The organism is Streptomyces sp. NPDC051567 (genome assembly GCF_044454165.1).
Taxonomy (GTDB): domain Bacteria; phylum Actinomycetota; class Actinomycetes; order Streptomycetales; family Streptomycetaceae; genus Streptomyces.
In genome coordinates this window covers 1-40639 of the sequence record NZ_JBITDK010000039.1, presented here as the reverse complement: position 1 = coordinate 40639, position 40639 = coordinate 1, and the positions used below count along the sequence as shown (strand labels likewise).

At 71.2% G+C, this 40639-nt stretch carries 27 protein-coding genes and 5 pseudogenes; 19 read left to right on the top strand and 13 right to left on the bottom strand.

Features of this window, described 5'->3' with window-relative positions:
* The coding region (locus ACIA5F_RS28585; RefSeq protein WP_399357908.1) for a type I polyketide synthase at positions 1 to 8986 on the bottom strand (8986 nt) is incomplete at its 3' end.
* A gap of 376 nt (positions 8987 to 9362) precedes the next feature.
* Here ACIA5F_RS28585 and ACIA5F_RS28580 point away from each other — a divergent pair.
* From ACIA5F_RS28580 to ACIA5F_RS28555, 6 genes are all read left to right on the top strand, one after another.
* The gene (locus ACIA5F_RS28580) at positions 9363 to 10724 is read left to right on the top strand and encodes an FAD-dependent oxidoreductase (protein ID WP_399357906.1); all 1362 of its coding nucleotides are present in this window, start codon (positions 9363 to 9365) and stop codon (positions 10722 to 10724) included.
* Positions 10725 to 10727: 3 nt separating this feature from the next.
* Complete coding sequence (locus ACIA5F_RS28575; RefSeq protein WP_399357904.1) at positions 10728 to 11570, top strand: alpha/beta fold hydrolase; 843 nt, start codon at positions 10728 to 10730, stop codon at positions 11568 to 11570.
* A gap of 32 nt (positions 11571 to 11602) precedes the next feature.
* Positions 11603 to 13300 (top strand): MFS transporter, encoded by a 1698-nt coding sequence (locus ACIA5F_RS28570; RefSeq protein WP_399357902.1) that lies wholly within the window; start codon positions 11603 to 11605, stop codon positions 13298 to 13300.
* 1 nt (position 13301) lies between these two features.
* The gene (locus tag ACIA5F_RS28565) at positions 13302 to 14882 is read left to right on the top strand and encodes an aspartate aminotransferase family protein (protein WP_399357900.1); all 1581 of its coding nucleotides are present in this window, start codon (positions 13302 to 13304) and stop codon (positions 14880 to 14882) included.
* A 347-nt stretch (positions 14883 to 15229) separates the two neighbouring features.
* Complete coding sequence (locus ACIA5F_RS28560) at positions 15230 to 16738, top strand: BTAD domain-containing putative transcriptional regulator (protein ID WP_399357898.1); 1509 nt, start codon at positions 15230 to 15232, stop codon at positions 16736 to 16738.
* A gap of 197 nt (positions 16739 to 16935) precedes the next feature.
* A complete protein-coding gene (locus ACIA5F_RS28555; RefSeq protein WP_399357896.1) occupies positions 16936 to 18570 on the top strand; it encodes an FAD-binding oxidoreductase in 1635 nt (544 codons plus the stop codon).
* Positions 18571 to 18756: 186 nt separating this feature from the next.
* Here ACIA5F_RS28555 and ACIA5F_RS28550 read toward each other — a convergent pair whose 3' ends face one another.
* Positions 18757 to 19188, bottom strand: a complete 432-nt coding sequence (locus ACIA5F_RS28550) for a GNAT family N-acetyltransferase (RefSeq protein WP_399357894.1) — start codon at positions 19186 to 19188, stop codon at positions 18757 to 18759.
* Positions 19189 to 19334: 146 nt separating this feature from the next.
* Between ACIA5F_RS28550 and ACIA5F_RS28545 the strand changes: the two are divergent.
* Both ACIA5F_RS28545 and ACIA5F_RS28540 read left to right on the top strand, forming a co-directional pair.
* Positions 19335 to 19609: pseudogene (locus ACIA5F_RS28545) on the top strand (hypothetical protein).
* Positions 19596 to 19922: a hypothetical protein gene (locus ACIA5F_RS28540; protein WP_399357892.1), complete on the top strand. Its 327-nt coding sequence runs from the start codon at positions 19596 to 19598 to the stop codon at positions 19920 to 19922. The pseudogene ACIA5F_RS28545 and the gene ACIA5F_RS28540 overlap by 14 nt, the downstream one beginning before the upstream one ends.
* Positions 19923 to 19980: 58 nt before the next feature.
* Here the strand turns inward: ACIA5F_RS28540 and ACIA5F_RS28535 are convergent, their stop codons facing one another.
* The 3 genes from ACIA5F_RS28535 to ACIA5F_RS28525 all read right to left on the bottom strand — a co-directional run bounded on the left by ACIA5F_RS28535 (position 19981) and on the right by ACIA5F_RS28525 (position 21751).
* Positions 19981 to 20190 carry a DUF397 domain-containing protein gene (locus ACIA5F_RS28535; RefSeq protein WP_399357890.1) on the bottom strand — a complete coding sequence of 70 codons (210 nt, stop codon included), beginning with the start codon at positions 20188 to 20190 and terminating at the stop codon, positions 19981 to 19983.
* A 163-nt stretch (positions 20191 to 20353) separates the two neighbouring features.
* Entirely contained in the window at positions 20354 to 20557 is a 204-nt protein-coding gene (locus tag ACIA5F_RS28530; RefSeq protein WP_399357888.1) for a ferredoxin, read from the bottom strand.
* A gap of 3 nt (positions 20558 to 20560) precedes the next feature.
* The gene (locus ACIA5F_RS28525; protein WP_399357886.1) at positions 20561 to 21751 is read right to left on the bottom strand and encodes a cytochrome P450; all 1191 of its coding nucleotides are present in this window, start codon (positions 21749 to 21751) and stop codon (positions 20561 to 20563) included.
* Between the two features lie 184 nt (positions 21752 to 21935).
* Here ACIA5F_RS28525 and ACIA5F_RS28520 point away from each other — a divergent pair.
* The 4 genes and pseudogenes from ACIA5F_RS28520 to ACIA5F_RS28505 all read left to right on the top strand — a co-directional run.
* A pseudogene (locus ACIA5F_RS28520) lies at positions 21936 to 22253 on the top strand (helix-turn-helix domain-containing protein); the annotation flags it as partial.
* A 184-nt stretch (positions 22254 to 22437) separates the two neighbouring features.
* Positions 22438 to 23415: a tyrosine-type recombinase/integrase gene (locus tag ACIA5F_RS28515; protein WP_399357884.1), complete on the top strand. Its 978-nt coding sequence runs from the start codon at positions 22438 to 22440 to the stop codon at positions 23413 to 23415.
* 136 nt (positions 23416 to 23551) lie between these two features.
* Positions 23552 to 24145, top strand: a complete 594-nt coding sequence (locus ACIA5F_RS28510; RefSeq protein WP_399357882.1) for a helix-turn-helix domain-containing protein — start codon at positions 23552 to 23554, stop codon at positions 24143 to 24145.
* A gap of 34 nt (positions 24146 to 24179) precedes the next feature.
* Positions 24180 to 25457 (top strand): MFS transporter, encoded by a 1278-nt coding sequence (locus tag ACIA5F_RS28505; RefSeq protein WP_399357880.1) that lies wholly within the window; start codon positions 24180 to 24182, stop codon positions 25455 to 25457.
* A 100-nt stretch (positions 25458 to 25557) separates the two neighbouring features.
* Here ACIA5F_RS28505 and ACIA5F_RS28500 read toward each other — a convergent pair.
* The 5 genes and pseudogenes from ACIA5F_RS28500 to ACIA5F_RS28480 form a co-directional block, all read right to left on the bottom strand.
* Positions 25558 to 28619, bottom strand: a pseudogene (locus ACIA5F_RS28500) (Tn3 family transposase).
* A 194-nt stretch (positions 28620 to 28813) separates the two neighbouring features.
* The gene (locus ACIA5F_RS28495) at positions 28814 to 29323 is read right to left on the bottom strand and encodes a hypothetical protein (protein ID WP_399357878.1); all 510 of its coding nucleotides are present in this window, start codon (positions 29321 to 29323) and stop codon (positions 28814 to 28816) included.
* A 43-nt stretch (positions 29324 to 29366) separates the two neighbouring features.
* Positions 29367 to 30959, bottom strand: a complete 1593-nt coding sequence (locus ACIA5F_RS28490) for a hypothetical protein (RefSeq protein ID WP_399357876.1) — start codon at positions 30957 to 30959, stop codon at positions 29367 to 29369.
* Positions 30956 to 31285, bottom strand: a complete 330-nt coding sequence (locus tag ACIA5F_RS28485) for a helix-turn-helix domain-containing protein (RefSeq protein WP_399357874.1) — start codon at positions 31283 to 31285, stop codon at positions 30956 to 30958. The genes ACIA5F_RS28490 and ACIA5F_RS28485 overlap by 4 nt, the downstream gene beginning before the upstream one ends.
* The gene (locus ACIA5F_RS28480; RefSeq protein ID WP_399357872.1) at positions 31282 to 32361 is read right to left on the bottom strand and encodes a tyrosine-type recombinase/integrase; all 1080 of its coding nucleotides are present in this window, start codon (positions 32359 to 32361) and stop codon (positions 31282 to 31284) included. Before ACIA5F_RS28480 ends, ACIA5F_RS28485 begins: the two co-directional genes overlap by 4 nt.
* Positions 32362 to 32523: 162 nt before the next feature.
* On the opposite strand from ACIA5F_RS28480, the gene ACIA5F_RS28475 reads away from it, so the two are divergent.
* Together ACIA5F_RS28475 and ACIA5F_RS28470 are read left to right on the top strand one after the other, a co-directional pair.
* A complete protein-coding gene (locus tag ACIA5F_RS28475) occupies positions 32524 to 32916 on the top strand; it encodes a MarR family transcriptional regulator (RefSeq protein ID WP_399357870.1) in 393 nt (130 codons plus the stop codon).
* A 165-nt stretch (positions 32917 to 33081) separates the two neighbouring features.
* Positions 33082 to 34155, top strand: a complete 1074-nt coding sequence (locus ACIA5F_RS28470) for a trypsin-like serine peptidase (protein WP_399357868.1) — start codon at positions 33082 to 33084, stop codon at positions 34153 to 34155.
* Between the two features lie 108 nt (positions 34156 to 34263).
* On the opposite strand, the pseudogene ACIA5F_RS28465 reads toward ACIA5F_RS28470, so the two are convergent.
* Positions 34264 to 34467, bottom strand: a pseudogene (locus tag ACIA5F_RS28465) (SDR family oxidoreductase); the annotation flags it as partial.
* A 145-nt stretch (positions 34468 to 34612) separates the two neighbouring features.
* Here ACIA5F_RS28465 and ACIA5F_RS28460 point away from each other — a divergent pair.
* Positions 34613 to 35429, top strand: a pseudogene (locus ACIA5F_RS28460) (IS5 family transposase).
* An 8-nt stretch (positions 35430 to 35437) separates the two neighbouring features.
* Here the strand turns inward: ACIA5F_RS28460 and ACIA5F_RS28455 are convergent.
* Both ACIA5F_RS28455 and ACIA5F_RS28450 read right to left on the bottom strand, forming a co-directional pair.
* Positions 35438 to 35881, bottom strand: coding sequence for an NUDIX domain-containing protein (locus tag ACIA5F_RS28455; RefSeq protein WP_399357866.1), 444 nt, complete (start codon positions 35879 to 35881; stop codon positions 35438 to 35440).
* 86 nt (positions 35882 to 35967) lie between these two features.
* A complete protein-coding gene (locus ACIA5F_RS28450; protein WP_399357864.1) occupies positions 35968 to 37323 on the bottom strand; it encodes a tetratricopeptide repeat protein in 1356 nt (451 codons plus the stop codon).
* Between the two features lie 193 nt (positions 37324 to 37516).
* Between ACIA5F_RS28450 and ACIA5F_RS28445 the strand changes: the two genes are divergently transcribed.
* The 4 genes from ACIA5F_RS28445 to ACIA5F_RS28430 all read left to right on the top strand — a co-directional run bounded on the left by ACIA5F_RS28445 (position 37517) and on the right by ACIA5F_RS28430 (position 40557).
* The gene (locus ACIA5F_RS28445) at positions 37517 to 38266 is read left to right on the top strand and encodes a hypothetical protein (RefSeq protein ID WP_399357863.1); all 750 of its coding nucleotides are present in this window, start codon (positions 37517 to 37519) and stop codon (positions 38264 to 38266) included.
* An 81-nt stretch (positions 38267 to 38347) separates the two neighbouring features.
* Positions 38348 to 39259, top strand: coding sequence for an aminoglycoside phosphotransferase family protein (locus tag ACIA5F_RS28440; protein WP_399357861.1), 912 nt, complete (start codon positions 38348 to 38350; stop codon positions 39257 to 39259).
* Positions 39260 to 39952, top strand: coding sequence for an SAM-dependent methyltransferase (locus ACIA5F_RS28435; RefSeq protein WP_399357859.1), 693 nt, complete (start codon positions 39260 to 39262; stop codon positions 39950 to 39952).
* A gap of 14 nt (positions 39953 to 39966) precedes the next feature.
* Complete coding sequence (locus ACIA5F_RS28430; protein WP_399357857.1) at positions 39967 to 40557, top strand: HAD domain-containing protein; 591 nt, start codon at positions 39967 to 39969, stop codon at positions 40555 to 40557.
* The last annotated feature ends 82 nt before the right edge of the window (positions 40558 to 40639 follow it).

Below are 40639 nucleotides of genomic sequence, written 5' to 3'. Positions count from 1 at the left end.
CCGCCAGGTGCATGGCCACCAGCGAGGACGAGCAGGCCGTGTCGACGGTGACCGCCGGGCCCTCCAGACCGTACGTGTAGGAGAGCCGGCCCGAGATGACGCTGGAGAGGTTGCCCGCGAGCAGGAACCCCTCGAACTCCTCCGGGGTGGAGGGCAGCCGGGACGCGTAGTCGTCGTACATGGCGCCCGTGAAGACGCCCGTGTTGCTGCCCCGGACGAGGGCCGGGTCGATGCCCGCGCTCTCGAAGGTCTCCCAGGCGGTCTCCAGCAGCAGCCGCTGCTGCGGGTCGGTGGCGGTCGCCTCGCGCGGCGAGATCCCGAAGAACTCGCGGTCGAAGAGGTCCGCCTCGTGCAGGAACCCGCCCTCCCGGACGTAGGAGGTGCCCGTCCGCTCGGGGTCCGGGTCGTAGAGGCCCTCCAGGTCCCAGCCGCGGTTGACGGGGAACCCGCTGACCGCGTCGACGCCGTCGGCGACCAGCCGCCACAGCCCCTCCGGGGAGGAGACCCCGCCGGGGAAGCGGCAGGCCATGCCGACGATCGCGATCGGCTCGTCCGGGGCGCCCCGGCGGCGGGCCTTGACGGCCGTGGCCGGAGCCCCGTCGGCGGAGACCCGCGAGAGCAGGTGGACGGCGAGCGCGCCCGGGGTCGGGTGGTCGAAGACGGCCGTCGCCGGGAGCCGCAGACCGGTGACGGAACCGAGCCGGTTGCGCAGGTCCACCCCGGCCATCGAGTCGAAGCCGATGTCGCTGAAGGCCCGTTCGGGGTCGATGGAGGTGGCGCCCGCGTGCCCGAGGACCGAGGCGACCGTGGCCCGTACGAGGTCCAGTACGGCGTCCTTGCGCTTCTCCTCGGGGAGCGCGGCGGTCTGCCGGGCCCAGCCCGAGTCGCCGCCCGTGCCCGGTCCGGCCTGCGCGGTGCGACGGGTCCGGGTGCGGACCAGCCCCCGGTACAGGGCGGGCACCACGGGGCCGCCACGGAACGGGGCCAGGTCCAGTGCCACCGGCACCAGCAGCGGCTCGGCCGTGGTCAGCGCCGTGTCGAACAGGGCCAGGCCCTGGTCCGGGGTGAGCGGGGTCATGCCCGCGCGGGCCCAGCGGGCCAGATCGGCGTCGGTGAGGGTGGCGCCCATGCCGTGGCTGCTGTCCCACAGGCCCCAGGCCAGCGCGGTCGCGGCCAGGCCGTGGGCGCGGCGGTGCGCGGCGAGCGCGTCGAGATAGGTGTTGGCCGCCGCGTAGTTGGCCTGCCCGGCGGTGCCGGTGATCCCCGAGACGGAGGAGAAGAGGACGAAGGCGGACAGGTCCAGGTCCTTCGTCAGTTCGTGCAGGTTCCAGGCCGCGTCCACCTTGGGCCGCAGGACGGCCGACAGCTGCTCCGCGGTGAGTGACCCGATGGTGGCGTCGTCCAGCACACCGGCCGTGTGCACCACGGCGGTGAGCGGGTGCGCGGGGTCCACGGAGGCCAGCAGCCCCGCCACCGCGTCCCGGTCGGCGGCGTCGGCCGCGACCACGCGCACCTCGGCGCCGAGGGCGGCCAGTTCCGCGGCCAGCTCGTCGGCGCCCGGGGTGGCCGGGCCCCGGCGGCTGCTGAGCAGCAGGTGCCGGACGCCGTGCCCGGTGACCAGGTGGCGGGCGAAGAGCGCGCCGAGGCCGCCGGTGCCGCCGGTGACCAGGACGGTGCCCTGCGGGCCGAGGACGGGCACCGCCGGGCTGTCGGCCCCGGCCGCGCGGGGGGCGCGGGCCGGCCGGGGGGCGCGGGCCAGTCTGGGGGCGTAGGGGGCGCCCGCGCGGATCGCGAGTTGCGGCTCGCCCGTGGCGAGGGCGGCGGCCAGCAGGCCGTCGTCCGCCCCGGCGTCGGTGTCGGTGTCGACGAGGACGAGCCGGTCGGGGTGCTCGGACTGCACCGAGCGGACCAGGCCCCAGAGCGGGGCGGCCGCCAGGTCGGTGACGTCCTCGCCGGGCAGCGCGGCCACCGCGCCGGAGGTGACGAGGACGAGCCGGGAGTCCGCGGCCCCCTCGTCGGCCAGCCACTCCTTGACCAGCGCCAGCGCCCGTACCGTCGCCAGGTGCACGCCCTCGGCGCCACCGTCCGGGGTACCGGTGTGGCGGACGAGGACGGTCGCGGCGCCGGAGGCGGCGGCGAGTTCCTCGCCGGGCCCGGCGACCTCGGTCCAGCCGGCCGCCGCCACGGCACCGGAGGCGTCTGCGCCGGTGAGGTCGGCGGTGACGGCGGCCCACTCCACGGCGTACAGCGCGTCGAAGGCGGCGTCCGGGGCCGTGACCAGCTGCTCCTTGGCGACCGGCCGCAGCGTCAGCGACTCGACCTCCGCGACGGGCGCGCCCGCCCCGTCCGCCAGCGTCAGCCGGTAACGGTCGGTCCCGGCCGGGGAGATGCGCACCCGCAGCTCGGCGGCGCCCGCCGCGTGCAGGACCGTCCCCGACCAGGCGAACGGCAGCCGGATGCGGTCGCTCTCGCCGGGCACGGCCGCGTCCAGCACCAGCGGGTGCAGGACCGCGTCGAAGAGCGCGGGGTGCACACCGAAGCGGGCGGCGCTCTCCCGGTGTTCCTCGTCGAGGCGCACCTCGGCGTAGACGTCCTCGCCGTCGCGCCAGACGGCCCGCAGGCCCTGGAAGGCGGGCCCGTAGGTGTAGCCGAGCGCGGCGAGCCGGTCGTAGACGCCGTCCAGCGGCTCGGCCACGGCGCCCTCGGGCGGCCACTCGGTGAGCGCGGCGTCCTCGGCGGGGGCCCCGGCGGGCGCCAGCGCGCCCGTCGCGTGCCGGGTCCACGGCCGGGACTGGTCCTCACCCGTGTCGGGGCGGGCGTGAACGGAGAACGGGCGGATGCCCGACGCGTCCGGGGCGCCCACCGCGATCTGCACGCGGACGGGTTCGCGCCCGGTCAGCGGCAGCGGCGCCTCCAGGGTCAGTTCCTCGACCCGGGCCGCCCCGAGGTGGTCACCGGCGGCGACGGCCAGCTCCAGGAAGGCCGTCGCGGGCACCAGCACCGTGGAGCCGATGGCGTGGTCGGCCAGCCACGGGTGGCCGCCCACCGAGATCCGGCTGGTGAACAGGGCGTCCTCACGGTCCGCGAACTCCACGGTGGTGGAGAGCAACGGATGGTCGGAGCCGTCCAGGCCCAGGCTTCGGGCGTCGGCGGGAGCGGCGGGCGAGAGCCAGTAGTGGGTGCGCCGGAAGGCGTACGTCGGCAGCCCGGCCGCCACCGCGCCGGGGAAGAACGTCCCCGCGTCCAGGGGCGCCCCGGCGGTGTGGGCGCGGGCCAGGCCCGCGCTGAACGTCTCGGTCTCCGGGCGGCCCGCGCGCAGCAGCGCCGCGGCCACGACCGGGACGGCCGACTCCTCCAGGGCGCCCTGCGCCAGCGCGGTCAGGACGGCGTCCGGGCCGACCTCCACGAAGACGGTCGCGCCCTGCGCGGCCAGCTCCCGGGTGGCGTCCAGGAACCGGACGGTGGCGCGGATCTGCTCCGCCCAGTAGTCGGGGGAGGTCAGCTCGGCGTCGGTGGCGAGCTGACCGGTGACGGTGGAGACCACCGGGACGGAGGGTGCGGAGAAGGTGACGCCCGCGGCGATCTGGCGGAACTCGCCGAGGATCTCCGCCATGTGCGGGGAGTGGAAGGCGTGCGAGACGGTCAGCCGCTTCGTCTTGCGGCCCCGCTCCCGCCACTGGCCGGCGATCTCCTCGGCGACGTCCTCGTCACCGGAGATCACCACGGAGTCCGGGCCGTTGACAGCGGCCACGGAGACCGCGTCCTCGCGCCCGGCGAGGGAGGCGGCGATCTCCGCCTCCGTGCCCTGCACGGCGATCATGGCGCCGCCGGAGCGGGCCGACTGCATCAGCCGGCCGCGCGCGGCCACCAGCAGCGCGGCGTCGTCCAGGGTCAGCACCCCGGCCGCGTGCGCGGCGGACAGCTCGCCGATGGAGTGCCCGGCCAGCAGGGACGGGACCACGCCGTGGTGCTCCAGCAGCCGGAAGAGGGCCACCTCCACGGCGAACAGGGCGGGCTGGGTGTAGGTCGTCTCGTCCAGCAGGGCGGCCTGCGCACTGCCCTCCCGCGCGAACAGCACCTCGCGCAGGGGCAGCTCCAGGCGCCCCTGGAACGCGGTGAACACCGCGTCGAGCGCGGCGGCGAAGACCGGGTGGGCCCCGTACAGCTCGCGGCCCATGCCGAGCCGCTGGGCGCCCTGGCCGGTGAAGAGGAACGCGGTGCGCCCGGCGTTCGCGGCGCTGCCGGTGACGACGGCGGGCGAGGCGGAGCCTGCGGCCAGCGCGTCGAGCCCGGCCAGGAACTCCGTACGGTCCCGCCCGAGGACGACGGCGCGGTGCTCGAAGACGGTACGGGTGGTGGCGAGCGCCAGCCCGATGTCCGCCGGGTCCGGGGCGTCCGGGGCGTCCGGGGCGCCTCGGCCGTCCTGGCCGTTCTGGCCGTCCGCGTACGTGCGCAGCCGTGCGGCCTGGGCGCGCAGCGCCTCCGGGTCGCGGGCCGACAGCAGCCAGGGGGCGGGCAGTCCGGGCAGCGCGGCGGGCGCGGGCGCGGCGGCCGGCGCGGGCCGGACGGCTTCGGGGGCCTGCTCGACGATGACGTGCGCGTTGGTGCCGCTGATGCCGAAGGAGGAGACGGCGGCGCGGCGCGGACGCCCGGTCTCGGGCCAGGCCCGTTCCTCGGTGAGCAGCTCGACGCTCCCCGCCGACCAGTCCACGTGCGCGGAGGGCTCGTCCACGTGCAGGGTCCGGGGCAGGACACCGTGCCGGATCGCCTCCACCATCTTGATGACCCCGCCGACGCCCGCGGCGGCCTGGGCGTGACCGATGTTGGACTTCAGCGAGCCCAGGAAGACCGGCGCCAGACCGGCGCGGTCGCTGCCGTAGGTGGCCATGACGGCCTCGGCCTCGATCGGGTCGCCGAGCTTGGTGCCGGTGCCGTGCGCCTCGACGGCGTCGACCTCCGAGGAGCGCAGCCCGGAATCGGCGAGCGCCTGGCGGATGACGCGCTGCTGGGCGGCGCCGCTGGGCGCGGTCAGCCCGTTGGTGGCGCCGTCCTGGTTGATGGCGGAACCACGCAGCACGGCGAGGACGGTGTGCCCGTTGCGTTCGGCGTCGGAGAGCCGCTCCACGAGGAGCAGGCCGACGCCCTCGGCCCAGCCGGTGCCGTCGGCGCCCGCCGCGAAGGACTTGCAGCGGCCGTCGGGCGCCAGGCCGCGCTGGCGGGAGAACTCCACGAACATGCCGGGGGAGGACATGACCGTCGCCCCGCCCGCCAGCGCCAGGCTGGTCTCGCCCGAGCGCAGCGAACGGATCGCCAGGTGCAGGGCGACGAGCGAGGAGGAACAGGCCGTGTCGGTGGTGACGGCCGGGCCCAGCAGCCCCAGCTGGTAGGCGATCCTGCCGGACATCACACTGGTGGTGGAGCCGGTCAGGACACTGCCCTGGACGCTCTCGGGGGCCTCGGACATCCGCGGCCCGTACTCCAGCGCGGTGGCGCCGACGAAGACACCGGTACGGGAGCCGTGCAGCGACTCCGGGCGGATGCCGGACCGCTCGACGGCCTCCCACGCGGTCTCCAGCAGCAGCCGCTGCTGCGGGTCCATGGCGAGCGCCTCGCGCGGGGAGATCCCGAAGAAGGCGGCGTCGAACTCGCCCGCGCCGTGCAGGAAACCACCGTGACGGACCGCGCTCTTGCCGGGCCGGTCGGGGTCGGCGTCGTACAGGTCCTCGTCCCAGCCACGGTCGACGGGGAACCCGGAGACGGCGTCACCGCCCTCCGCGACCAGTTTCCACAGCTCGTCCGGGGAGGAGATCCCGCCGGGGAAACGGCAGGCCATGCCGACGATCGCGATGGGCTCGTCGGCGTCGACGGGCCGGGCGAACTCCTCCGCCGCGTCGGCCGCGCCGACGAGCCGCGCCTCCACGAAGGCGGTCAGCGCCTTCGGGGTCGGGTGGTCGAAGAGGAGACTGCCGGGCAGCCGCAGCCCGGTGGCCTCGGCCAGGGCCTTGCGCAGCTCGGTGGTCATCATCGAGCTGAACCCGAGCTGCTGGAAGGGGGTGCGCTGCTCCAGCGCCTCGCCCGCGCCGTACTCCAGGATCGCGGTGATGTGCGAGGTCACCAGCTCCGCGACGGCACGGCTCCGCTCGGCCCCGGGGAGCCGCGCGAGCCGCTCGCCCAGCTCACCGCGCGGCGCCGGGGCGACGGCGGCCTCCCCGTCCGCGCCGCCGGGGGCCAGGGCCGGGGCGGCCTTGCGGGCGGCGGCGTCGAACCAGTACCGGCGGCGCTGGAAGGCGTACGTGGGCAGCGCGGCGCGGTGCGCGCCGGTCCCGGCGTAGAACAGGTCCCACCGGACCCCGGCACCCCGGACGAAGGCGGTGGCGACGGCGGTGAGGAGCGACTGCGCCTCGGGCCGGCCCGCGCGCAGCGCCGGGACGCCCTCGGCCAGGGCGCTCAGGACGGCGTCGGGGCCGATCTCCAGGAAGGTGGTGGCGCCGAGTTCCCCGAGGGCGGTGACGGCGTCGGCGAACCGGACGGCGCCCCGGACCTGGTCGGTCCAGTAGCAGGGGGTGCGCAGGTCGTCCCCGTCGGCGAGCGCACCGGTGAGGGTGGAGACCACCGGGATCTGCGGCTCGTTGTAGGTCAGTTCCTTGGCGACCTTGTGGAACTCCTTGAGCATTCCGTCCATGTGGGGGGAGTGGAAGGCGTGGGAGACGGTGAGGCGCTTGGTCTTGCGGCCCTGGGTCTTGAACCGCTCGGCGATCTCCTGGGCGGCGTCCTCGTCGCCGGAGACGACCACCGAGTTCGGGCCGTTGACGGCGGCGATGGAGAGCCGTTCCCCCAGTTCTTCGAGGAGGGGGAGGAGTTCGGTTTCGGTGGCCTGGAGGGCGATCATGGCGCCGCCGGTGGGCAGTGCCTGCATGAGGCGTGCGCGGGCCGCGACGAGGGTGGCGGCGTCTTTCAGTGACAGGATTCCGGAGATGTGGGCGGCGGTGAGTTCGCCGATGGAGTGCCCGGCGAGGTAGTCGGGGGTGATGCCCCAGGATTCGACGAGGCGGTAGAGGGCGACCTCGACGGCGAAGAGGGCGGGCTGGGTGTTGCCGGTGTCGTCCAGACCTTCACCGGAGGCGATGACCTCACGGATCGGCCGGTCGAGATGCTGGTCGAGTTCGGCGGCGACGGCGTCGAAGGCTTCGGCGTAGGCGGGGAAGGCGGCGTACAGCTCCTCGCCCATGCCCGTGCGCTGCGCGCCCTGCCCGGTGAAGAGGAACGCGGTCGCGCCCGGGGCGGGTTCGCCGCGGACCACGCCCGCGCCCGGCCGGCCCTCGGCCAGCGCCCGCAGGCCCTCCAGCAGCGCCGCGCCGTCCGCGCCGGTCACCACCGCGCGGTGGTCGAAGACCGTACGGGTCGTCGCCAGCGAGAAACCGGTGTCCAGCGGCCCCGGCGCGCCCTCGGCCGCGACGAAGGCGGCCAGGCGTCCGGCCTGCCCGCGCAGCGCCTCCTCGGAGCGGGCGGAGAGCACCCAGGGCAGCGCGGCGGGCACGACGGCCCCGCCGTCCGCCTGCCCGTCGTCCACGGGTGCGTCGTTCACGGATGTGTCGTTCACGGGCGCGGCCACGGTGGTGGGCGCCTCGGTGACCACGACGTGGGCGTTGGTGCCGCCCATGCCGAAGGAGGAGACACCGGCGACGAGCGTGCGGTCCGGGTGGGGCCAGGCCGAGTGATCGCGCTGGACGGCGAGCCCCAGCTCGGCGAGGGGGATGGCCGGGTTCGGGGTCGCGTAGTTGAGGCTGGCGGGCAGCTCGCGGTGGACGAGGCCGAGGAGCGTCTTGATCAGCCCGGCGATGCCCGCCGCGCCCTCCAGGTGCCCGATGTTCGTCTTGACCGAGCCCACCCGCAGGGGATCGCCGGCCGGCCGGTCCGCGCCCAGCGCGGCGCCGAGCGCCGCCGCCTCGACCGGGTCGCCGACGGGCGTCCCCGTGCCGTGCAGTTCGACGTACTGCACCTGCTCGGCGGGGCCCAGCGCGGCCCGCTCGTGGGCCAGGCGCACCACCTGCTCCTGCGCCGCCGCACTGGGCACGGTCAGGCCCGCGGTGGTCCCGTCGTTGTTGACCGCGCTGCCCCGGATCACGCCGTAGACGCGGTCGCCGTCGGCGAGCGCCGCGGCGAGCGGCTTCAGGACGAGGACCCCGCCGCCCTCACCGGGCACGAACCCGTTGGCGCGGGCGTCGAAGGTGTAGGAGACGCCGTCGGGGGAGAGGGCGCCGAAACGCTCCTCCGTGGTGGCGTTCTCGGTCAGCAGGTTCAGGTTCACCCCGGCCGCGAGGGCGGTCGTCGACTCCCCGCTGCGCAGGCTCTCGCAGGCCAGGTGGACGGCGACGAGCGAGGAGGACTGGGCGGAGTCCACGGTCAGGCTGGGGCCGCGCAGACCCAGGTGGTAGGAGACGCGGTTGGCGATGACCCCGCGGCTCACCCCGGCCATGGTGTGCTGGGTGATGGCCTCGGTGCCGTACTGGTAGAGCAGGCTGGTCCAGTCGTCGCGCAGGGCGCCGACGAAGACCGCCGTCCGGCTGCCGCGCAGCGACGCGGGCACGATCCCGGCGTCCTCCAGCGCCTCCCAGGCCAGCTCCAGGACCAGCCGCTGCTGCGGGTCCATCGACCCCGCCTCGCGCGGGGAGATCCCGAAGAAGCGGGCGTCGAAGAGGTCCACCCCGTCCAGGAACGCCCCGCGCCCCGGGCCCGCGGCGCCGTCCCCTTCCCCGGCCCTTTCCCCGGCCGGTCCCCCGGTCGTGTCCCCGGCGCCCTCGGCCGGTACGCCCCAACGGCCCGGCGGCACCTCGGTGACGGCACTCGACCCGTTCCGCAGGAGCTCCCAGAAGGCAGCCGGGCTCCCGGCTCCAGGGAGCCGGCAGGACAGCCCCACGACAGCGATCTGCTCCACCTTCTCGGCGTGCGCCCCGGCTGCTACAGGATTGTTCTCACTGGTCACCACGCTCGGCTGCCCTTTCCTGGATCTACTGCGCCCTGGATTCACTGCTGGATTCACTGATCGGTTCACTGCGCCTGGATCTACTGCGCCCTTGATGTGTTGCACCTGGACGTGCTGTGCCTGGATTCGTCGGGGCCATGCGAAATCTGAGAAATCTACTCCTCAACAGGCTAGTAAAAACGGGTTCACCAACAGTCATGGTCTGGTAACTACCCCTGCGGGAACCGCTGATGACCGGGGCGTTGCCGCACAGTGAGCGCCCGGTGGAACACCTGCGGATACGGTTTGTGCGGGCTCACGCGATTCAATCCAAACCCTTTGTTCTGCGGGGCTCGTGGTGCGCTGGAGTGACGTACGAATTCAAGGAGAGCTGATCGCTGTGAGTGCTGCATCTTCCCAGGGGGCCACCCCCGAATCCGCCGGAAAAGCACGCGGAGGTCGTGCGGTCGTGCTCGGCGGGAGCATGGCGGGGCTCTTCTCCGCCCGCGTCCTCTCCGAGACGTTCGCGGAGGTCGTCGTCGTCGACCGCGACGAGCTGACCGGCCCGGGCGATCTCCGGCGCGGCCTGCCGCAGGGGCACCACCTGCACGGGCTGCTCTCCCGCGGCCAGCAGATCACCGAGGAGTACTTCCCGGGCATCACCGAGGACATGAAGGCCGCCGGCGCGCAGCTCGGCGACGTCGCCGGTGACGTCCGCTGGATCATCAACGGCAAGCGGCTCCAGAAGGTCGACTCGGGGCTGTTCGCCCTCACCTCCAGCCGCCCCTTCCTGGAGCGCCACGTCCGCGACCGCGTCCTCGCCCTCCCCGAGGTCTCCTTCCTGGAGCAGGCCGACATCCTGCGCCTGACCACCACCGAGGACAGCCGCGAGGTCACCGGGGTCGTCGTCCGCCGCCAGGGCGGCGCCGAGGCGACCGTCACGGCCGACCTGGTCGTGGACGCCACCGGCCGCGGCTCGCGCACCTCCGTCTGGCTCCAGCAGTTCGGCTTCGCCGCCGTCGAGGAGGAGAAGCACAAGATCGGCCTCGGCTACACCACCCGCTACTACCGGGTCCCGGAGGAGGCGTTCGAGGGCAACATCTCCATCAACACCGTGGCCTCCGCGGGCATACCGCGCGGCGCGATCTGCCAGAAGGTCGACGGCGACCGGTCGATCGTCACCGCGTACGGCATCCTCGGCGACCACCCGGCCACCACCCCCGACGGCTTCCTCGGCTTCATCAAGTCCCTCGCCGCGCCCGACATCTACGAGGTGCTCCAGGTCTCGGAGCCGCTGGACGAGCCGGTCGCGTACAAGTTCCCGACCAACCTGCGCCGCCACTACCAGCGCATGACCGACTTCCCGGCCGGGCTGCTCGTCATCGGCGACGCCGTGTGCAGCTTCAACCCGAGCTACGCCCAGGGCATGACCGTCGCGGCGCTCGGCTCGCTCGTCCTGCGCCGGCACACCGCCGACGGCCGCCGCCCCGACCCGGTCGCCTACTTCAAGGACCTCGCCGCCGACGCCGTCGACGGCTGCTGGGAGATGGCGGTCGGCGCCGACCTCAGCTTCCCCGAGGTCGAGGGCGAGCGCACCGAGGAGGTCCAGCAGGCGCACGCCTTCATCGCGCAGGTGCAGGAGGCCGCCTCGCGCGACGCCGCCGTGTCCCGCGCGTACTCCAGGGTGATCGGCCTCGTCGATCCCCCGGCGGTCCTGCACGGCCCGCAGATCGAGGCCGCCATCGCGGCGGCTCAGGAGTAGGACATGCAGATCACCCTGGGCGACCTGGTCTTCGACGTCGACGTGGCCGGACCGGCCGACGGCGAGCCGGTCCTGCTGCTCCACGGCTTCCCGCACAACAAGGAGTCCTGGACGGAGACCGCGCCCCTGCTGCACCGGGCCGGGCTCCGCACGATCGCCCCCGACCAGCGGGGCTACTCCGACGGCGCCCGCCCGCGCGAGGTGGACGCGTACCGGCTGGAACACCTCGCCGCCGACGCGCTCGGCGTCCTGGACGCCCTGGACGTCACCACCGCCCATGTCGTCGGCCACGACTGGGGCGCCGCGGTGGCCTGGTACCTGGCCGCCCGCCACCCCGGGCGGGTCCGCAGCCTGACCGCCCTGGCCATCCCCCACCTCGACGCCTACCAGCACGCCTACCGCGTGGACGAGGAGCAGCAGCACAGCTCCGCGTACGTGGAGTTCCTCGTCTCCGAGGGCGCCGCGGACCACTTCCTGGCCGACGCCGGCGCCGCACTCCACGCCTGGTTCACCCAGGCCGGCGAGGGGGTGCTGACCGACGCCCAGATCGCCCGGTACGTCGCCACGCACACCCGGCCGGGCGTCCTGGACGCCGCCCTGAACTGGTACCGGGCCAACAACCTGCTCGGCGAGGACCTCGGCTTCGGCCCGGTCCCCGTCCCGACGACCTTCGTCTACAGCCGGGCCGACACGGCCGTCAGCGAACTCGCCGTCGCCACGACCCGCGAGCACGTCACCGGGCCCTACCGCCTGGTGACGCTGGAGAAGACCTCGCACTGGCAGCCCCAGCAGGACCCGGACACGGTCGCCGCCGAGATCCTGCGGCGGGTCCGCCCGCTCTCCTGACACACCAACAGAACATTGATGAAGGGATAACCATGTCTTCGACCCCCGCACCCGCGGTGTCGTTGCGTGCCGGGCCGCGAGAGTGGTTCGGACTGCTCGTCCTGCTGCTGCCGGTGACGCTGATGACGGCCGACCTGGGCGTGCTGTGGCTGGCCACCCCGTACGTGACCGCCGACCTGCTGCCCACCAGCTCGCAGCTGCTGTGGACCACCGACATCTACGGCTTCCTCACCTGCGGGTTCCTCGTGGTCATGGGGACCCTGGGCGACCGCATCGGCCGCCGCAGGCTGCTGATCTTCGGCTCCGTCGGCGTGATCGGCGCCTCGCTGCTCGCCGCGTACTCGACCAGCCCCGAGATGCTGATCACGGCGCGCGCCCTGCTCGGCATCGCCGGGGCCGCGGTGCTCCCGTCGACGCTCTCGCTGATCATCCACATGTTCACCGACGCGCGGCAGCGGGCCACCGCCATCGCCACCTGGGTCACCGCCCTGTCGGTCGGCATCGCCATCGGCCCCGTCATCGGCGGTGTGCTGCTGGAGGTCTGGTGGTGGGGCTCGGTCTTCCTGATGGGCGTCCCCGTCATGCTGGTCCCGCTGCTGGCCGCGCCGTTCCTGCTGCCCGAGTACAAGGACCCGAAGGCGGGTCGCATCGACCTCGCGAGCGTGGTGCTCTTCCTGGCGGCGATCCTGCCGCTCGTCTACGCGGTCAAGAAGTTCGCGGAGCACGGCCTGAGCCTGGGCAACGTGGTCGCGCTGCTGCTCGGTGTCCTGTTCACCGTGCTGTTCGTGCGCAGGCAGAACTCCCTGGAGACGCCGCTGCTCGACATGCGGCTCTTCCGCAACCGCGTCTTCACGGGCGCGCTGCTGACCCTGCTGTTCGGCATGATGGCGCTCAACGGCGTCGAGTACCTCGTCCCGCAGTACCTGCTGGTCGCCGGTGAGCTGAGCCCGCTGGCCGCCGGTGTGTGGCTGCTGCCCGGAGCCGTCGGCCTGATCCTGGGCTCGCAGCTCACCCCGGTCTTCGCCAAGCGCATCCGTCCCGCGTACGTCATCACCGCGGGCCTGGTGATCACGCTGGCCGGGTTCTGGCTGACCGGCATCGCCGGGTCCGACAAGGACGGCATCGCGCCGGCCGCGCTGGGCCTCGCCGTGATCATGTTCGGCATCGCGCCGATCAGCGTCCTGGGCACCTCCATCGCCACCGGTGCCGCGCCGCCGGAGAAGGCCGGTTCCGCCGCCGCCACCGGGCAGACCGCCTACGACCTCGGACTCGCCCTGGGCATCGCGGTGACGGGCTCCGTCGCCGTCGCCGTCTACCGCGGCGAGGTCTCCGACAACGCCCCGGCCGGCATCCCGGCCGAGGCCGCCGCAGCCGCCCAGGACACCGTCGGCGGCGCCACCGACGCCGCCGCCTCGCTGCCGGCCGACGTCGGTGCGCAACTGGTGACCGTCGCGCGCGACGCGTTCACCTCGGGGTTCCAGGCCACCGCCTGGGTCAGCGCCGGCCTCGCCGTCCTGACCGGCATCATCGTCCTCACCCTGCTCCGCAAGATCCCCGTCATCGGGGCCCCGGCGGAGGCACCGGCCGAGGCACCCGTCGAGCCGCCCGTCACGGCCGCGTCCGCGGAGGCGCCGTCCGGGGCGGGCGCCGCGCCGGAGCCGCCCGCGGGGGCCGGGGGCGCCACGGGCGGGGCGCGCGCGGAGTCCGTCACCAGCGCGGCGAGGAGCTGACATGGCGACCGCGACCCGACCGACAGCGACCCGGCCGACCACGGCGGCGACGGAGCTCGCCGAGCCGTTCCTGCTGGGGGTGCTGGCCTCCGGCGGCCTGGACGTCGAGTACGTGCGGGCCGAGGGCAACACCCTCTACCGGCGCGGCGAGGACGGCGAGGAGATCCCGGTCCTCGACTACGTCGGCGGCTACGGATCGACGATGCTCGGGCACAACAACCCGCAGATCAACGCCTACGCCAAGGAGCTGCTGGACGGTGGGACCCCCGTCCACGCGCAGTTCTCCCGCCACCCGTACGCCAATGAGCTGGCCGAGGCCCTCAACCGGATCGTCCGGCGCGAGCGCGGCGACGAGGAGTCGTACTACGCGATCTTCGCCAACAGCGGGGCGGAGGCCGTCGAGGCCGCCATCAAGCACGCCGAACTCGACCGGGGCCTGCGGCTCGCGGCGCTCCGCGAGGAGATCGCCGTCCATGTCGAGGAGGTCCGCGCCCAGGTCGTGGCCGGGGCCGCCACGGTCCCGGCCGGGGTCGGCGACTCCATCGAGGAGCTCGTCACCGAGATCCTCGACCGCAACGCGACGCAGGCCGCCCGCCCGCCGCTGTTCCTCGTCCCCGAGGGCGGCTTCCACGGCAAGCTCGCCGGCAGCGTCCAGCTCACCCACAACGAGGGCTACCGGCTCCCGTTCAAGGCGCTGGCCGCGCAGTCCCGGTTCGTCCCGCGCGACCGGCCCGGGGCGCTGCGCAAGATCATCGACGAGGAGCGGGCCCAGCTGCTCGACCTCGTGGTCGAGGGCGGCCAGGTGCAGGTGGTGGAACGGGACTTCCCGCTCTTCGCCGCCTTCGTGCTGGAGCCCATCCTCGGCGAGGGCGGCATCCACGAGCTGACCCGGGAGTTCGCGGCGGAGATCCAGGAGGTCTGCGCGCAGAGCGGTGTCCCGGTCGTGGTGGACGAGATCCAGAGCGGCATGGGCCGGACCGGGGACTTCCTCGCCGCCACCGCGCTCGGGCTGCGCGGCGACTACTACACCCTGGCCAAGAGCCTCGGCGGGGGCATCGCCAAGACCGCGGTGATGCTCGTGCGCAAGCCGCTCTACCACGGGCAGTTCGAGCTGGCGCACAGCTCCACCTTCGCCAAGGACAGCTTCTCCTGCCTCATCGCCCTCAAGGTGCTGGAGCTGATGGAGGCCGACGACGGCGAGGTCTACCGGCAGGCCGCCGAGCGCGGGGAGAAGCTCCTCGCGATGCTCCGCTCGGTACGGGCCGACTTCCCCGGCACGGTCAAGGAGGTGCGCGGGCGGGGGCTGATGGCGGGTCTGGAGTTCCACGACCAGTCGGACGCCGACGCCGAGCCGCTCCGGCAGGTCGCCCGGAGCGGGTTCTTCGGCTACTTCGTGGCCGGGCACATCCTGCGGGCCCACCGGGTCCGTACGTTCCCGACCTCCAGCGCGGTGAACACGCTGCGGTTCGAGCCGTCGGTCCACCTGACGGACGAGGAGATCGACCGGCTGGAGGCGGCGCTGCGGGACGTGTGCGCGATCATCCGTGACACGGACGGCCAGAGCCTGGCGCCGATCGCCTAGACCGCACCACCGAAAACCAGACCGGACGCGCTGTTTGAGGGGCCGATCTTCCCCTCGATCGGTCAAGGAATCACCCCACCGTGTGGCGGCCTCTCCCGTCGTCGCCACACCGCCAGAGGGCCCGGGACTCCCCCTCCCGGGCCCTCTGGCCTTTGCTTTTACGGAAGATGACACCCTCCTCGACCCGCTGTCGAGCCCGCGGTGTCCATCATCTGGATGGCAGACCAAAGAAGACTTTTGACAAACCGGAGTGTTGGTTTGTAATCTTCCGATCGAGTAGGCATGCCGTACGCAGCCGAAGGACCGGGGGAGTTATGCGCTTTCGGATGTTGGGTCCACTGGAAGTGATGGCCGCTGAGCAGCCGGTACCGCTCGGAGGGACCAAACCGCGGGCGACACTGGGATACCTGCTGTTGCAGGCCAACCAGGTCGTCCCCACGAGTCAGCTGCTCGCCGCGCTCTGGAGCGCGGACAACGCGCCGGTGACGGCGCGCAAGATCCTCCAGAACGCCGTCTGGGGACTGCGCGGGACACTGAACCAGTTCGGCGCCGGGGCCGACGGCGCCCCGGCCGAACTCGTCACCCGGGCGCCCGGCTACATGATCCGCGTCGATCCCGACCACGTGGACCTGCACCTCTTCCGCCAGCGGGTCCGCCAGGGGCGGGCCCAACTGGCCGGCGGCGCCCCGCACGAGGCCGTCCGGCTGCTGTGCGAGGCACTGGAACTGTGGCGGGGCCCGGTCCTGTCGGACCTGGTCGAGACCGGCACGATGTGGCCCGAGCTGACCGCCGTGCAGAACACCCGGCTGGACGTCCTGGAGGACTACTTCGAGGCGAAGCTCCAGTGCGGGGAGCACTACGCCGTCCTGGGCGAGCTGGAGACGACCGTGGAGGCCGAGCCGCTGCGCGAACGCTCCTCGGGGCAGCTGATGCTCGCCCTGTACCGGTGCGGACGGCAGGCGGACGCGCTCAGCGTCTACAACCGCATCCGGGCCACGCTGGTCGAGGACCTCGGACTGGAGCCCGGACACGAACTGCGCAGGCTCCAGCAGGCGATACTCGCCCACGACCCGGCCCTGAACCTGGCCCCCGCCGCGGTGGTCCTCGGCGGCCCGGTCCCGGTCGGCGTGCCCGGCGGCCAGGTCCGCCGGCGCGAGGACCGGCGCCGGGTACTGGCCGCCGTCCCCACCCACCCGCAGGGCTTCCAGAGCGTCGAACGGCCCCCGGCCCCGGCCCGGTCCGCGCCCGTGCGCAGGCCGTCCGCGCCGGGCCCGGTGGTCACCGAACGCCAGCGCATCAGCGTGCTCCTCGTCCAGACCCGGATCGCCCCGGAACCGCCCGGCGCCGCACCCGACTTCATGGACGAGATGTTCGAGAGCGTCAACGCCATCGCCCGCAAGCGGATCGAACGGTTCGGCGGAGTCGCCGTCACCTCGATCGGCGCGGTCTCCCTCGGCCTGTTCCGGGCCGGCGGGGAGGAGAGCACCGCGGTCCGCGCGGTCCACGCGGCGGCGGCGATCCGCGACCGCCTCACCGACCCGGCCGCCGAGGCCGGGCTGAGCCTCTCCCCCTGGCGCGGGCTGACCCTGCACGCCTCCGTGGCGACCGGTCAGGCACTCGTCCGTTTCCGGCCGGACGACCCCTCCGTCCCGCCGTCCGTCAACGGCGCGCTCCTGGACACCTGCCAGTGCCTGCTGGCGCTCTCGACGGCCGGGGAGATCCAGATCTGCGACGCCACCCGGGAGGCGATCGAATCAGCCGTCGCGCCCGGCCTGATGGCTGGTTCCCCCCTCAGCGGGCCGGCCCTCGGCATGCTCAGCGAGCGCGGTCCCGCCGCAGGTGTATGGGCCGTCTGACACTTCTTCACGCTTTCTCACGAGTTTTCCCGAGCCGATTTCCCCTTCACAAGTGGAATTGGTGTCCGATTACTTGTGGCCGATAATCTTCGGTCTCACCGGAGCGGACAGCCATGAATTCCACCTCGCCTCCAGGGGTGCGCGACGTGGTGTCGAGTTTCCGTACTCGCAGATGATTCCCGTGGAGGTACAAGGAAATGACCGGAGTTTCCCGCCGGCGGTTCATGAAACACACTGCGGTCGCCGGCGGCGCGGCCCTGGCGCTGCCCGCGATGGGCGGCTGGGCGGGCGAAGCGTTCGCCGCGGAGCCGCCCGCCGCCGCGTCCGTGGCCGGGCCCAACCTGGTCACCGTGGGACCGACCGACCCCCGGTACGCGCCGCTGGTCGCGTGTGCCAACGGCCGCTGGACCGGTACACCGGCCTACGTGCTGGTCGCGAGCACGGTCGACCAGGTGGTCCAGGCCGTGCAGGAGACCCTGAACAACGGGCTCCGGTTCGCCGTGCGCAGCGGCGGCCACTGCTACGAGGACTTCACCACCAACTCGGGCGTCCGCGTCCTCATCGACATCTCCGCCATGACCGGGATCTCGTACGACAGCGCCCGCCGCGCCATCGCGGTCGACGCCGGCGCCCAGCTCGGCAACGTGTACCAGACCCTCTACAACACCTGGGGCGTCACCATCCCCGGCGGCACCTGCCCGACGGTCTCGGTCGGCGGCCACATACCCGGCGGTGGCTACGGTCCGCTGGCCCGCTCCCACGGCCTCACCGTCGACCACCTGTACGCCATCGAGATCGTCCACGTGGACAGCACCGGCACCGCCTGCAAGGTCGTCGCCACCCGCGATGCCAGCGACCCCCACCGCGAACTGTGGTGGGCCCACACCGGAGCGGGCGGCGGCAACTACGGCATCGTCACCCGCTACTGGTTCCGCACCCCGGGCGCCACCGGCAACGACCCGGCCTTCCTGCTTCCCAAGGCACCCACGTCGCTGGTCGTCTCCGAGGTCACCTTCTCGTGGACCGGCATGACCGAGCCGGCCTTCACCCAGCTGCTGTACAACTTCACCGCGTGGCACCAGGCCAACACCTCCGCGACCTCCCCCCACGCCAAGCTCTTCAGCGCCATCAAGCCGCGCCACCGCGCGGCCGGCGAGTTCCTGATGAGCACACAGCTCGACGCGTCCGTGCCGAACGCCGACGCGGTCATGGACGCCTACCTCGCCGCCATCGTCGCGGGCACCGGCCTGACGTACCGCGTCGACGTCCGCAAGCACGTCGACTGGCTCTACAACGTCCTGAACTGGCCGGGCCTGGGCGGCCCCGGCTTCGAGAACAAGGGCCGCTTCAAGGCCAAGTCCTCCTACCTGCGCAAGACCATGCCGGTGGCGCAGATCAAGGAGTTCTACAAGCACCTGACGCGCACCGACTACACCAACGGCGCGGCCCTCGTCGAGATCGCCGGTTACGGCGCCACGACCAACCTGCCCTCCTCGCACGCCACCGCCACCGCGCAGCGCGACTCCATCATCAAGATGCTCTTCGTCAACCTGTGGGCGACCCCCGCGGAGGACGCGGTCAACCTGGCCTGGATTCGCGAGTTCTACCGCGACGTCCACGCCGCGACCGGTGGCGTGCCGCGCCCGGGAGTCATCAACGACGGCGCCTTCATCAACTACGCCGACTCCGACCTCGCCGACCCCGCGCTGAACACCTCGGGCACCCCGTGGTCCACCCTGTACTTCAAGGACGGCTACCACCGCCTCCAGTCCGCGAAGGCGCTCTGGGACCCGCTGAACGTGTTCCGCCACGCCCTGTCGGTCCGCGTCTGACCGCCTGGCCGCCTGGCCGTCCGGCCGTCCGATCACCTGGCCGCCTGGCCGTCCGACCGGTTCCCCGCCGCGGTGACGGCGGAACGACCCGCCCGGCCCGCGCACGCGAGTGCGGGGCCGGGCGGGTCGTTCCGTCATCGGGCGGCGGTGGCCCGGTGGTCCTCACCGGGGGGGCTGCCCGCCGTCTCACTGCTCGCCGAGGACCATCCACTTCTCCGGCGTCTCCATCGGCGCGAACCCCACCTTCGCGTAGACCGCGTGCGCGTCCGCGGTCGCCAGCAGCACCCGCCGCAGCCCGTACGGGGCGAGGTGGTCGCCGACCGCGCCGGCCAGGGCGGTGCCCAGGCCCTTGCCGCGCGCGGCGCGGTCCACGTAGACGTCGCAGAGCCACGCGAAGGTCGCCCGGTCGGTGACCACCCGGGCATAGCCGGCCTGGACCCCGGAGGCGCGGTCGTAGAGCCCGAAGTTGAGGGAGTGCGCGATGGCCAGGTCCTGCTTCTCCCGGGACCGCCCGAGCGCCCAGTACGCGTCCTGCGACAGCCACCGGTGGATCAGCGCGCGATCCAGACGCTCGGGATCGGTGGATATCTCATGCCCGGCCAGAAGATCCTTTTCCATCCCCGCATCCAACCAGCCACCCCGGACCCGGACCACCGAACACCCCGTGCCGACGGGCCGGCCGCGCTGCGACCGGGACCGCCCTACCGCGGTCCGGGCCAGGCGGCCTCGGTCTCGGTCGGCTGACCGTAGCCCGACCGGGTGATCTGCCTTGCGTTCCGCAGCCTCCCCCGTCCCGGGCCGTAGAACGTGGTGACACGGGAATCGGGGACCGTCATCAGAAGAAGGATGTGGAAGCGGCACTGAAACGCGCGGAGCGGGCGGGCCTGAAGGTGACGCACGACAAGAACCGCCATCGGTGGGGCTGGGTCATCTGCTGTCCCTGCAACGATGCCCATGTGGTGTTCTGCACTTCCCAGAACGCAGGAACAGAGGCGAACAAGATTTACTCCTCATCAAAAGGCACTGTGGGCACGCGTGATTGGTACTTCACCCTGCATCTTCAGGAGAAACTGACACCGGAGCAGGCAGACACGCTTGACGGGCTCGACCGCTTCTGTGACGGGCGCATCAGCCGTGTGGAGAGTCCGGGGCGCACGAGGTTCAGTTGCCTCTTCGGAGCTGAAACCCTGACGGAGGCGATCACGGAGGCGCTGGGCCTGTTCGAGGATTTCCCAGGGGTCCTGGTGCGCAGCGTGGAACTGGATTGGATCGCCCTGGATGAGAACGGCATGGCGACCCCGGCTGTGGTCCCCGCGCCGCCTCCGGTGGAGGCGGAATCCGCAGCGTTGTGACACAGCGGACGGCCCCGCCCCCTCAAGGTCCGTAGGGAGCGGGGCCGTTCTGTGTTCGCTACAGGCCGCCGGACCGGGCGAACGTGACCAGCCCGGCAAACGCCTGGGGGCTGACCGTCAAGACCGGGCCGTCAGTCCGCTCGCTGTCCCGGACGGGCACGACACCGTATGCAGATGCGTGGGCCGGGGCCCACGCAACACAGTTGCTTCCGTCGGGGTCGCTGTAGCTGGACTTCACCCAGGTGTGCGGGTGAGGGGTGCTGGTCATCGTGCGTACTGCTCAAGAAGGGTACGGATGCGGCTGATTGCGTCGTCGTGGCCAGGCGCTTCAGCCGTAGCCGATCGTAAGTCTCCATGGCGGCAGTCGTGATCTTGGGTGCGTCTTGCGGCCGGCCACCTTGCGGACCCGCCGCATGAAGAGCGGCAAGCCCTTAGGGGAGCCCGGCCGACAGGGTGATCGCCGTGGCGGGGCACAGGCCGACGGCCCTGCGCACCGCGTCCCGTGTTTCCGCGGGCGGCTCGGGGCGCAGCACGATCACCTTGCCGTCGTCCTGACGCTGGTCGAACACCTCGTCGACCGTCAGCACGCACATTCCGGAGCCGATGCAGCGCTCGGCGTCCGCCGTGATCCTCACCGGTCACACGTCCCAGGTGACCGGGAGGCTCTTCACCCCGTAGACGTCCGCGGTCTCCGGGCGCAGTACGACCTCCTCGGCCGGTACGGCCAGGCGCAGGGTGGGGAAGCGGTCGACCAGCGCGGTGAGCGCGACCCGCATTTCGATGCGGGCCAGTTGCTGGCCCAGGCACTGGTGGATGCCGTGGCCGAAGGCGAGGTGCCCGCCGTCCTGCCGGTGGAGGTCGAGCGCGTGGGGGTCGGTGAAACGCTCGGGGTCGCGGTTGGCGGTGTTGTAGGACAGGACGACCGTCGTACCGGCCTCGATGGTCCGGCCGCCCAGCTCGACGTCCTCCAGCGCCGTCCTCATGAGCGTCTTGACGACGCTCAGATACCGCAGCAGCTCCTCCACGGCCCGGTCGGCGAGCGCGGGACCGGCGCGCAGCGCGGCCAGCTGCGCCGGGTTGCGCAGCAGCGCGAAGGTGCCCAGCGCCAGCATGTTCGCGGTGGTGTCGAGCCCGGCCGCCAGCAGGATCAGAGCGACCCCCCTCAGCTCCTCGTCGGTCAGGTCGCTGTCGGCGAGTTCGCTGAGCACGTCGTCGGTGGGGTTCGCGCGCTTGGCGGCCACCAGCTCCGCGAGGTAGTGCTGGGTCGCGGTGTAGGCCGCCATCAGCTCCTCGTCACTGGTCGCCCCGCCCATGAACGCCTCGATCTGCTCCTGGAAGGAGCCCCGGTCCTCGTACGGCACCCCCAGCAGCTCGCAGATGACGATGGTGGGGATGGGCTTGGCGAACGCGGTCACCAGGTCCGCCGACGGCCCGGCCTGCTCCATGGCGTCCAGGCAGTCGGCGGTGATCTGCTCGACGCGCTCGGTGAGCAGGCGCATCCGCCGCACGGTGAACTTGCCCACCAGCGGTTTCCGGTAACGCCCGTGCTGCGGCTCGTCCATGAGGAGGAACTCGCCGGGCGGCGCCGGAGGGAGCTGGAAGTCGACCACGTTCATCAGCTCTCTGCGCGAGCTGAACCGCGGGTCGGCCAGGACCGACCTGACCAGGTCGTATCCGGTGATCAGCCAGCCGGGTTTCCCGCCCGGGTGGGTGTAGTGGCTGAGGGGGCCGTGCCGGCGGGCGTCGATCAGCTCCGCCGGCGGGTCGAAGGGGCAGCCGGGCGGGCGCGCCGTCGGCAGTGTCGTGACGGTGTGGAGTAATTCACCCATGGCCATTCCTCATCTCGCGATATGACGTGTTTGATGCAGTTCGAAAGCTACGTTGCGTTCATGATTCATGTCAATCTCCCGAAATGAATATGCCCAGGTCGGATAGGTTAAATTGATGCAATGGCGCTGGGCTCGAATGCAACGGCGCATTGCAATGAATGACGGCGAAGGCAATACTGACGACATGCCAGGAGGACGGTTGACCCAGCAGGACCGCCAGCGCATCGCGGCCGGACTCACCGACGGGCTCCCCTACGCGGAGATCGCCAGACGCCTCGACCGGCCGACCTCGACGATCAGCCGGGAGGTCGCACGCAACGGTGGCCCCCGCGCCTACCGGCCCCAGCAGGCGCACCAGGCGACGGTCCAGCGGGCACGGCGCGGCACACCGGCGCCCCCGCGCGCGGCCGGAGTGCCGGGCGGCACGAGGGAAGAGGAGATCGTCGAGCTGGCGGTCAGGTCGGGGATGCCGAGGATCAGGGGCTTGAGGAACATCCATGTCAGAACGTGCGCTAAGCCTGCGTCGGCCCTGGTGGGCAGCTGACGGAGTGTTGGCGGCGGGAGCTGTCTGAAATCTTCCCGCAGATAACGCCCTATTATCTGCGGGACGGCTGACCGCGACCTGCGGGAACGGCCGCCAAGCCGTACGCGTAGCGGCCCCGTTATCTGCGGCAAGGGGGAAAGCGATGCCCACTGTTGTGCAACTGCCAGCTGGGAAGGCGCTGACCGTCCGCGCGGCGGCCGACGTCTTCCTCGACTCGCTCGGCAACCCGAACACGGTCCGCAACTACGGGATCGGGGTGGGCAAGACCGCCGAGCGGCTCGGTGAGGGCCGGCCGCTGGCGTCCGTCGCGGACGACGAGATCGGCGAGGCCCTGGAATTGTTGTGGGGCAGTTCTGCGGTGAACACCTGGAACGCCCGGCGTGCGTCGGTGCTCTCGTGGCTGGGCTGGTGCGATGAGCGCGGGTACGACGGCCCGGCGGTTCCGGCTTGGGCGAAGCGGCTCACCCCGCCGGACTCCGAAACCCCGGCCCGCTCGAAGATGGCGATCGACCGGCTGATCGCGCGGCGCGAGGTGCACCTGCGGGAGAAGACGCTGTGGCGGATGCTCTACGAGACCACTGCCCGCGCGGAGGAGGTCCTGGGCGTCAACATCGAGGAACTGGACCTCGCCGGGCGCCGGGCCCCGGTGAAGGCCAAGGGTGCTCGTCCCCGTACGCGTCGCCGCGGCGCCGTCCGCGCGGACTTCGTGCTGGAGACGGTCTACTGGGACGCGGGTACCGCCCGGCTGCTGCCCCGCCTCCTCAAGGGCCGTACTCGCGGCCCGGTGTTCGTCACCCACCGCAAGCCCGGTCCCGGCAAGGTAGTCAGCCCGCGCGATATGTGCCCGGACACCGGGCTCGCCCGCCTCTCCTACGGGCAGGCTCGGATGCTGTTGGACGAACACACGACCCTGGGCGGCAAGCCGGGCACGGGCTGGGATCTGCATGAGTGGCGCCACTCCGGCCTGACCCACCTCGGCGAGGGCGGGGCGAGCCTGCTCATGCTGATGGCGAAGTCCCGGCACAAGAAGGCGGAGAACGTGCGGAAGTACTTCCACCCCTCGCCCGAGGCGATCGCCGAAGTCACCAGCCTGCTCGCGCCGGGCGATCGCCGACGCTGACCGCGTCTCCGGCCTTTGCGGCAGTCAAACCGACCTGCATCGACTGGACATGGGCCCCGTTGAAGGGCCGGGTTCACTCTCGCGCAGGTCTGAAGCGAATATTGCGAAACTTCGGCTTCATATCTAGGTTGAGGGCATGCGCCCAAAGCATGAGCCCGAGCAGATCACCGACCTGTCCCGCCTGAAGGCATTCACCGTCCCCCTGCGAATGCAGCTCTACCGGCTGCTGTACGCCGCGGGCACAGCGACCGCCTCTCAGCTCGCCGAGCATGTCTACGAGACGCCGTCGCTGGTCAGCTACCACTTGCGCAAGCTGGCCGAGCACGGCTTCGTGACCCAGGCGAGCGGCGAGGGGACCGACGGCCGTGAGCGGTGGTGGCAGATAACGTCCGAGGAGGGCTGGGGCTTTCGCGACTCGGACTTCGCGGAATCGCCTGAAGGGGCCGCTGCCGTCGGGGCAGTGACCCGGAGCATCCTCGACACCCGCACCGCCCAGTACCGCACGTATCTGGACCAGACGGCCGCCTGGGGCGAGGCGTGGACCGACGCCGCGTTCAGCTCGGAATGGATGTTCGACCTCACTCCGGCTGAACTCGCTGAAATGAGCGACGAACTGGAGGCAGTGGCCCGGCACTGGCGGGAGCGCGGCAAGGCCGCCAAGGCGGCCGGCGATACCGAGGACCGTGAGCACGTCTCCGCCCACCTCTACGGCTTCCCCTTCCGGCCCTGACCGGGCTGCATCCCCGACTCACTGGAGCCCCGTCATGGAACCCTTAGAGATACAGACAGCCCTGCCCCCACGCGCCGCCACACCGGCTTACCGCGACGGCAACGTGCTGCGCTGGCTCACCGCGTACACCGCTTCCCTCGTCGGTGACAGCGTGTACTTCGTCGCCCTCGCCTGGTCGGCCCAGAAGGCTGCCGGTCCTACCGAAGTCGGTCTGGTCATGGCCGCCGGGGCGCTGCCACGAGCGCTGCTCATGCTCGGCGGGGGCGTGCTGGCCGACCGGATCGACCCACGCCGGGTGATTCTCGGCAGCGACGCGCTGCGCTGCCTCCTCATCCTCTCGGTGGCCGCTGTCATCGCGCTGAGCGCACCAGCCCTGTGGATCCTGGTCGCGGTGGCACTCGTCTTCGGTGCCGTCGACGCGTTGTTCGTACCCGCGATCGGGGCTCTCCCGGCGAGGATCACGAGCCCCGACCAGCTCGCCCGGGTCACCGGAATGCGCTCCCTGTCCATGCGCCTGAGCCAGATCGCGGGCCCGCCCATCGGCGGCCTGGCCATGGGACTCGGAGGAGCCTCGGCCGCCTTCACCGTCGCGGGCCTCCTCTTCGCGATGTCCCTGCCGCTTCTGCTGACGATACGGATGCAGCCCCTCGGGGAGCACGGCCAACAGCAGCCGGAACCCGGCACGGCGTGGAAGGACCTCCTCGACGGCCTGCGCTACATCTGCCGCCACCGCCTCATCGGACCCCTCGTCGCCGCCGGAGCCATCTGCGAGCTCGGCCTCACCGGCACCCTCAACGTGGGCATGGTCCTCCTCAACGCCGAGCGAGGCTGGGGACCTTCCGGCTACGGCTGGATCGTCAGCAGCTTCGGCGCAGGAGCAGCGGTCAGCGCCGCCCTGCTCGCTATCACTGGCTGGCTGCCCCGCGCCGGCCTGCTGCTGGCCGGGACACTGCTCGTGGGCTGCACGGGAGCGGCCACCATCGCACTGGTTCCGACCCTCTGGATCGCGGTAGTGCTGGCAGCGGTCATCGGACTGAGCGCGGGTGTCTTCGGCAGTCTGGACAATGCCCTGATACAGACCGCAGCGGACCCCGCTTATCTCGGCCGCGTCACCTCTGTGGTCATGCTGACCATGGTCGGTCTCGCACCCCTCAGCTACCCGCTGGTCGGCGCCGCCATCGGCGCCTGGGGCGCCGCCCCGGTATTCGTCGGCTGCGGCATCTTCGCCAGCCTGGGCGTGGTCATTGCCCTGGCCTCCGGCGCGGTACGGCGAGCCGAACTGCCCCGGCAGCGGCCAGGCGTGAGCACCTAGGCTTGCCGGCCGCAGACGGGTGTGCCTCAGCTTCGACCTGGTCAACGCGGCGGTCATCTCCTCCCGACGGGGTTTGCCACGCGCATCCCCTGAGCGGCGATCACTCGTTGTCTACGACATCCGGATCACGCAATGGCCGCAGGCCGCCGGGCAGCTCGGGGAGCTGGAAGGAGTACCGGCCGAGCATGTTGATGTGATGGCGGACGAACGGGGAGAGGCGCGCGACGTCCTCATCACGGACATCGAATCCATCCGCCCGGAGCTGAGTGACGGCGGCGTCCATGTAGCGGGTGTTGAACAGCACCAGGGCGTTGAGGACGAGGCCGAGGGCGCCGATCTGGCCCTCCATGCCGGCCTGGTAGCGCTGGTAGAGCTGCCCGGCCTTCCCGTGGAAGATCTTCCGGGCGAGCGCATGGCGGCCTTCCTGGAGGTTGGCCTGCACCTTGATCTTCCGCCGGTAGGCCGGCTCGTCCGCCAGACGCAGGATGTGCAGGGTCTTGGAGATGCGCCCGTAGTGCGCGATCGCGTCGTCCAGCGGGGTGGGCCGGCCGTCGCGCGACAGCATGCGGATCACGTCGTAGGCCCGCACGGCCCCCGTGTGGATCGAGCCGATGATCCGCAGGATGTCCTCCCAGTGCCGCTCGATCCGGACCAGGTCGACCCGGCCGCGGGCCGCGTCCTCGAACGCGCCGTAGTTGGCCGTGCGGTCGATGCGCCACATCTTCTGGTCCGGCAGGTCGGCCAACTGCGGTGCGTAGGTGAACCCCGCCAAGGTCAGGAGTCCGAAGACAATGTCGGAGTATGAGGCGGTATCCGTAACGATCATGTCGGGGCGTTTGCCGCCGTCGCGGTCATAGAGGACGTCCAGCACGTACAGCGAGTCGCGCGGGGTGCCGGCCACCACCTTGCCGCCGAGTCCGGCCGCCTGGTCATTGATCATGTTGAGCCAGGTGGCGCCGCCCCGGCGCCCGAAATACTTCGGATTCGGCCGTGCCGTAGACCGAGGGCGCCGGCACCACGAACCGCATCCCGTCCACGGAGGCGACCAACCCGCCGCCCCACGCACTGGCGAGCGGGATCGCCGCCTGGGCGTCGATCAGTGTGGCGTTCGCGGCCCGGTAGGTCGCCAGCCGCAGGTACGTCTGGTCGACGTGGGACAACCGCCCGTACTTCAGCGCGTCAACCCCGCTGATGACGGGGGTGTAGCCGACGTTGCAGCCATGGGCCACCAGCAGCGCCGCGATCGTGACGGGGAGGTCCTTGAGCCGGGCCTCGCCACCGGTGACCGAGGTGAACGCCTGGTCGGCGCCGGTCCAGGAGAACACCTCCAGCAGCACCTCCGGCAGGTCGACGCGGGGCAGCATCGCGTTCACCGCCGCCCGCAGACCGAGCAGGGAGGCCGGTTCGGGCTCCGGCTCCAGCGCGGCGAAGTGCAGGCGGCCGTCATCGTCGAAAGAGATCTGCGCGTTCTCCGGCAGGCGGCCCGAGACCTCCCGGTAGGTACCGTCCAGCAGCGCTGCCCGCGCCGCCAGGTGTTCGCCCGCACCCTCGGGCAGGCCCAGGGACGCAAGGACGGGGGACTTGGCCTGCTCCCACGCCTCACCCGCCAGCGGCTTCGCCCTCGGGTCGCCCCACTTGGAGGAGTTCTTCGCGAAGATCTCCCGCCGTCGCAGCATGCGGTGGAACTGCTCCAGCACGCAGAACACGTACGCCTTCCAGTCCACAGTCCACAGTCCCCGGCTCCAGGCCCGGCGCGGTCAGCACCAGACGCCGCCAGGACCCGGCCAGCAGCTCGGTGTCGATCTCGGCAGGTCCCACCTTCTTGCGGCCCATCAGCTCCGGCAAAGTCTTCAGCGCGGCCAGAATCGGGGCGCCCTCCGGAGTCGCTCCGAAGTCCACGACCTTGACCAGAAGCTTCAGGAACGGTCGCACCGTACCGAACCGGGTGGCCAGCATCGCCCGCCATGCCTGATCCGCATCGGAGTCCAGCGGCGGAGTCAGCTCGAACAGCGCCGCGATCGCGGCGGCCAGCTCGCTGCGCGGCACCACCGCCTCGATCTGCTCCCACATCGCCGCCAGCGTCTGCACCTTCGGGGCGCTGATCTCCCCGGTGTCGGTATCGACCTGCTCGGCAGTGGTGTCGAAGACGACCTGGAACGCGGTCGCCAGCTTCGCCCCGGCCCGCTCGACTCTCGGCAGGGTCTTCATCTTCTCCTTGGCCGTCTCCCGCTCGGCCTTGGCCAGCAGTTTCGTGGCGATCAGCACCTCCAGCAGGTCCAAGGCGTCATCGACCGCCCGTGTCGTCAGGTGCACCGCAGTGGCCAGCAGCGTCGCCAGGCGCCGCGCGTCGTTGTGCCGCTTGAGCAGCGTCGCCTTGCCGTCCACCCCGTACCGCGACAGCTCCGCGAGCCGGCGCGGCGGTATCCCCGACACGTCCAGCTCACCTATGCCCAGATCAGCGATCGCCTCCGCCCGGTCCAGGGACCACTTCATCTGCGGGCCCGACACCCGCACCGGCCCGCGCCGCAGGCGATCCAGCTCCGAGACCCGCGCACCCGCAGGCACCGTCAGCAGCGAGTCCAGCACCGCTCGCTGGCCGATGTTCAGCAGTCCGTAGAGGGTGTCCCACAGCCTCTGGTTCGCCGCCTCCCGGACATTGCCCACCAGACGTGACAAGCGGCTCGCCCCGGGCAGAAGCACCCTGCGCTCGCGCAGCCATCCCGCCGCCGCATCGAACAACGCCTTCGGCCCGTCCCCAGTTGTCCAGGCCCGCGCGTCCAGCCACTCACTCAGCTCGGCCGAGACCTCGGCAAAGTCCCGCCAGCCCCCCGCCTCCTGAATCTCCCCGGCGTGGGTGCGGGCCGTCCCGTCCCGTTCGCCGTACTCCTTTAGGCACGACGGATCCGCAATCTCCAGCTGCTCGGCCAAGTACTCGGCCACCTCCGCCGGCACCTGCCGCGGGTCCGGCAGGAACCGGCCCAAGTAGCGCACGCTCGTGAGCTGGACCGCGTACCCGAGCCGATTGTGCACACGCCGCTTGGCTTGCACCGCCTCCCGGTCCGCGTCGTCCAGGAAGAAGTACCGCTCCAACTCCGTACGGGACGGCGTCCCGACAAACACCCCGTACCCAGCCTGCTCGCCTGACAGAAACTCGACCGCCACAACAACTCTCCGTAGATCGACAACAGCGACCCACGAAGGCTCTGACAGGCGATCACCCCAGGTCAAAGCGCCAATCAACACCGAGAAGGCTTAGCGCACGTTCTGACATGGATGTTCCTCAAGCCCCGAGAGCCCCGTGGGTTCAGGGAAACTGAAGCTTGTTCAGTGGGAACTCGCGGATCGGTCCGTGTGCATCAGCTGGGGGTCTCCGTGGGTTCGGCGGGAACGTGGGGGTGGGCAGCGAGGCGGCGGGCCTCGGCCGTGATCTCGGCATCGACCTGTGCAACTGTTCTGTCGCCGTATTCGAGGACGTCGTACTCGTCATCGAGTTCGGCGAGCCGCTCTGTCAGGGGCAGCTCATGTCCGTAGCGTCGGTGAATCCGGAAAGTGAACTCCCCAGGTGTCAGCTCGCCGGCGAGCATGCGGCGTGCGAGCGCTCGGGCGGCGGCTTCTTGACCGGCATCGCTTGCCACCGAGTAGAAGGTGAGGCCGAGTTCGTCGAGTACTGCGGGAAGCAGATCGTGGACGTCATAGTCCGCCTCGGCGCGTGTGCAGGCGGCAAGAATTCGAAGGCCTGGGGTGTCGAGTCCGGCGACGAGCGCATCACAGGCGGCCTCGACGACATCGCTCGCACGGACTTCTCCCACGCTCCAGAGAGTGGCATGGTCCTGTAGGGCGTTTGCTGCTGCTTCGGTCGACGTCACCGGCCGATTATTCCCTTCATGGTGCGTCCCGGTCGAGCACATTTCATAGAAGCTGCTGTTCAGCGGCCTGTTCCAGTAGTGCTCGTGCGGAGTCCGCATAACGCATCGCGGTCTTCTCGTCGAGCCCGAACACCTCGGCGAGATGGAGCGGGTCCGGCCCGTGGGTGAGGGCCTCTTCGAGTTGCCGGTCGACGCGGAGCCGCTCCAGCGTCGCGTCCTGCCCGCGCATCGCCGCGCTGATCCAGTGGTTGCTTGCGCGGCTGGTCTTCGTCGCGGTCTGGTTGTTGATCAGCAGGTGGAGATTCGCCGTACTCGGCCACCGGCGTCGCCGGTGCACCAGCCAGTCCAGCAGCAGTTTCATGGTGAGGTCATCGAGCGGGCGTACTCGTCCGGCGATGGTCAGCCGACGGTTGCCGATGTCGAGGTCGTCGAGCATGAGGGTGCCTATCTGGGCGACCCGGGCGGCGTGAACCGCGGCGAGGGCAAGAATCAGTCGCGTGGCCGGGGTGGTGGCTGCTGCGACGGAGCGTTTGATCTGGCCGGGCGCGAGCGGTTGGAGCACGCTGTACTCGTTCTGGCCGACCTTGATGCGGCTGGTGGGGTTGCGGAAGATCAGGCCGGTCCGCTTGGCCCAGGTGAACAGGGAACGCAGGGCTCCGAGCTGGTCTCGGCGGTGGTGGCCGTGCAGGGTCATGAGGTGGGTGAGGACGTCCTCGCGGGTCACCTCCCGAAGGTGGTCGTAGCGGTCCGACCAGCCCAGCAGTGCCGGACGAGCCCCATTGAGGTAGAGCCAGACCGTGCTCTGCTGCCGGGGCAGGCTGCGCGGGCCGCCGTCATGCAGAACCCGAATCCAGCGCTCGGCCTCCGCCGCGATGCCGGGAGCGAGGCCCTCCAGGCGCTCGGCAAGCCAGCGTTCGAAGGAGGGCTCGCTGTCGTCCCGGAAGATCCCCATCTCCTCAAGGACCGTTGCGGTGTGTCCGAACCGCAGATCAAGAGCCCTGAGCGGGGTGAAGATCTCGCTGTGGCGGATGACGTCGCCCTCGACATACTCGGTGAGCACGATGGCCAGCCCACGGTTGACGGCGAAGCGGATGCCGCGTCCCCAGCCCCGTGCCTCGGCGAGCTGGTAGGCAAGGTATTTCGCCCAGGCCAGCCAGGGGCTGGCCAGATCGACGGCGGCCGGGTCGAGACGGCCGTAGTCACGCGGGACCTGCCCGAACAGCGGTAGCTGTCTCCAGCCGCCACTCGGCCGCCAGGCCGGCGCGGGTGGAGGCTTCCGGACGGCTCCCCGCCCTCCTCCGCGGCGCGGGGCGGTTGGGGCCGATCCTCTGCGGTAGTGCAGACCCATGAAGAACAGCTGGTGGTGCCGGACGGCGTTGAGCCGGGCCCTCACGTCCGCCTCGGCGGGCGACTGGCCGACGGTGGTCTTGGCGTGGAGCCGAGCCTGGCACCAGCACAGACGGCAGTAGCCCCACTTCAGCGGCTGGACGCGTCGGCAGCCGACGCAAATGGCCGTCTCGTGACTGCGGCCGAACATGTAGCAGGCAGGGCAAAGGCGTCCGCTGAAGTCGCCCCAGGCCAGGCATCTTTCGCAGGAGTCGGTGGGCTTCCGGTAGCCCTTCGGATACCGGCTCATGCCGGAGGCAGCGAGCGGCCATCGCGGCGCTTGGGCACTACCGCCGGGGCAGTGGCGCCGGAGCCGACCGCGACTCGACCGGTCTCCTCCCGACCAGGGCGGTTGACCTTGCCCGGCTCCGGGATCAGCAGGTCTCCGATCTCGCAGCCGAGGACGACGCAGATGACATCCAGGTCCTCCAGTTTGAGTGAGACCGGCTGCCCGGACCACAGCCCGGACATCTTCCCGGCCGAAATCACCAGGCCGTGCTCCGCGAGGTTTCGCTGAAGCTCGGACGCCTTCCAGATGCCCTTGTTCGCGGCGGTCAGCCGCAGGTTCCACCTCATCGGACCAGTCCTTCCAGCCGCTTCGCGGCCCGTTCCATCCCGGTGACCCAGGCGTCCTCGACCCGGGTCTGCTGAACGTGGATGTAGCGCATCGTCGTGGCAATCCAGGAGTGTCCCAAGACCTCCTGGATCGCGAGCAAGTCCAACCCGTTCGCATAGAGTTGGGATGCGCAGAAGTGCCGAAGGACGTGCGGCGTCAGCTTCTCGCCCCACCCCGGCAGATGCGCTTTGGCCGCGTTCTTGAGGCCGTCACGCAGAGCGTCGTCGCCGGCCCGGCGCGAAGAGCCGTCGGTGTTCTTGCGCTCGGAGGGAAACAGCGGGGCGCCGGGACGGGTGTGGTCGTCGTCGAACTGGCCCCAGACGTCCTCGATGAACCACCGAAGTGTCCGGTCGGCGCCGTTGATCAGCGGCACCATCCGCTCGCGCGGACCCGAGCCGCGGGCACCCTTGCCGTGGCGGACGTGGAGCTTGCCGAAGCGGCCCAGGTCCCACTTGATGTCGTCCAGGTCGAGCCCGCATGTCTCGCTCACCCGCAGGCCGACCTGGGACAACAGCTTCGAGGCGGTGTAGTTCCTGGCGGTAGGGGCGAACTTGCGGCAGGTCGCCAGTTCACCGCCCCAGCCGGTGAACAGCGTCCCGACCTCCGGCTCGCTCGGCGGAATCCGCAGTTTGGCGTCCTTGGCCCCGCGCGGCTTGTTCATCTCGTCGATCGGGCACTCGACGATTCGGCCGGTCATTCGGTGGAGCTCAACCTTGTGCCGCAGCTCCAGGAACATGAAGTACGTGGTCAGCGCCTGCGACCGGCTCAGCCGAGTCCCGCTCGGTGAACCCCGCAGCACCTTCCCGAAGTACGCGTCAGCGTCGGCCGGCTCCATGTCCCACAGCGGTCGGCCGAACCAGGTTCTGATCTGGTCCAGATGTCCGACGTCCCCGCGGATTGTGCCGTCCGCCAGCCCTGCCGAGGCCCGCGCGAGGACGAACCCGGACAGCACGTCGGTCTCGAACCGCTCCAGCTCCTCAACCGATGCGGGCGCCCAGTGCTCACGCAGGTCCCGTACGACTGCCAGTGCCGCCAACCCGAGCCTCCTCGCCTTCAGCCCGACTGCTGATCGGTCGGACGAGATGAGAACGCTTCAGGAATCCCGAAGTTACGTCACCGGACCACAGAGCGCTCGAAGGAGCAGGAACCCCCTGGCCACAAGGGAAAGGGCTCAGCAGAGCTCAGGAGAACTCAAGGGATGTCGCACATCACGGCGCGCGTGCACGTCGACCTGTTGCTGTCCGAGGACGGCAGGCGCACCGCGGCCGAGCTGACCCGCAGGCTGAAAGTCAGCCCGGCCTCCGTCTCGGTGGCCGTGAACTCCCTGGTCCAGCAGGGGTACGTCCGGCGCGAGCGCGATCCGCAGCGGCGCCGCGACGTCTACGTCGTCGACGACGATGCCTGGTACCACTCGGTCGTGATCAGCTCGCGCCAGACGCTGGAGGTGGCGCGGGCCGCGATGGCGGCGGCCCGGACGCTCGGGCCGGACACTCCCGTGGGGCAGCGGCTGGTCAAGGCGGGGACGTTCCTGGAGCGGGTCATCGAGGACATGACGGAGTCGGCCACCCGCTGGCGCACCCTCCTGAAGTGACGGGTCCTGACCCACGTGGCAGGGGCGTGGTGCGCGGCGCGGCGGAACCTTCTTCCGGAACGGTCGCAACCTCGTGACGGGTCGCGCGTCGTACGGGGGCAAAGGGCACGGCAGCCCTCCGGCATGCCACAGCCCACACCCGCGAAAGAACCGAGGACGGCGACGATGTCAGCCACACACCGAGCGTTCCCCCGAGCGTTTCACCGAGCGGTCCCCCGCGAACTCGCCACGGCGGGAGCCCTCCTGCTGGGTGCGACCGCGGTGGCGGTGCTGCTGCCGAGCACGGCCCTCGCCGCGGAGCAGGAGTCCGTGACGACGCGTTCCGGCGCCACCACCGCACAGGAACGCAGCCGGATCGACACCTACTGGACCCCCGCGCGGATGAAGCTGGCAGGCGCCCTGGTCCCCGAGATCACCCCCGTGCCCGAGGACGACCACACGCCCGACGACCCGCGTCCGCTTCCCGCGGACACGCCCGACCCCGGGAGCACGTGGACGCACGGCGGAGCGGTGAACAGGAGCGTCGGCCGGCTCTTCTTCACCTTCTCCGACGGCTACGACGGCAGTTGCACCGCAACGGTCGTCAACAGCGCGAACCGCAGCACCGTCATCACGGCGGCGCACTGCCTGAGGAGCGTCGGGGCTCCCACCGCCGACGGTACGTGGAACCACAACCTCTACTTCGTGCCCGGCTACCGCAACGGGACGAAACCCCTCGGCGGCTTCAGCGTCAAGAGCATGGCCACCTCCTCCCGCTGGGACGCCGATCCGGGCAGCACGACCTCGGAGGACGTCGCCGTCGCCGGCTACGACACGGGAGTCCTCGTGGCGAACCGCTCGGCCGGGGGACGGCGGATCGCGGACGTCACGGGAAGCCAGAAGATCGCGTTCACCAAGCCCGTCAAGGACGAGTTCGTCCACACCTTCGGATACCCGAAGGACCGGCTCAACGACCCCGGCGCCACGTACACCGGATCACGCATGATCCATTGCGCCGGACCGGCCAGGCCCGGCCCCAAGGCCCCCCTGCTGTGGGGCGAGTCCTGCGACATGTCGCACGGTGCGAGCGGCGGCCCCCACCTCGCCCGGTTCGACACCCGGACCGGCATCGGCACCGTCGTCGGCGTCACCACCTCCACCGACGAACTCGCGGGCGGGCAGCCCCGTACGCTTTACGCCACCCGCCTCGGCGACAGCGCCCACCGCCTCTACACCTGGGCACAGACCCGCACCTCCTGACCGCCCCCTCCGACGCGGAACGCCGCCGCCCTTCCCTGTGTGCGGCAGGGGGAGGGCGGCGGCGTTCCGGGTCCAGGGGGACGCTGCGCGGGGGCGCGGAAGGGGGTGTCAGATGCCGAGGCCGGAGCCGCCGCTGACGTCGATGTTCTGGCCGGTGACCCAGCGGGCGTCGTCGGAGGCCAGGAAGGAGACCACGTCGGCGACGTCGGCGGGCTGGCCGACCCGGTTGAAGACCGAGAAGCCGGCGGCGTGCGCCTTGGCGGCCGGGTCGGCCATCCACGGGTGGATGTCCGTCTCGATGGTGAAGTCTGACCTGCTCGCCAACTTCATTGAACGGGTGGAACGGCCTGACCGGCGGCAGAGCCGAATCCCAACGCGAATCGGACATGACGCTCCTGCCTGCGATCTAAGAGGATGTCTCACGTGGTGCTGCGGTGGTGCGGCATGATGCTGCAGTGTGAGGGTTGATCTGTCGCGTCGGCTGGTTCCCGACGAACTGTGGGAGCTGACAGCTCCGTTGTTGCCGGGGTTCACGTCTCGTCCGCAGGGGGGTGGCACTGCTCCGGTGGACGAGCGAGCGGTGTTCACAGCCGTGGTGTACGTGCTGACGATCGGGTGCGCGTGGAGGTTTCTTCCGGAGTCGTTCGGTGTCTCGCCGGCCACCGCGCACCGCCGGTTCACCGCGTGGACCGAGGCCGGACTGTGGCGTCGGCTGCACCGGGCGGTGCTGGACGAGCTTGGTGCCAGGGGCGAGCTGGACTGGACGTCCGCGATCGTGGATGCCGCGTCGGTGCGGGTGAAAAGGGGGGCTCGCTGACCGGGCCGAATCCGGTCGATCACGGGAAAAGGGCGGCAAACTGCACGTGCTGTCCGAGGCCCAGGGTGTGTCGCTGGCCGTCGCGGTGTCCGGCGCGAACGTGCACGACAGCCAGGCGTTCCAACCGTTGATTCTCGGCATTCCTGCCGTCCGGTCCCGGCGCGGACCGCGTCGGAGGAGGCCGGTGAAGGTCCGGGCGGACAAGGCGTACTACTCCGCGGAGCACCTCCACCGGCTCCGCGGCCGGAACCTCATTGCACGGATCGCCCGCCCCGGTATCGAGTCCGGTCAGCGGCTCGGCCGGCACCGCTGGAAGATCGAGCGGTCAATCTCCTGGCTCTTCGGCTACCGCCGCCTCACCGTCCGGTACGAACGAAAGGGCAGCCACTTCCTCGCATTCCTCGGCCTCGCCGCAGCCCTGACCTGCTACAAGAGACTCGCAAAGCTCACCACGTGAGACATCCTCTAAAGCCATCCGTTGAGCGAGACCTGCGGTCGATCGGTGAGGAAGGCGAGCAAGGCGCTGTGGGTCGTGGGGACGAACTCGTTCGGCAGAGCAACTGCGTCGACCCACCGGACTTGGGAGTGTTTCCTGGGTTCGCGGTTTTCGGGTTCGCCGGTCCATTCGTGTGCGGCGAAGACGACGGTGAGGAATCCATTGGGTGCTTCGACGCCCCAGGCGCCGTGGATGATGTGGGCGACCTTGAGGGACTCCGGCTTCACCGTGAGCCCGGTCTCCTCGTAGAGCTCTCGGACCGCGGTCTCGGTGATGGGCTCGCCCGGCTCGCTCTTGCCGACGGGGAGGTCCCACAGGCCCTGGGCGAATTTGGCGTTCTCGCTGCGCTGGAGGAGCACGACGAGGTTGGTGGCCTTGTCGTGGACGATCCCGGGCGCGACCAGCAGGGTCATCGAGACACGCGCCGGGGCGAAGACTTACGAGTGGTCATCGGTCTGGCAAGCCGCGATGGTCCCTCCCTCGGGCAGGTTCAGGCACGTTAGGCGAGGGCTTCGCGAGCGCGGCGAGCGAGATCCGCAGCCCCGGGAACTCTGCGGCGCTGGTAGATCGCCAGGGTGGAGCGGATCGAGGTGATCGCCTTACGGGTCCGGTCGGAGGTCATGCCCTCCATGAGGACGAGGGCCTGGGTCCAGGCGGCGACCGCTTCGTCTGCACGGGCCTGGGCGGCAAGGCTGTCCCCGAGGTCGGCGTACGTGAGGACATGCACGCGCTTGAACTTGACCGGGTCCCAGCGAGTGAGGGCATCACGGTGCTGCTGTTCCGTACCGATGAAGTCTTTCATCTCGGTCAGTGCCTTGGCTGTGTGGCTGGCGACGGTACCTGCGGCTGGACCACTCAGGAGGGAGAAGCTGGGTTGTGGACCGTCCTCGCGGAGGAGCGCGTCCTCCGCAGAGAGAAGAGCACGGCTGGCCGAAGCGTTCTCGCCGACGGCCGCGCAGGCGCGGGCATGCGTGATGTGCAGTAGTGCCTCGGTCCGGCCGTCGACACGGCCGAGTCCACGGGCGAGGGCACCTTCGACAAGGTCGACGCAATGGTGAGGCTGCTTGAGCTTCAGGGCTTGGTGAGCCAAAGTGCGCATCATCCAGGCGGCATGACCGTGCGGATCAGCCTCGCAGGCGAGCTGATAGCCCACGTGATAGTAGCTCTGGGCAGCGCCCTCCTGGCCCAGATCGTGGTGCTTCCACCCAGCCAGGTAGGCGAGTTCGGCGACGGCACCGAAGGCGGCCTGGCGTAAGGCTTCGGAGGGGAAGCGGCCCCGGAGCATGGGCGCGGCGGTGTCGGCGAGGTAGGCGGTGACGGTGGTCAGGCCGTGGCCGCCGCCGAGGCGTTCGTCGGCGGCGCTGAAGGCTGTCGTGATCTGCCGGACGACGTCAATGTCGTCGCCGCCGACGAGAGAGCGGGCAGTGCGCGCGCGGAGCATCCGCGAGGTGGCTTCGTGGTCGTGCAGGAGTGGCATGGCCACGCCGGCCGTGGTGAAGGCGGCGATGGCGAGGAAGCGGCGCCGTTCGACGTCCGCGCGGCCGAGGTCCGTGACCGTGGTGACGGGGTCGATGTCCGGCGAGGACTCCGCGTCGGGTGAGTGGAGGCCGATCTCGGTCTGGGTGACGACGCGACCCAGCCGACGGGAGAGGGCTTCGGCAAGGTACTGGCCTGCCTGGCCGGACGGTGCGCGGGTGCCGTTCGCCCAGTGGGAGATCGCCGACTTGTTGGTCTGGAGCAGCTCGCCGTTCTCAGCGGCGATGCGGCGTACGTCCTTGGCGAGTGCCTCGTACGTGCACGCGGCAGAGCTGATCGTGTCGCGCAGGCGGGAGTTGGGGTTGGTCAGGGCTGGCACGATCTCTCCGCTCCGGAGCTGTAAACCGCGTATACCGCTTGGCCTCGGTCACACCGTACCCACTCTGCGTAGCGGGCGGTTCACTTATCGACAGCCGCCCCACTCTCGGGCCGGGCGGCCCCCAAGTTCCGTACGCCCCACCGGGCTCGGGCATTCCTGTGCCCGAGCCCGGACGATCAGAGACGGAGAAACGGTGACCACCATCGACACCGCGACCATCACGGTCGAGCTGCCCGACGCCTTCGACCCGCGCTGGAGCCGCCTGCCCGGCATCCAGGTGGACGGCCGGCGCATCACCATCGACCCGGCCGAGTACTTCTTCCGCTTCGAGTCGAACACCTGGCTCATCGCCGACTGGGAACTGGTCAAGGCCCAGCTCCTCGACGTGGACGAGACGACCGAGAGCGCGGTCGAGCAACTCGCGCTCGACTTCATCAGGAACCACGGCGAGTCCACGTCGGATGCCGCCCGCGTGCTGGCGACGGCGTACGGGGTCTACTCGTACCTCTTCCGCGAGGAGCACCTGGCCGGCCTCGGCCTGCCGCAGATCACCGCCGACCACCTGCGGATGCTGCGCGAGGCGGCCACGCTGATGGCGCTCAACAAGGTCGAGCTGGACGGCCACATCTCCAACGTCGGCCCCTGCTGGTTCTTCCCCGCCGCCACCTCCGTCGTCTTCGACCTGGACGACGAGACGGGCGGAACGCTGGACGAGGTCTACCACGGCGGCTGGTTCAACGAGCACCGCCGGATCGAGTCCATCAAGGCCCACGCCTCGCTCGGCGGCCGGCTCGTGCACGGCTGCCAGTCCGTGCCGGACCAGTCCGGCGGGGTCGTCGCGCCCTACGGTGCCTCGATGGCGAACTTCCGTGACGACCTGGCCGAGTTCAAGGCGGGCTGGATCGAGCAGGTCTACGCCCACCGCGTGACCGCGGCCGAGTAACCCCAACCCCCGTACGGCTCCGGGGCGGGCGGGCTGACCCGCTCGCCCGCCCCGGAGTCCACCAGCCCCCTGGAGACCCCTATGGACCAGAGCCTGACCACCGACCTGCTCGACGACCTGTGCACCCTCGTCGGCAAGCCCCTCCCCGAACGTGCCGAGATCCGCGTCTGGGGCATGTCCGGCGTCGAACGCGTCACCTTCCCCGACGGCACCACGGCCGTCTTCAAGTACGCCAAGGAGCCCTTCGACCGAGAGGCCCAGGCCCTGCGAATCGCCCACCAGCGCGGGCTGCCGGTCCCCGAGCTCCACGCCACCGCCATGCGGGACAAGTGGCTCGGGATGCTCATGGACGACCTCGGCACCCCCGTACGGGATGCCGACGACCTCGACGGCGTAGCCGCCGCCGTGATGCTCCACGCCGCCCGCCCGGCCGGCGGCCTGCCCCTCCTCGACGGCGCGGGCCTCGCGGCCCTGCCCGGGCGCGCCCTCGATCACCTCCAGCGGCTGCGAAAGGCCGACCGGTGGACGGACTGCGACGACATTGAGACGGCTCTGGGGAAGATCTCCGCTGCGGCCGATGCTCGCGTCCAGGGGGCGATGCTCGACCCGTTCGGCTGGGTCCACTCCGAGTTCCACCCCACGAGCGTCCACATCGGGAAGAACGGCTGGCACCTCCTCGACTTCGCCCGCGCCTTCACCGGACCCGGCCTCATCGACCTCGCCTCCTACCACGGCACCACCGACGCACCGAGCCCCGTCCGACTGCGGGTGTTCCTGGATCAGTACGTCACCGCAGGCGGCCACGAGGACGCCCTCGCCGCCCGGGGCGGCCTGGCCGCCGAGGCGTGGGCCCTGGGCTGGCACCGCATGTGGGCGGTGGAGTGGTTCATGGAGCAGGCCATCCGCTGGATCAACGACCCGGCCAAGGACCCCGCCTACCTCCCCGTCGTCCGCCGCCACCTGGGCGACGTGGTCCAACTCCTGGAGGTCTAGGTGCTCGCCCAGGTCTCCCCCTGGTACGCCCACGCCGCCCAGCGCCTCGCCACCGCCCCGGCTCACGCCCTCACCGCACCGGCCCGGATGGAGTGGAGCATCCACGCGGGCCTCGGTCCCGGAGCTGAGATTCTGGGACGGGACCTGCGCGGCAAGCGCCTCCTGGAGCTGGGCTGCGGCCCCGGCCACAACGTGGCCCACCTCGCCACGCATCACCAGGCCCGCGTCACCGGTGTGGACCTGGTCGGCCTCCAGGTACGCCGCGCCCGTTCCCACTACGGCCACCTCGACGGCGCCACGTTTGCCGTCGGCCACGCACTGCACCACCTCCAGGCCACAGGCCAGACCTTCGACGCGATCTACTCCGTCTTCGGCGCCGTCGGCCTCGTCGCCCCCGAGCTCCTGCTCGCCGCCGTTTCCCGGCGCCTGGGGCCGGGCGGTGTCCTGGCCTTCTCCGTCCCGCACCCGGCACGGGCCGGAAGACATCCGGCCACGGACGACCGTCCGCGCGAGGACTACGTCACCATGCCCGACCACACCCGACTGCCCCTCGCCCGATGGGAGTTCGACACCCACCGCTGGGGCGCACACCTCGGCCGCACCGGCCTGCGCATCATCTCGGCGCTGGAACTCCGCCACCCGCGCCGCGACCCGTGGCCGACCACCCTCCTGATCACCGCCCGCAAACGCTGACCCCGGAGGCACCGATGACCCTGCCCTACCTGCTCCTGGACATCGACGGCGTCCTCATACCGTTCCCGGCCGCAGACGGCAGCACCCCGCCCACCCACGTCCGCCACACCGTCCTGCCCACTGGCCGCCACCCTGACGATCCCGTCCCCATCTGGCTCGACCCCAGCCATGGCCCGCTGCTCACCGGCCTCCTGGCCAGCGGCCTCGTCACCCCGGTGTGGTGCACGAGCTGGCGCAAGGACGCCACCACGATCATCGGGCCGCTCCTGGGGCTGCCGGACTTCCCCTACCTTGACCTCCCCCGCCCACAGATCACCACCAGCCACCCCAACGGCTACCTCTGGAAGCGCGACCACGTCGACCTCTGGCTCGGTACAGCCCCGGCCATCTGGATCGACGACGACTTCACCGCCCTCGACTTTGCCTGGGCCGCCGACCGCACCGCCCGTGGCTACCCCACCCTGCTCATTCAGCCCGACCCCTACACCGGGCTCAGGCCGAGCCACGTCGCCGAGGCCAGGAGATGGGCGTGCGGACAGGCAGCAGCGCCCTCGGGCGTGCCACCGACCGAGGGGCGGCTCGCCCAGGCTTCGCCGCTCCCGTAGGCACCCCCCGACGCGGAACGCCGCCGTCCTTCCCTGTGTGCGGCAGGGGGAGGGCGGCGGCGTTCCGGGTCCACGGGGACGC

Excerpts from the sequence above, each read along its gene's own strand:
- ACIA5F_RS28440 (WP_399357861.1), top strand. The coding sequence starts at position 38,348 with ATGGACCAGAGCCTGACCACCGACCTGCTCGACGACCTGTGCACCCTC.
- ACIA5F_RS28455 (WP_399357866.1), bottom strand. The coding sequence starts at position 35,881 with ATGACCCTGCTGGTCGCGCCCGGGATCGTCCACGACAAGGCCACCAAC.
- ACIA5F_RS28550 (WP_399357894.1), bottom strand. The coding sequence starts at position 19,188 with ATGGAAAAGGATCTTCTGGCCGGGCATGAGATATCCACCGATCCCGAG.
- ACIA5F_RS28570 (WP_399357902.1), top strand. The coding sequence starts at position 11,603 with ATGTCTTCGACCCCCGCACCCGCGGTGTCGTTGCGTGCCGGGCCGCGA.
- ACIA5F_RS28525 (WP_399357886.1), bottom strand. The coding sequence starts at position 21,751 with ATGGGTGAATTACTCCACACCGTCACGACACTGCCGACGGCGCGCCCG.
- ACIA5F_RS28535 (WP_399357890.1), bottom strand. The coding sequence starts at position 20,190 with ATGACCAGCACCCCTCACCCGCACACCTGGGTGAAGTCCAGCTACAGC.
- ACIA5F_RS28430 (WP_399357857.1), top strand. The coding sequence starts at position 39,967 with ATGACCCTGCCCTACCTGCTCCTGGACATCGACGGCGTCCTCATACCG.
- ACIA5F_RS28475 (WP_399357870.1), top strand. The coding sequence starts at position 32,524 with ATGTCGCACATCACGGCGCGCGTGCACGTCGACCTGTTGCTGTCCGAG.
- ACIA5F_RS28470 (WP_399357868.1), top strand. The coding sequence starts at position 33,082 with ATGTCAGCCACACACCGAGCGTTCCCCCGAGCGTTTCACCGAGCGGTC.
- ACIA5F_RS28490 (WP_399357876.1), bottom strand. The coding sequence starts at position 30,959 with ATGAGCCGGTATCCGAAGGGCTACCGGAAGCCCACCGACTCCTGCGAA.
- ACIA5F_RS28560 (WP_399357898.1), top strand. The coding sequence starts at position 15,230 with ATGGCCGCTGAGCAGCCGGTACCGCTCGGAGGGACCAAACCGCGGGCG.
- ACIA5F_RS28510 (WP_399357882.1), top strand. The coding sequence starts at position 23,552 with ATGCGCCCAAAGCATGAGCCCGAGCAGATCACCGACCTGTCCCGCCTG.
- ACIA5F_RS28565 (WP_399357900.1), top strand. The coding sequence starts at position 13,302 with ATGGCGACCGCGACCCGACCGACAGCGACCCGGCCGACCACGGCGGCG.
- ACIA5F_RS28515 (WP_399357884.1), top strand. The coding sequence starts at position 22,438 with ATGCCCACTGTTGTGCAACTGCCAGCTGGGAAGGCGCTGACCGTCCGC.
- ACIA5F_RS28575 (WP_399357904.1), top strand. The coding sequence starts at position 10,728 with ATGCAGATCACCCTGGGCGACCTGGTCTTCGACGTCGACGTGGCCGGA.
- ACIA5F_RS28555 (WP_399357896.1), top strand. The coding sequence starts at position 16,936 with ATGACCGGAGTTTCCCGCCGGCGGTTCATGAAACACACTGCGGTCGCC.
- ACIA5F_RS28505 (WP_399357880.1), top strand. The coding sequence starts at position 24,180 with ATGGAACCCTTAGAGATACAGACAGCCCTGCCCCCACGCGCCGCCACA.
- ACIA5F_RS28485 (WP_399357874.1), bottom strand. The coding sequence starts at position 31,285 with ATGAGGTGGAACCTGCGGCTGACCGCCGCGAACAAGGGCATCTGGAAG.